At 62.4% G+C, this 45,105-nt stretch carries 34 protein-coding genes (1 of these 34 cut by a window edge); 8 read left to right on the top strand and 26 right to left on the bottom strand.

All coding sequences use genetic code 11. The features are described from left to right. Positions 1 to 102 precede the first annotated feature (102 nt). Genes LIY36_RS23570 through LIY36_RS23560 form a run of 3 tightly spaced genes read left to right on the top strand, consistent with a single transcriptional unit; the run spans position 103 to position 5,569 of the window. On the top strand, positions 103 to 1,344 hold the full coding sequence (locus LIY36_RS23570) for an exonuclease SbcCD subunit D C-terminal domain-containing protein (protein WP_192300532.1): 1,242 nt from the start codon (positions 103 to 105) through the stop codon (positions 1,342 to 1,344). Continuing rightward, positions 1,341 to 4,979, top strand: coding sequence for an AAA family ATPase (locus tag LIY36_RS23565; RefSeq protein ID WP_226457359.1), 3,639 nt, complete (start codon positions 1,341 to 1,343; stop codon positions 4,977 to 4,979). The genes LIY36_RS23570 and LIY36_RS23565 overlap by 4 nt, the downstream gene beginning before the upstream one ends. Further along, complete coding sequence (locus tag LIY36_RS23560; RefSeq protein WP_226457358.1) at positions 4,976 to 5,569, top strand: glutathione S-transferase; 594 nt, start codon at positions 4,976 to 4,978, stop codon at positions 5,567 to 5,569. The genes LIY36_RS23565 and LIY36_RS23560 overlap by 4 nt, the downstream gene beginning before the upstream one ends. A gap of 125 nt (positions 5,570 to 5,694) precedes the next feature. Here the strand turns inward: LIY36_RS23560 and LIY36_RS23555 are convergent, their stop codons facing one another. The 5 genes from LIY36_RS23555 to LIY36_RS23535 all read right to left on the bottom strand — a co-directional run bounded on the left by LIY36_RS23555 (position 5,695) and on the right by LIY36_RS23535 (position 10,996). Next, the gene (locus LIY36_RS23555; RefSeq protein WP_226457357.1) at positions 5,695 to 5,874 is read right to left on the bottom strand and encodes a hypothetical protein; all 180 of its coding nucleotides are present in this window, start codon (positions 5,872 to 5,874) and stop codon (positions 5,695 to 5,697) included. A 156-nt stretch (positions 5,875 to 6,030) separates the two neighbouring features. Next, complete coding sequence (locus LIY36_RS23550; RefSeq protein ID WP_226457356.1) at positions 6,031 to 7,206, bottom strand: lactonase family protein; 1,176 nt, start codon at positions 7,204 to 7,206, stop codon at positions 6,031 to 6,033. Next, positions 7,193 to 7,486 carry a DUF5629 family protein gene (locus tag LIY36_RS23545; RefSeq protein ID WP_192300537.1) on the bottom strand — a complete coding sequence of 98 codons (294 nt, stop codon included), beginning with the start codon at positions 7,484 to 7,486 and terminating at the stop codon, positions 7,193 to 7,195. The genes LIY36_RS23550 and LIY36_RS23545 overlap by 14 nt, the downstream gene beginning before the upstream one ends. A 78-nt stretch (positions 7,487 to 7,564) precedes the next feature. Further along, a complete protein-coding gene (locus LIY36_RS23540; protein ID WP_226457355.1) occupies positions 7,565 to 9,940 on the bottom strand; it encodes an efflux RND transporter permease subunit in 2,376 nt (791 codons plus the stop codon). An 18-nt stretch (positions 9,941 to 9,958) separates the two neighbouring features. After that, positions 9,959 to 10,996, bottom strand: coding sequence for a WD40/YVTN/BNR-like repeat-containing protein (locus tag LIY36_RS23535; protein WP_226457362.1), 1,038 nt, complete (start codon positions 10,994 to 10,996; stop codon positions 9,959 to 9,961). Positions 10,997 to 11,302: 306 nt separating this feature from the next. On the opposite strand from LIY36_RS23535, the gene LIY36_RS23530 reads away from it, so the two are divergent. Continuing rightward, positions 11,303 to 12,418 (top strand): Gfo/Idh/MocA family protein, encoded by a 1,116-nt coding sequence (locus LIY36_RS23530; protein WP_226457354.1) that lies wholly within the window; start codon positions 11,303 to 11,305, stop codon positions 12,416 to 12,418. A 594-nt stretch (positions 12,419 to 13,012) separates the two neighbouring features. Here the strand turns inward: LIY36_RS23530 and LIY36_RS23525 are convergent. The 10 genes from LIY36_RS23525 to LIY36_RS23480 form a co-directional block, all read right to left on the bottom strand. Further along, complete coding sequence (locus tag LIY36_RS23525) at positions 13,013 to 14,716, bottom strand: AMP-binding protein (protein ID WP_226457353.1); 1,704 nt, start codon at positions 14,714 to 14,716, stop codon at positions 13,013 to 13,015. Between the two features lie 31 nt (positions 14,717 to 14,747). Further along, positions 14,748 to 16,046, bottom strand: a complete 1,299-nt coding sequence (locus LIY36_RS23520) for an acetyl-CoA C-acetyltransferase (protein WP_192300869.1) — start codon at positions 16,044 to 16,046, stop codon at positions 14,748 to 14,750. Further along, positions 16,043 to 16,933, bottom strand: a complete 891-nt coding sequence (locus tag LIY36_RS23515; protein ID WP_226457352.1) for a MaoC/PaaZ C-terminal domain-containing protein — start codon at positions 16,931 to 16,933, stop codon at positions 16,043 to 16,045. The genes LIY36_RS23520 and LIY36_RS23515 overlap by 4 nt, the downstream gene beginning before the upstream one ends. Positions 16,934 to 16,936: 3 nt before the next feature. Beyond that, positions 16,937 to 18,280, bottom strand: a complete 1,344-nt coding sequence (locus LIY36_RS23510; protein ID WP_226457351.1) for a 3-oxoacyl-ACP reductase — start codon at positions 18,278 to 18,280, stop codon at positions 16,937 to 16,939. Between the two features lie 87 nt (positions 18,281 to 18,367). Next, entirely contained in the window at positions 18,368 to 20,893 is a 2,526-nt protein-coding gene (locus LIY36_RS23505; protein ID WP_226457350.1) for an acyl-CoA dehydrogenase, read from the bottom strand. Between the two features lie 292 nt (positions 20,894 to 21,185). Further along, on the bottom strand, positions 21,186 to 22,610 hold the full coding sequence (locus LIY36_RS23500) for an outer membrane protein transport protein (protein ID WP_226457349.1): 1,425 nt from the start codon (positions 22,608 to 22,610) through the stop codon (positions 21,186 to 21,188). Between the two features lie 128 nt (positions 22,611 to 22,738). After that, positions 22,739 to 23,242 (bottom strand): alkane oxidation protein activator PraB, encoded by a 504-nt coding sequence (gene praB, locus LIY36_RS23495; protein WP_226457348.1) that lies wholly within the window; start codon positions 23,240 to 23,242, stop codon positions 22,739 to 22,741. 133 nt (positions 23,243 to 23,375) lie between these two features. Next, positions 23,376 to 23,870 carry an alkane oxidation protein activator PraA gene (praA, locus tag LIY36_RS23490; protein WP_192300863.1) on the bottom strand — a complete coding sequence of 165 codons (495 nt, stop codon included), beginning with the start codon at positions 23,868 to 23,870 and terminating at the stop codon, positions 23,376 to 23,378. Between the two features lie 136 nt (positions 23,871 to 24,006). Continuing rightward, complete coding sequence (locus LIY36_RS23485) at positions 24,007 to 25,287, bottom strand: alkane 1-monooxygenase (protein ID WP_226457347.1); 1,281 nt, start codon at positions 25,285 to 25,287, stop codon at positions 24,007 to 24,009. A gap of 294 nt (positions 25,288 to 25,581) precedes the next feature. Continuing rightward, a complete protein-coding gene (locus LIY36_RS23480; protein ID WP_226457346.1) occupies positions 25,582 to 26,580 on the bottom strand; it encodes an alpha/beta fold hydrolase in 999 nt (332 codons plus the stop codon). A gap of 274 nt (positions 26,581 to 26,854) precedes the next feature. On the opposite strand from LIY36_RS23480, the gene LIY36_RS23475 reads away from it, so the two are divergent. The 3 genes from LIY36_RS23475 to LIY36_RS23465 are packed head-to-tail and all read left to right on the top strand — an operon-like array spanning position 26,855 to position 30,123. Further along, positions 26,855 to 28,387, top strand: a complete 1,533-nt coding sequence (locus tag LIY36_RS23475; protein WP_226457345.1) for a flavin-containing monooxygenase — start codon at positions 26,855 to 26,857, stop codon at positions 28,385 to 28,387. Next, entirely contained in the window at positions 28,384 to 29,274 is an 891-nt protein-coding gene (locus LIY36_RS23470; RefSeq protein ID WP_226457344.1) for an SDR family NAD(P)-dependent oxidoreductase, read from the top strand. The genes LIY36_RS23475 and LIY36_RS23470 overlap by 4 nt, the downstream gene beginning before the upstream one ends. A 15-nt stretch (positions 29,275 to 29,289) precedes the next feature. Beyond that, positions 29,290 to 30,123, top strand: a complete 834-nt coding sequence (locus tag LIY36_RS23465; protein ID WP_226457343.1) for a metal-dependent hydrolase — start codon at positions 29,290 to 29,292, stop codon at positions 30,121 to 30,123. Here LIY36_RS23465 and LIY36_RS23460 read toward each other — a convergent pair. Further along, entirely contained in the window at positions 30,120 to 32,195 is a 2,076-nt protein-coding gene (locus LIY36_RS23460; RefSeq protein ID WP_226457342.1) for an EAL domain-containing protein, read from the bottom strand. The two genes, LIY36_RS23465 and LIY36_RS23460, sit on opposite strands and share 4 nt — an antisense overlap. Before the next feature lie 394 nt (positions 32,196 to 32,589). Here LIY36_RS23460 and LIY36_RS23455 point away from each other — a divergent pair, with 394 nt between their 5' ends. Next, a complete protein-coding gene (locus LIY36_RS23455; RefSeq protein WP_226457341.1) occupies positions 32,590 to 32,838 on the top strand; it encodes a hypothetical protein in 249 nt (82 codons plus the stop codon). 74 nt (positions 32,839 to 32,912) lie between these two features. Here LIY36_RS23455 and LIY36_RS23450 read toward each other — a convergent pair whose 3' ends face one another. The 10 genes in view from LIY36_RS23450 to LIY36_RS23405 are tightly spaced (at most 42 nt apart) and all read right to left on the bottom strand, a layout consistent with a single transcriptional unit that may run on beyond the window. Beyond that, a complete protein-coding gene (locus LIY36_RS23450) occupies positions 32,913 to 33,719 on the bottom strand; it encodes a serine/threonine-protein kinase (protein WP_226457340.1) in 807 nt (268 codons plus the stop codon). Then, positions 33,716 to 34,423 (bottom strand): PP2C family protein-serine/threonine phosphatase, encoded by a 708-nt coding sequence (locus LIY36_RS23445; protein WP_226457339.1) that lies wholly within the window; start codon positions 34,421 to 34,423, stop codon positions 33,716 to 33,718. Before LIY36_RS23445 ends, LIY36_RS23450 begins: the two co-directional genes overlap by 4 nt. Further along, the gene (tssM, locus tag LIY36_RS23440) at positions 34,420 to 37,758 is read right to left on the bottom strand and encodes a type VI secretion system membrane subunit TssM (protein ID WP_226457338.1); all 3,339 of its coding nucleotides are present in this window, start codon (positions 37,756 to 37,758) and stop codon (positions 34,420 to 34,422) included. Before tssM ends, LIY36_RS23445 begins: the two co-directional genes overlap by 4 nt. Positions 37,759 to 37,773: 15 nt before the next feature. Next, a complete protein-coding gene (gene icmH / locus LIY36_RS23435) occupies positions 37,774 to 38,616 on the bottom strand; it encodes a type IVB secretion system protein IcmH/DotU (RefSeq protein ID WP_226457337.1) in 843 nt (280 codons plus the stop codon). Between the two features lie 5 nt (positions 38,617 to 38,621). Continuing rightward, positions 38,622 to 39,950: a type VI secretion system baseplate subunit TssK gene (gene tssK / locus LIY36_RS23430; RefSeq protein ID WP_192300851.1), complete on the bottom strand. Its 1,329-nt coding sequence runs from the start codon at positions 39,948 to 39,950 to the stop codon at positions 38,622 to 38,624. Between the two features lies 1 nt (position 39,951). Next, complete coding sequence (gene tssJ / locus LIY36_RS23425; RefSeq protein ID WP_226457336.1) at positions 39,952 to 40,419, bottom strand: type VI secretion system lipoprotein TssJ; 468 nt, start codon at positions 40,417 to 40,419, stop codon at positions 39,952 to 39,954. A 5-nt stretch (positions 40,420 to 40,424) separates the two neighbouring features. Then, positions 40,425 to 41,534 (bottom strand): type VI secretion system-associated FHA domain protein TagH, encoded by a 1,110-nt coding sequence (gene tagH, locus LIY36_RS23420; protein WP_226457335.1) that lies wholly within the window; start codon positions 41,532 to 41,534, stop codon positions 40,425 to 40,427. A 16-nt stretch (positions 41,535 to 41,550) separates the two neighbouring features. Continuing rightward, entirely contained in the window at positions 41,551 to 41,682 is a 132-nt protein-coding gene (locus LIY36_RS23415; RefSeq protein ID WP_226457334.1) for a type VI secretion protein, read from the bottom strand. 42 nt (positions 41,683 to 41,724) lie between these two features. Further along, positions 41,725 to 43,239, bottom strand: coding sequence for a sigma-54 interaction domain-containing protein (locus LIY36_RS23410; protein ID WP_226457333.1), 1,515 nt, complete (start codon positions 43,237 to 43,239; stop codon positions 41,725 to 41,727). Then, positions 43,236 to 45,105, bottom strand: the 3' portion of a protein-coding gene (locus LIY36_RS23405) for an AAA family ATPase (RefSeq protein WP_226457332.1). Its footprint extends 554 nt past the window's final position; the window shows 1,870 of its 2,424 coding nt (coding positions 555-2,424); the start codon falls outside the window, past its right edge; it ends in the stop codon at positions 43,236 to 43,238. The genes LIY36_RS23410 and LIY36_RS23405 overlap by 4 nt, the downstream gene beginning before the upstream one ends.

Here is a 45,105-nt window from a genome sequence, read left to right as displayed (position 1 = left end):
GCTCCCCAGCACCTCCCACATTGGATCTTGGCTAGCCACCGGCACCGTGCGTGCTTTTACAGGTAAACTCCCCTCCTTTTCATCTTCTCCAGGGAGTTTGCCTTGCGTCTGTTCCACACCTCCGACTGGCACCTTGGGCAAAACCTGCACGGCCAGGAGCGCGACTTCGAGCACGCCTGCTTCCTCAAATGGCTGCTCGAGCAATTAAAGGCCCAGCGCCCGGATGTGCTGTTGATCGCCGGCGACATCTTCGACACGGTCAACCCGCCGCTCAAAGCCCAGGAGCAGCTGTACGATTTCATCATCAGTGCCCACGAACAAAACCCCGACCTCACCATCGTGATGATCGCCGGCAACCATGACTCCGGTTCGCGTATCGAGCTGCCCGCGCCGTTGATGCGCCGCTTGCGCACCCACGCCCTGGGTCGCGTGCTGTGGCTGGACGACGGCCAACTGGATGCCGAACGCCTGCTGATCCCCCTGCCGAATGCCAAAGGCAAGATTGTCGGCTGGTGCCTGGCGTTGCCGTTTTTGCGCCCCGCGGAAGTCACGGGCGCGCACCTGGGTGACGATTACCTGCGCGGTATCGGCCAGGTGCATGAGGCGCTCATCGCTGCTGCCAACGCCAAGCGTAAAAAAGGCCAGGCGCTGGTTGCCATCAGCCACGCGCACATGGCTGGGGGCTCGGTATCGGAAGACTCCGAACGCAGCCTGATCATCGGCAATGCCGAGGCGCTGCCGGCCAAGCTGTTTGATAGAAGCGTCGCTTATGTTGCCCTCGGCCATTTGCACAAGCCGCAAAAGGTCAATGGTGAAGAACGTATTCGCTACAGCGGCTCGCCGATCCCACTGTCGTTTTCCGAAATTGGCTACAAGCACCAGATTCTCGACGTGTTGTTCCAAGGCGAGCGACTGGTCAGCGTCGAACCGTTGCTGATTCCGCGGTCGGTCAACCTGCAACGCCTGGAAGCCGCGCCCCTGGCCGACATTCTCACGGCCTTGAGCGAGTTGCCCGACGTCGACCTGCTCGCCGAAACCCAGCACCACCCCTGGCTGGAAGTGCGCGTGCGCCTCGACGAACCCCAACCCGACCTGCGCCAGCAGATCGAAGCCGCTCTGCAAGGCAAGGCCGTGCGCCTGGTGCGTATCGCCGCCGAGTACGCAGGCACCGGCCCACGGGAGGAGGAAGGCGAAGCGCGGCTGATAGAACTCGACCAGCTCACCCCCCAGGAACTGTTCAGCCGCGCCTGGCAGGACAGCTATGGCAGCGAAGTGGATGAACAGACCTTGAAGGATTTCGCCGTGCTGCTCCAGGACGTGCAACAGGAGGATGAACAGCCATGAAGATCTTCGCCATCCGCCTGAAAAACCTGGCCTCCCTGGCCGGCCCGTTTGAAATCGACTTCACCGCCGAACCCCTGGCCAGCGCCGGGTTGTTTGCAATCACCGGCCCCACCGGCGCCGGTAAAAGCACCCTGCTCGACGCACTGTGCCTGGCGCTGTTCGGCGCCGTGCCCCGACTGGGCGACACCGGCCAGGCCAAGATGCCCGATGCCGACAGCGACATTTCCATCGGCGATCCGCGCACCTTGCTGCGCCGTGGCACGGGTGGCGGCTATGCCGAGGTGGATTTTGTCGGCGTCAGTGGCCGTCGCTACCGTGCGCGCTGGGAAGCCAACCGCGCCCGCGACAAGGCCAGCGGCAAATTGCAGAACAGCCGCCAGAGCCTGATCGACCTGGACAGCGAACAACTGCTGGCCAGCCAGAAAACCGAATACAAGACCCAGTTGGAACTGGCCCTGGGCCTGAACTTCGAACAGTTCACCCGCGCCGTATTGCTGGCCCAGAGCGAATTCAGTGCGTTCCTCAAGGCCAACGACAACGAACGCAGCGAGCTGCTGGAGAAACTCACCGACACCGCGCTGTACACCCGCCTCGGCCGCCGTGCGTTCGACAAGGCCAAGGAGGCCAAGGACGCCCACAAACACTTGCAAGACCAGGCCACCGGCGTGGTGCCCCTGGCCCCTGAAGCCCGCGCCGAGCTGGATGAGCAGTTCATCCAGGCCCAGCAACAGCTCAAGGTCCAGCAGGCCCAGCTCAAGCAGCTGGAGTTGCAGCACACCTGGCTCAAGGAGCTGCGTGAATGGCAACAACGCCAACTCGACGCCACCGAACAGCTCCAGCGCGCGCAAGCGGACTGGGATAACCAGGGCCAACAACGCCAGGACCTGAGCCGCCTCGAACAATTGGCACCGCAGCGCCACCAGTTCACACGCCAAGCCGAGCTGCTCGGCATGCTGACGCCTTTGGCCGCGCAGATTCAGGCGTCCAACACCCAACAGACCGAGCTGCTTACCCGGCAGGCCCAGGCCCAGCAGCAACAAGCCGCCGCCCAGGCCGCATTGGCCGACGCGGTCAAACAGCAAGTCGACGCAGGGCCGCTGCTGCAACAGGCCTTCGCCGAACAGAACACCCTCGCTCACCTGGCCAAAGACCTGGCCAAGCGCAACGACGACAAACAGCAACAGCAAAGCGCCTGCACCGAAGGCCAGAACCTGCTCAAAGCCTTGCAGGAAAAGCAGGCCGCCGTCACTGAGCGCCTGCAACGCCTCGCCGCCGGGCTGGAGCGCAGCGCCGCACTCGCGCCGCTGGGCGATGCCTGGACCGTTTACCGTGAGCGTCTGCAACAGTTGATGCTGATCGGCAATCGCCTGAACAAGGGCCAGGCCGAACTGCCGCAGTTGGAACAGCGCGCCACTGCCGCCGCCGAACGGTTCACCCAGCAACGCGAAGCCCTGGACCTGTTGTACCAAGAGGCCGGCGCCGAACCCCACGCCGTGGCCGAGCAAATCCAGCTGCTCGCCAGCCTGCTGCAAGACAATCGCAAGCAACAGCGTGCCTTCGAAGACCTCACGCGCCTGTGGGACAGCCAGCAGCAACTGGATCAACAGTCCGGCGCGCTGACACAAAAGCTTGCCGACGCCCAGCAGCAACGCGAACAGCTGAACCAGACCGGCCTGCAAACCAAGGCCGAGTTGACGGTAGCCGAGCAGACGCTGACGGTGACCAAACAGCTGCTGGAACGCCAACGCCTGGCGCGCAGTGCCAGCGTCGAGGAACTGCGCGAGCAGTTGCAGGACGATCAACCGTGCCCGGTGTGCGGCAGCCACGAACACCCGTATCACCAGCCCGAAGCGCTGCTGCAAAGTCTCGGTCGGCATGACGAGAATGAAGAGGCCACGGCGCAAAAAGCCGTCGACACCCTCAAGGAAAAACTCACCGAACTGCGGGGTGAAGTGGGCGGCCTGATCGCCCAGCAAAAGGAGTTCCTGCAACAGCAGGAACAACTCGCTGCGCAACAAAGCGCCCTGGCGCCCAGCCTGGACGCACACCCGCTGTCAGCCCTGCTGTTCAATCAGGACGCGGCCAAGCGCAGCGCATGGCTGGCCCAGCAGCTCAGCCAACTGACACAAAGCATCAGCCAGGACGAACAACGCCAAGGCGCCCTGCTCAACCTGCAACAAAATGCCGGGCGCTTGCAGCAACAACTGCAAGCCGCCCAGGACGCCAGCCAGCAAGCCCGCCAATTGCTGGTGGACCAGCAGCGCGAACTGTCCAGCGACCGCGAACGCCTCGACGAAGAACTCAATGGGTTCGCCAGCCTGTTGCCCACCGAGACACTGGAAGGCTTGCGCAGCGAACCGGCGGCGACCTTCATGCAGTTGGACCAGCAGGTCAGCCAGCGCCTTGAACAGTTGGGCCAGCAAAAAGATGAACTGGCCGAACAACAAGAACGCCAGCACGCCATCGAGAAAGAACAGACCCACCAGCAACATCGCCAGCAACAGCTCGACGCACTGCTGCAACAACTGCGCGACGTGACCGCACAGCATCAGGCCGCACAGCACACGCTCAGCACCTTGTTGGGCGAGCATCCGAGCGCCGAACACTGGCAACAGCAGTTGGAACAGGCCGTGACCCAGTCACGCCAAAGCGAAGCCGACGCCAACACGCAACTGCACGAGTTGCACAACGCCTTGATCCAGTTGGCTGCCGACCTCAAGGCCCAGCAGGAACGCCAGCAGGCGCTGCTGACCGAACAGCACACGCTCGACAGCCGCATCAGCGAATGGCGCGCCCTGCATCCCGAGCTGGATGACAGCGGCCTCGCACGCCTGCTGGCCTTCGATGAGGCGCAGGTCAGTGCGCTGCGCCAGCAGGTGCAGCACAGTGAAAAAGCCGTCGAACAAGCCAAGGTGCTGCTGCAAGAGCGCGAGCAGCGCCTGGCCGAGCACCTGGCCTTGCACAACGGCAACCTTGATGCCGAGCAACTGGACAGCACCCTGGTGGCGCTCAACCAACAATTGGCCGACGGCGAAAAACACCTCGCCGAACTGCGTGCGCGCCAGTCCGAAGACCAGCGCCGCCAAGATGCCAATCACAGCCTCGCGCTGACCACCGCCAAAGCCTATGAAGAATGGCAGCGCTGGGCCCGTCTGGAAGCGTTGATCGGCTCGGCCAACGGCGACAAATTCCGCAAGATCGCCCAGGCCTACAACCTCGACCTGCTGGTGCACCACGCCAACGTGCAACTGCGCCAACTGGTGCGCCGCTACCGCCTCAAGCGCGGTGGCAGCATGCTCGGCCTGTTGGTACTGGACACCGAAATGGGCGATGAACTGCGCTCGGTGCATTCGCTGTCCGGTGGCGAGACTTTCCTGGTGTCGTTGGCGCTGGCGTTGGGCCTGGCGTCGATGGCGTCGAGCACGTTGAGGATCGAATCGCTGTTTATCGACGAAGGTTTCGGCAGCCTCGACCCCGAATCCCTGCAATTGGCAATGGATGCGCTGGACGGCTTGCAAGCCCAGGGGCGTAAGGTGGCAGTGATCTCCCACGTGCAGGAAATGCACGAGCGCATCCCGGTGCAGATCCAGGTCAAGCGTCAGGGCAATGGCTTGAGCACCCTGGAGGTCAAGTGAGCGAGGTGCTGCTGTACTCGTTCCGACGCTGCCCGTACGCGATGCGTGCGCGGTTGGCGTTGCGCTACTCAGGCGTGGCGGTGCGTATCGTCGAGGTCAGCCTGAAGGCCAAGCCGGCCGAGATGCTGGCGCTGTCGCCCAAGGGCACGGTGCCAGTGTTGAGCGTTGATGGCCGCGTGATTGAGGAGAGCCTGGAAATCATGCAGTGGGCGCTGGCGCAGAACGATCCGCAGGATTGGCTGCTCGGCGGCGACCCGGCGGTGCTGGCGTTGATTGCCGAGAATGACCAGGTCTTCAAGCAACACTTGAACCGCTACAAGTACGCCGAACGCTACCCGGAGCAGTCAATGGAGCACTATCGGGCCGAGGGCGAGGTGTTTTTGCACAAGCTGGAGGGGTTATTGGCCGAGCGGGATTACCTGCTGGCAGACCACCTGACCCTGGCGGATGCTGCACTGGCGCCGTTTGTGCGTCAGTTTGCCCATGTGGATCGAGTGTGGTTTGCCGGTACATCGTATAAACGGTTGCAGGTATGGCTACAGCGGTTTCTGGATTCACCGCTCTTTGTCGCAGTGATGGCAAAACCCTGAGAGCAACACGATCGACTGTGGGAGCTGGCTTGCCTGCGATAGCATCAACTCGGTACAACCGATTCACCGAGGTGTCTGCGGCGCAGGCAAGCCAGCTCCCACATTAGATTCAGATGATCTTGAATTCAGTGCTGAGCCTTGTGATCCAGTGCGGCATAGAAGTTGGCGCTCTGTTGCAGGTATTTCTGGGTGTAGGCGCTGGTGCTGGATTTCTTGCCGGTGAGTTCCACGCTGGCGGCCGCTGGCAGGGCCACAGTTGCGGAAACGGCGGAAGCGGCGATGATGGAGAAGAGGTTCAAGTTCATGTCGGTTACCCTTGTGTTCGTTTGGTTTGAGTGGCCGGGAAGGCCTTGGAACCCAACTTACGCCCGAGGGTTGAACCTTAGAAATGCTTTGAAACAGTAGCCGTTATCACTCGAATTAATAGAAAGGCTCAGGCCCCGCAGTGCGGGGCCTGTGGCTTATTGACGCACCAGGAACTTGAGGTCGCTGGGCGCATCTATCGGCAATTTCTGCACGGTTTTACCCAGCAGGCCGGTCTTGGGGTCACGCTCGACCACCACAATTTCATTGCTTTTCTGGTTGGCGATCAGCAGAAACTTGCCGCTCGGGTCCAGGCTGAACTCGCGCGGATGATCGCCTTCGACGGAACGGCGTTGCAGTTCCGTGAGGTGTGCGGTCGCCGGGTCAATGCCGAACACCAGCAACTGATTGGCGGTGCCACGGTTGCTCACGTACAGGAACTTGCCATCGGCGGACGCATGCAGTGCCGCACCGGCCTTGTCCGCAGCCGGTTGCCCGGCAGCGAAGTCCACCAGCTGAGTCTGGCTGAGCTTGCCATCCTGGTAGTCGAACACCGCGACCTGGGCACTCATCTCGGTGGTCAGCCACGCATGCTTGCCATCGGCGCTGAACAGCAGATGACGTGGACCGCTGCCCGGCGGCAACTGCACCGAGGCGGGCTCGGCCGGAGTCAACGGCAGTTCATGATTGGCCTTGGGGTCGTAACGATAGGCAAACACCTTGTCTGCTCCCAGGTCCTGCACAAACACGTACTTGCCATCCGGCGACGACACCACCGAATGCACATGGTTGGAGGCCTGGCGCTCAGGGTTCACACGGCTGGCCGGGTGCCCGCTCAACTGCACGGGTGCCGACAGCTTGCCGGCGGCGTCCACGGGCAGGATCGCCAGGCTGCCGCCCGGATCTTCCAATACCGAATAGTTGGCGACGAACAGATAACGCCCGTCAGCAGCCACGCTGGAATGAGTCGGCTCGTTGCCCAGGCTCTGCACCTGATTGATCAGGGTCAGTTGATGACTTTGTGGGTCGATGCGGTAACTGCTCACACGACCGACCGGATCGTTCTGACCCGGGCCGTTCTCATTGACCACAAACAAATGTTTCTGGTCCTTGGAAACGGTCAGCCACGACGGGTTGGCGGCCTTGGCCGCCAGTACCGGCTGGCCCTGGAACTTGCCCGTACGGCTGTCGAATTGCAGGCGGTAGATGCCTTCGCTGGTGCCGGCGGTATAGCTGCCGACCAACAGTTCATAGGTCTCGGCCGGTGCGGCCTGCACCGACATCGCGCCAACACTGCCCGCCATCAGCAGGGGCCAGAATTTACGCATCAGCATCGGCTTCGTCCTCGTCGTTATTGTTGCCGGTGAACGCGCTCAAACAAACCAGGCGGTGCTCACCCTCTTCATTGATCAGCAACCAGCTTTGCAGGCTTTCATCGAAGGTGGCGGCGGCCAGTTGTTCGGGGCTGAACTTCCAACGCTTGAGGTCCCGACCGTCCATGCTCTCGATCAGCAAATGCTGGTCAAAGATGAACTCGAAGGCGTGCAGCCCGTTGATGATCAGCATGTCGCTGTCGTTCAGGGCGCTGCTCAGGTTTGGTGTTGCGTCGGTCATGATGTGAAGTCACTGCGGGGGAAAAGACACATGATAGGTCAATTCCCCCGCCGTGCCTTGCGGCATTGGTCTAATCGATCAATGGGCGAAGAGTGAGTTGCCCTTCTGCCCCGCCAATTTCTCGGGTTTGATCAGGAACCGCGCCAGTGCCGGCAGCAGCCACAATGCACCGAACATGTTCCACAGCAACATGAAGGTCAGCATCAGGCCCATGTCGGCCTGGAACTTGATCGCCGAGAAGATCCAGGTGCACACGCCGATCGCCAGGCACAGGCCGGTGAACAGCACGGCTTTACCGGTGGACTTGAGCGTCTGGTAGTACGCCTCTTGCAACGGCAGGCCCGCACGCAGGAAGCTTTCCAGGCGACTGTAGATGTAGATGCCGTAGTCCACGCCGATCCCGACGCCCAGCGCCACCACCGGCAAGGTGGCGACCTTGACGCCAATGCCCATGAACGCCATCAGCGCGTTACCCAGCACCGAAGTCAGCACCAGCGGCAGCACGATGCACAGGGTCGCCGCCCAGGAGCGGAAGGTGATCATGCACATGGTCGCGACGCACAGGTACACCAGGATCAGGATGGTCAGCTCGGATTCCTTGATCACCTCGTTGGTGGCCGCTTCGATCCCGGCGTTACCGGCGGCGAGGATGAATTCCAGGCCGTCCCTGTTGTTCTCCTTGGCAAACTCCTGCACCGCATGCACCGCCCGGTCGAGGGTCTCGGCCTTGTGGTCATTGAGGAACACCAGCACCGGCGCCAGGGAGCAATTGTTGTTGTACAGGCCGTCGGCCCGGGCGATGGAGTTGTTCAACACATCCGGGTTACGCGACAGGGTTTCCCACTTCAGGTTGCCCTCGTTCATGCCCTTGATCATCTGCTTGGACACGGTCACCAGCGAGATCGCCGACTGCACGCCCTCGGTGTTCTGCATCTTCCACATCAACTGGTCGATGGGCGCCATGGCTTCGTAGCGCGAGCAGCCTTCGGCGTTGGTCTTGACCATCACCACCAACACGTCGGAGCTGGTGGAGTAGTTGCTGATGATGAAGTTGTTGTCTTTGTTGTAGCGCGAGTCCGGACGCAGTTCCGGCGCGCCCTGATCGAGGTCGCCGATCTTCAGGTTCTGGCTGTACCAGAGGCCGCCGCCAAAGGCCACCAGGGCCAGGGCGATGGAGATCGGCGCGACTTTCGGGCTGGCAAAGTTCGACAGCAGGCGCCAGAACGAATGCTCGCGGTTCGCGTCTTTCTTGCTCTTGGCGATGGCGCGCTTGCTGATGCCGACGTAGGAAATCGCCACCGGCAGCAGGATCAGGTTGGTGAACACAATCACCGCCACGCCGATGGAGGCACCGATGGCCAGCTCACGGATCACGCCGATGTCGATGATCAACAACGTAATGAAACCCACCGCATCCGCCAGGATCGCAATCATCCCCGGCAGGAACAGTTGGCGGAACGTGCGCCGCGCCGCCGTCAGCGCGTTGTCGGCCTCGCTGGATTGCAGGGCGATGCCGTTGATCTTCTGCACGCCGTGGGAAATACCGATGGCAAAAATCAGGAACGGCACCAGCATCGAATACGGGTCCAGCCCGAAGCCGAAAAAGTGCATCAGCCCCAATTGCCAAATCACCGCCACCAGCGTGGTGCTCAACACGGCGATAGTGCTGCGCAGGCAGTTGGTGAACCACAACAGCAGGATCAGGGTGATGACAAACGCGATGCCGAAGAACATCACCACCATCACCAGGCCGTCGATCAGGTCGCCGACCTTCTTGGCGAAGCCGACGATGTGGATCTTGACGTTGGGGTTCTGCGCTTCGAACTTGTCACGGATCTTGTCTTCAAGTTCATGGGAGAACTTGCGGTAGTCCAGGGCCAGCAACTTGCCCTGGTCCTGCGGGTCCGGGTAGGACTCCAGCAGCGGGATGTCGACGATGCTTGATTTGAAATCGTTGGACACCAACCGCCCGACCTGGCCGGACTTGAGCACGTTGTTGCGCAGTTGATCGAGACTTTCCGCCGAGCCGTTGTAGCTTTGCGGGATCACTTCACCGCCGGCAAAGCCTTCTTCGGTCACTTCGGTCCAGCGCACGCTGGGGCTCCACAGCGACTTGAGGCCCGAACGGTCGACGCCGGAGATGTAGAACACCTCGTCGTTGATCTGCCGCAGGGTCTCCATGTACTCCTTGGTGAAAATGTCGCCGTCCTTGGCCTCCACCGAAATCCGCACCGTGTTGCCCAGGTTCGCCAGGTCGTTGCGGTGCTCCATCATCTTCTCGATGAAGGGGTGCTTGAGGGGGATCATTTTTTCAAAGCTGGTGGACGGGCGAATCAACGTCGCCTGCCAGAACAGGAAAACACTCACCAGCAGGCAGATCACGATGACTGCCGGGCGGTTGTTGAAGATCAGACGCTCAAGAAAGGTCGCTTTATCGTTGTGATGACTGCTCATTGAATCCCCGCCTTCTTATTATTTTGAGAGCTCTGCGCCGGCAACGGTGGCGACACGCACGCCACCCTGCCCCGCGAGGATCAAATTGCCATTGCCTGCCGCCGTCACCGAGGAGAGGGAAATCCGGTCCGGGCGATTGAAGACGCTGAAGGTCAGTCCGTCGTCATGGCTGACGACCACGCTGCCACCATTGCCGACCACCACGATGGCGCCGTCGTCCAGCAAGGTCGCGCCGGACAAGCCGAACTCCAGCGCGCCCCGTGCGGCATTCAGTTCGACCTGCTCCCAGGTGCTGCCAAAATCCGTGGAGCGGTACAGGTTGCCGCGCAAGCCAAAGGCCAGCAAGGTCTGCGGCTGGGCGGTGCCGATCACGCCAAACAACGAGCCCTCGTAGGGGCCTTGGAGCTTTTCCCAGGTCTGGCCGTCGTCGCTGGAGCGGAACATGCTGCCCTGCTCGCCGACGATAAACAGGCCGGCATCCTTGATATGGGCGATGGCGTTGAGGTGGAACTGGTCTTCGTTGTCGAGACGCTCGCTGACGTCGTTCCAGGTCTTGCCGCCGTCGGTGGTTTCGATCAGCGCGCCGTAGGCGCCAACGGCCAGGCCGTGGTTGGCGTCGTTGAACCATACGTCGAGCAAGGGGGCTTCGCGCTTGAGGTCTTGAAATTGCTGGGTCCAGGTGACGCCCCCGTCGGCGGTGGCGAGGATCTGTGCATCATGGCCCACCGCCCAACCTTGCTTGTCATCGACGAAATACACCGCCGTGAGCAATTGCCGGGTGGGGACCTTGGCCTGGGCCCACGTGGCGCCCTGGTCGTCGGAATAGAGGATGTGCCCGCGATCACCGACCGCCACCAGGCGCTTGCCGGCGTGGACAACGTCGATCATCAGGCCCTTGGCGGCCTTGGGGGATTCAATCGCAAACACCGCTGCGGCGGGGGTATCGCTGGCGGCCTGGACGGCCGTCGGCAACGCGACGGCCCCAAACAGCGAGAGCGCTGTGGCCAGCAACGCAACCCTGCGTGCGGCATGTGGGCGGCAAACAACCCAACCCATGACAGGCTCACTCATAGACCTTTCTCCCATTTATTATTGTTATCGCCTGCCTTCCGGGGCCTTGAAACCTGCAATCTAGAGCGCCTGGAGGAAGCAGGGGCCATCCTATCGGGCTTTCGAATCGTCTGACAATCGGCGCTACGTTATGTTTTGTTAACTGGCGGCATTTGGCCACGAGCTGAATATAGCTGCATTCGCCGGAGTGATTGTCGACACGCAATGAATTTTTATTCCACCTATTGAGTTTAAGGAATTTTTATTCCATTAATAGCGCCTCTGAAAACAATAATGCAAAGGACCACGGCTATGCGTGAACTCGGAATCGGCTTGATCGGCACAGGCTTCATGGGCCGCGCCCATGCCTTGGCGTTCAACAACGCCCGCGCGGTATTCGAACTGCCGGTCACTCTCAAACTGGCCGCCCTGGCCGACGCCGACACCGAGCGCGCCCAACGCTGCGCCAACGCCTGGGGATTCGCCCAGGCCCACGGTGACTGGCAGGCGTTGATCAATGACCCCAACGTCGACATCGTGGCCATCACCACGCCCAACCACCTGCACTACCCCATGGCCATGGCCGCCATCGCCGCCGGCAAAGCGGTTTACTGCGAAAAACCCCTGGCCGTCAGCCTGGAGCAAGCCGACGCCATGCGCCGCGCCGCCAGCACCGCCGGGGTGGTGACGCGGGTCGGCTATAACTACCAGCACAACCCGATGATCACGCTGGCCAGGCAGATGATTGCCAATGGCGATTTGGGCGACATCATCAGCTTCCAGGGTGAGTTCAGCGAAGACTTCATGGCCGACCCGACCTCGCCCTGGTCATGGCGCTGCGAAGTCGGACATGCCGGCGGCGCCCTGGCCGACCTGGGCAGCCATTTGCTGTCGATGGCGCGCTTTTTGGTGGGCGACGTGGCCAGCGTCTGCGCCGACACCCACACCGTGCACACCGAGCGACCGGCGGTCAAAGGCAGCAGCGAACTGAAAACCATCGCCGTCGACGACCAGGTGCATGCCCTGCTGCGCTTCGCCAACGGCGCGCGCGGCACGGTGAGCAGCAGTTGGCTCAAGCATGGCTACAAGAACCACCTGAGCTTCGAGATCAGCGGGACGAAAGGCACGCTGGCCTTCGACCAGGAGCGCCTGAATGAACTGCGTTTGTGCCGTGTCGGCCAGGACGGCTTCCAGCGCCTGCTCGCGGGGCCAGCCCTGCCCGGCTACGCGGCATTCAGCCCGGCGGCGGGGCATCAGTTGGGTTACAACGAATTGAAAACGCTGGAGGTGCAGGAGTTGATCATGGCCGTGGCCGGTCAAGGTACGGATGGCACTGACTTCGAGGCGGCATGGGCGGTGGAGCAACTGGCAACAGCCATTCGCGTGGCCGCCAGCGAAGAACGCTGGGTCAAAGTGAGCAGCGTCTAGTCCCCAACATTGCAGTGGATTTATGTGGGGACGGGCTTGCTCGCGAACGCGGTGGGTCAGCCAATGAATGAGCTGACTGACACACCGCTTTCGTGGGCAAGCCCGCTCCCACAGGTGATTGGTGTTGCTGGAATGTCAGTGTTCGGCTGGAGATCCCCCTCACACCGCCAATCCCCTGTGGGAGCTGCCGAGCTTTAGCGAGGCTGCGAAGGCGGCGGTACTGTTGGTAGAGGTTTCGGCTGAACCACCGCTTTCGAGGGCAAGCCCGCTCCCACATTTGAGCTGTGTTGCTGGGCTGTCAGCACTCGGCTGGAGATCCCTCGGGCACCGCCAATCCCCTGTGGGAGCTGCCGAGCTTTAGCGAGGCTGCGAAGGCGGCGGTACTGTTGGTAGAGGTTTCGGCTGAACCACCGCTTTCGCGGGCAAGCCCGCTCCCACATTTGAGCTGTGTTGCTGGGCTGTCAGCGCTCGGCTGGAGATCCCCCTCACACCGCCAATCCCTTGTGGGAGCTGCCGAGCTTTAGCGAGGCTGCGAAGGCGGCGGTACTGTTGGTAGAGGTGTCGGCCTCAATCATCGAGTCCCCCGCCTGTTTATCAGCGTAAGGCCCTGCGCAGCACCTTGCCGACTGTGGTCTTGGGCAGTTCGGTAGTCCGAAACTCCACGTACCTGGGCACCTTGTACCCCGTCAGGTATTCCCGGCAATGGGCGAGAATCTGTTCCTGCGTCAGGTTCGGGTCCTTGCGCACCACGATGATCTTGACCTTCTCCCCGGTCACCGCATCCTCGACGCCCACGGCTGCCACTTCGGCGACGCCCGGGTGCAGCGCCACCACGTCTTCGATCTCGTTGGGATATACGTTGAAACCCGAAACCAGGATCATGTCCTTCTTGCGGTCCACCAAGCGGATGTAACCGCGTTCGTCCATCACGCCAATATCCCCGGTCGACAACCACCCCTCGGCATCCAGCACCTCGGCCGTCTCTTTCGGGCGCTTCCAGTAGCCCTGCATCACCTGCGGGCCACGCACTTGCAGTTCGCCCTGCTCGCCGATGTCGGCCAGTTCACCGTCTTCGCGGATAAAGCGCACCCAGGTCGACGGCAACGGCACGCCGATGCTGCCGGTAAAGTCCATCTCGCGCATGCGCGCAATGTTGATCGGGCTGATACTCACCACCGGCGAGCATTCGGTCAGGCCGTAGCCTTCGATAATCGGCAGCCCGGTGACCTCCTTCCAGCGCTTGGCCACCGCGGTGTGAGTGGCCATGCCACCCGCAATCACCATGCGCAAATCGGAAAAGTCCCGCGCGCAGAACTCCTTGTTCTCCAGCAAACCGTTAAACAAGGTGTTGACCCCGGCAATGCCGTTGAAGCGTTCCTTGCGCAGGATCATCTGCACCCGCTTCACATCACGCGGGTTGGCGATCAGGATGTTGCGCCCGCCCAGGCACATGAACATCAGGCAATTCACCGTCAGCGAAAAGATGTGATACAGCGGCAGCAAGGTGACGTTGGTTTCCTGTTTGTCCTGGTCCAGTTGGTCACCGACCCAGGCCTTGGCTTGCAGCAGGTTGGCGATGATATTGCGGTGGCAGAGCATCACGCCCTTGGCATCGCCGGTGGTACCGCCGGTGTATTGCAGGAAGGCCAGGTCGTCGAGGCCCATGGGCACCGGGAAGTGATTGAGCGCGCGCCCTTGCGTGAGCACCCGGTTGAAGCGCAACGCACCCGGCAGATTGAACCGCGGCACCTGCTTTTGCACGTGACGCAGGATGAGGTTCATCGCTGCCCCCTTGAAGGTGCCGAGCAAGTCACCGATGGCTGCCACCACCACGCGCTTGACGTTGCTGCCAGCCACGGCCTTTTCCAGGGTGTGGGCGAAGTTCTCGAAGATCACCACCGTCTCGGCACCGCTGTCCTTGAGCAGATGCTTGAGTTCATGGGCGGTGTACAGCGGGTTGACGTTGACTACCACCGCACCAGCCAAAATCGTACCCAACAGGCAGATCGGGTACTGCAAGCAGTTGGGCATCATCAGCGCCACGCGGTCGCCTTTCTGCACGCCCTGCCCTTGCAGCCAGGCGGCGAACGCGATGCCCTGGATGTGCCAGTCGGCGTAGGTCATTTCGGTGCCGATGCTCACATAGGCCACACGCTCGCGGAATTTTTCCAGGTGCTCCAGGAACACTTCGCGCAGCGACGGGTAATCCTCGATCCCGGCATCGATGTCCGCTGGCACGCCAGGCAGGTACGCGTTCAGCCAGATCCGTTCGGTGTGTTCCAGGCTTACAGTGCTCATGGCAGTCTCCTTGTTGTTGTTTTTGATAGAGCTACTTTTCGACGATGGCGGTAATGCCCAGCCCGCCTGCAGCGCAGATGGAAATCAGGCCGCGCCCGCCGCCGTTCGCATGGATGGTCTTGGCCAGCGTCGCCAGTTGCCGGCCGCCAGTAGCGGCAAACGGATGGCCACAGCCCAGCGAGCCGCCGTTGACGTTCATTTTGGCGCGGTCGATGGCGCCCAGCGGCGCGTCCAGGCCCAGGCGTTCGCGGCAGTAGTCGGCGTCTTCCCAGGCCTTGAGCGTGCACAGCACCTGGGCGGCGAAGGCTTCGTGGATTTCAAAGAAATCGAAGTCCTTGAAGCTCAGGCCCTCACGCTGGAGCATGCGTGGCACGGCGTAGGCCGGGGCCATCAGCAGGCCCTCGGTGCCGTCGACAAAATTCACCGCCGCTGTTTCGCCGGTGCGTAGATACGCCAGCACCGGCCAGCCATTGGCGGCAGCCCATTGCTCGCTGGCCAGCAGCACCACCGAGGCGCCATCGGTCAACGGCGTGGAGTTACCCGCCGTGAGCGTACCGTTCTGGCGGTCGTAGGCCGGGCCCAGGCTGGCGAGTTTCTCCAGGCTGGTGTCGGCACGCAGGTTGTTGTCCCGCGCCAGGCCACGATGGGGGCTGATCAGGTCATCGAAAAAGCCCCGCCGGTAGGCGGCGTCGAGGCGTTGATGGCTGGTCAGCGTCAGCTCATCCTGGGCCAGGCGCTTGATCTGCCAGCGCTTGGCCATTTCCTCGCAGTGCTCGCCCATGGACAGCCCGGTGCGCGGCTCGCCATTGCGCGGCAGCAATGGTTTGAAAAACATCGACGGGCGCACCTTGAGCAAGCTCTTCACCTTGTCGCCCAGGCCTTTGGCGCGATTGGCCGCGAGCAAGGTGTGGCGCAGGGCTTCGTTGATGCCGATGGGCGCATCGGAGGTGGTGTCCGCGCCGCCTGCGATACCCACTTCGATCTGGCCGAGGGCGATTTTATTCGCCACCAGCAGTGCCGCTTCCAGGCCAGTGCCGCAGGCTTGTTGCACGTCGTAGGCCGGTGTGTCCGGGGACAAGGTGGTGGACAGCAGCGACTCCCGCGCCAGGTTGAAATCCCGCGAATGCTTGATCACAGCCCCGGCGGCAAACTCGCCAAGACGCTGGCCGTGCAGGTTATAGCGGTCGACCAGACCTTGCAGCGCCGCCACCAGCAGGTCCTGGTTGCTGTCGTGGGCATACACGGTGTTGGAGCGAGCAAACGGGATACGGTTGCCGCCGATAATCGCCACACGGCGAGTCGGAGCCGGGTTGAAGCTGTAGTCAGTCATCGACGGTTCTCATTCCAGACAAAGAGCCCGCGCATGTGCGGTTTATCACCGGCAAAATTGCGCACCTCAAACTCACGGCGCGGGCCGCTTGCGGGGTGGTTCCACAGGGCGACCTGGCCAGGCAGGAAAATCGGCAGCTTGAAGTCGCAATGGGCCTCGGCCTGGTCCAGCCCGCCGGGCGGTTGCTGGGCTGCAAGTGCGCGGCCGAGGGTCCACATGCCGTGGGCAATGGCGCGCCGAAAGCCAAAGAGCTTCGCGCCGATCACCGAGGTGTGGATCGGATTGAAATCCCCCGACACCCTGGCAAAACGCCGGCCAAGGTCGGCGGGCAACACCCAGCGCTGGGTGCGCAGCAGGCCTTCTTCCTGCAACGGCAAACCATCATTCCACGGCTCACCGACCGGATTTTTTACCTCTCGGCGCAGGTACAGGCTGTCGCTTTCCCACACCAGGCTGCCTTCACTGTAGGCACGGGTGGCGATGCTCAGCGCCTGGCCCTTGGGATGCGCGACCCAGCGCGCGCAGAACACTTCCAGGCGCAAGGCCTGGCCCTCGTGCAGGCGCCGGTGCTGACGGATGCGATTGGCCAGGTGCACCATGCCGCTGGCCGGGTACGGAAAACTTGGCCGCGTCAGCAGCATCAAGTGCAGCGGGAACGCCAACACATGGGGAAACGACAGCGGCACGCCCTGCTCATGGCGAAAACCGCAGGCACGCCCATAGGCGCCAATCTCGGCAGCCGACAACGCCACCGCCGAGCGCACCAGACGTTCCACGGGCAGCGCGGGCGGCCCATCGAGCTCTGGTTTACGCAGGCCGCGCAGGCCATCCATCAGCAGTTGGCTGCGCGACGGCGGTGGATCGATAATCTGTGTCACGTAGTCCATGGCTCAAGCTCCCAGCAGGCTTTGCCCGCACACCCGTACGACTTGGCCGTTGACCGCGCCGGACGCCGGATGCGCCAGCCAGGCAATCGTCTCGGCCACATCTATCGGCTGGCCGCCCTGGGACAACGAATTCATGCGTCGTCCCGCCTCGCGGATCATCAGCGGGATCTTCGCGGTCATCTGGGTTTCGATAAACCCCGGTGCCACCGCATTCACCGTGACCTGGCGCGCCGCCGCCTGCGGCGCCAGGCCCTGCACCAGGCCGATCACCCCGGCCTTGGAGGTGGCGTAGTTGCTCTGCCCGAGGTTGCCGGCGATGCCGGAGATCGACGACACACACACGATGCGCCCACCAGGATTGACGCCCTGGTTGTCCAGCAGCGCATTGCTCAGGTGCAACGGCGCTTCCAGGTTGACCGCCAGCACACTGCGCCAGGCGGCTTCGGTCATTTTGGCGATGGTTTTGTCGCGGGTGATCCCGGCGTTGTGCACCACCACGTCGAAAGCGCCGTATTGGCCGACATGGGCGTGCAACAAGGTGGCTGCGTCGGCGCTGGTGATGTCCAACGGCAACGCAGAACCGCCTACGCTGTCGGCCGCCTGTTGCAGGGATTCCTGGGCCTGGGGCACATCCACACACACCACGTGCGCACCGTCGCGGGCCAGCACCTGGGCAATCGCCAGGCCGATGCCACGGGACGCGCCGGTGACCAGTGCGCGACGGCCGGTGAAGGGTTTGTCCCAGTTGACGGCAACGTGGCCATCGACCGGCGGTTCCAGGCGCACCACTTGCCCCGAGACGTAGGCCGAACGGCGCGACAGGAAGAAGCGCAGGCTGCTGTCCAGCGCGTCTTCGGCGCCCGGCGCAACATAGAGCAATTGCACGGTGATCGCGCGGCGCAGTTCCTTGGCCAGCGAACGCACCAGACCTTCCAGCGCACGCTGGGCGATGGCCTGGGGCAAGTCCGCACAGTGTTCCGGCGCGGTGCCGAGCACCACCACACGGCCGTGCTGGCCGAGACGCTTGGCGTTGGCGTGGAAAAACACATAGAGCTCATCGAGTTGTTGCAGGCCGCTGATGTCGCTGGCATCAAACACCGCACCCTGCACCTTGCCGGTGGACGGCGCCGTGAGGGTCGCCGCGGTGGCGGTGACCGTGTCGGTGGCGCTGAACAGCTGTTGCACTTGTGCGGTCAGGCGCCCTGCCCCGGCGACGATCACCGGGTTGGCCAGGCCGGGCTGGCCGCTGCGGTGGCGTTGCAGCGCCAAGGGCTGCGGCAAGCCGATGGCCTGGGCCAGGCGACGGCCCCAGGGGGAGTTAACAAAAGATAAGTAGCTGTCACTCATAGAAAGATCCACTCACAGTGTCTTGACCTGTAAACCCGGCCCCTGTGGGCGCCGGCAAGCCCGACGCCCACATTGGCCGCGTTGCAGCTAATTCACCGAGGCGTTTTCGCCTTGGCTGCTACGGCGCTTGGTCGCCGGTTCCAGCGCTTGCTTGCGCTGCTGCAACGCTTCCAGCAGCCCGAAGTCCTGCGGGAAGTCGTCGACCTGGATCGCGTGGTCGGCGTATTCCACATACCGCGCCAGCAAGCTGTCTTCGTCGTCGCTGATCAAATCCAGCGCCCGCGCCTTGACGCGCCAGGCGGTGAAGGCCGTGGCGGAAATCGGCAGGGGTTCGATCAGGCCTTGTTTGATCGCAGGTTTGAGCCGTGCGTCGATCAACTCCACCTGTGGCAATAAACGGAACCCCAGTTCGCCATACGCCAACTTGTCGATTTCCGGCCGTGGGATGTAGGAATTGGCCAGCAGACGGTCGCGGGTTTCGCCGGGGGTCTGCACCACCTCGGCCACTTGGGCCAGCAGGTGATCCGACGGTTTGCGCGATGGAATCCCGAACGGAAAACTCAAGCCGCGCAGCACCGCCGCAGCCGCTTGCGACGGGTAGTTGGCGAGCACTTCGGCCAACGCTTCATGCGCTCGCAGCAAGGCATCCTGGGCCGACCAGTGCACCAGGGGCAGGTCCGCCTGCGGCCGACCGTCGTCCTCGAAGCGCTTGAGCACGCAGGACAAAATGTACAGCTGCGACAGAATATCCCCCAGGCGTCCGGTGATACTTTCCTTGCGCTTGAGCGCACCGCCGAGCACCCCCATGGAAATGTCCGAGACCAACGCCAGTACCACCGACAGCCGATTGGCCTGGCGGTAGTAGGACGCCAGCGCCGGGTCGGTCTTGGCTGGTGCGGAGAGTAGCCGCCCACCCGTCAGAGAATGCACCGCCGCGCGTACGGTGTTGGCCAACACAAAGCTCACATGGCCGAACATTGCGCTGTCGAACTCTTCCAGGGCTTTGCGCCGGTCAGGGTTGCGCGCCGCCTCCATCTCGCGGAACACATAGGGATGGCAACGGATCAGGCCCTGGCCATAAATGATCAGGCAGCGGGTCATGATGTTCGCGCCTTCTACCGTGATGGCAATCGGGCTTTGCTGGTAGGCACGGGCGAGGAAGTTGTTCGGCCCCATGCAGATACCCTTGCCGGCGACGATGTCCATGCCGTCGTTGACGATAATCCGCGCACGCTCTGTCACGTGGTACTTGGCGATGGCCGAGATCACCGAGGGCTTCTCCCCCGCATCGAGGGACGCCACCGACACCTTGCGCACCGCATCGCAGGCATACAGGTGCCCGGCCATGCGCGCCAACGGTGCCTGCACGCCTTCGAACTTACCGATGGGCAGGCCGAACTGTTTGCGCATCGCCGCGTACGCCGTGGTGCCGCGCACCGCCACCTTGCCCAGGCCGACGTTGGCCGACGGCAGGGAAATGGCGCGCCCTGCTGCCAGGCATTCCATCAACATGCGCCAGCCATTGCCGATCTGCTCGCGGCCGCCGATTACCCATTCCAGTGGGATAAAAACGTCTTTGCCGGTGGTCGGGCCGTTCTGGAATACCGCGTTCAGCGGCCAGTGGCGCCGACCGCTGTTGACGCCGGGATGGGACGTCGGAATCAACGCACATGTGATGCCCAGGGAGCCGGCGGCGCCGAGCAAACCGTCCGGGTCTTCGGCGCGGAACGCCAGGCCGAGCACGGTAGCGATGGGGCCCAGGGTGATGTAGCGCTTGTCCCAGGTCACGCGAAAACCCAGGACTTCCTGGCCCTCATGCCTGCCTTTGCAGACGATGCCGAGATCCGGAATCGCCCCGGCATCGGAGCCCGCGTAGGGGCTGGTCAGGGCAAAACACGGGATGTCTTCGCCCCGCGCCAGGCGCGGCAGGTAGTAGTTGCGCTGGGCATCGGTGCCGTAATGCAGCAGCAGCTCGGCCGGGCCCAGGGAGTTGGGCACCATCACCGAAATCGCCGCCGCCGAGCAGCGCGTCGACAGCTTCATCACCACCTGCGAATGCGCGTAATGGGAGAAGCCTTTGCCGCCGTACTGCTTGGGGATGATCATGCCGAGGAAACCGGCGTCCTTGGTGTACTGCCAGCCCTCGGGGGACATGTCCTGCCAGACCTGGGTGGTTTCCCAGTCATTGGCAATGTCGCAGAGGGTTTCCACCTCGTTGTCGAGGAAGGCTTGTTCTTCTGCGCTGAGGCGCGCTGGCGCGGCGTGCAACAGACGTTGCCAGTCGGGTTTGCCGCTGAACAGCTCGGCGTCCCACCACACCGTGCCAGACTCGATGGCCGCGCGCTCGGTGTCGGACATTGCCGGCATGATTGTACGAAACAGGCCGAGGGCCTTGTTGGTCAACAATACGCGGCGCAAGGGTTTGATGCTCAGCAGCGCAGCCGGTGCCAGCACCAGCAGCGCTGCGACCGTCACGCCAACAGCAGCCACTACGTTGAACAGGTAGCCCACTGCCAGCCAGAGCAGGCCGGCGCCCAGCCACAGGGTGGCGGCAGCTTGTCGATACGCCAAAGCAATCGCGGCTGCGAAACCCATCAATAACCAGATAACCATAGGGATACCTCTACTCGATTCAGGGTACGGCTGTGACGCGACAGGTCCTACAGACCTGCGGCGTAAAGCCACACTACAAACTTGGAAAGATAAATTCAAATTTTGTTTTGAAATTTTTATTTAATGCTTGGGCGAAAAAATCACCGACTGAACAGGGTCAGCCAGATACGTTGATTGAGTGGGAAATCGGAACGGGTCGCGTGCGACCCGTCGATGCATGACCGGCATGGAATACGACAGAAAGATGCGCTGACTGCCCACTCATACCGGTATTGCGGGACGTTACGCGGGATCAGAACTCGTAGGTCACCCCCAGGCTGACGACATCGCCGTAGGCGTCGGCTTTACCGTCCAGCGATGCACCGCCAAGACGGTCCTGGTTGTGGGTTTTCAACTTGGCCTTTTCCACGAATTGGTGGGAGTAGGAACCGTCGATGCCCAGGCCGGGGATGGCGCGGACTTTGTAGCCAAAGCCCAAGGAGGTGAAGATCCGGTCGCCGTCCGGGATACGCGGGTCGCGGGTGGAGTTGCGGGTCGGTGTCTGGTCAGTCGCCACACCGGCGCGCAAGGTGAAGTCGTCGGTGAGTTTGTAGTCGCCACCGAGGGAGACCATCCAGGCATCCTTGTAGTTGTAAGGGATGGCGACGATGGTCGAACCTTCAGACTTCAACGTCAGGTTTTTGAACGATGACCATTGGGTCCAAGTGACACTGGCGCCGAGGGTCAGGCGGTCCAGGCTGCCGGTGAAACTGTGTACCCAGTCGATGGAAGCGTTGGCAGGCACATCCAACTGCGTCGAGGCTTTACCGTTCATTTGCAGGTTCAGGCCAGGGTACAAAAGACCCGGCAACCCACCCTCGATCAGCCCCGTCGACCCTTCATCGGCGTAGATATTGTATTTGCCCTCAAGCTTGTTCTTGATCTTGGCGTGGTAGTTCAAACCGACAGTGTCCTGCAGTGTTGGTTTCCAGGCCAGGCCGGCAAACCAACCCACCGAGGTGTTGTCGACTTTGACGCGCATCAGCGAATAGCCAATGCCCGCCGGAAATTGAGTCGAATTCGGCGCAAGCGCCGCCGCCGCATACAAGTCAACGTTCTGGCTGACGAAACCTTTGGTGTGCTGAACAATTGCACCAGCGCCGATAGAGAATTGATCATTGACCTTGAACGACAGCGATCCGGTCAACCCAACGGTTTCGATCCGTGTGTCAACCGCGAAATCCCGGCCCTTCCAGTCATTGTCCCAGGTAGTACGCGCGCCCATGGGCACGACTTGGCTCAGGCCAAAGGCGAAACGATCACCGATAGGCATGACCATGAACCCAGTCGGCAGCCAGGCCGTAAAACCGCCTTGGCCACCATCACCGGTGCGCGGCACTGAAGTGGGCACAAAGGTATCGGGGTCAAAGGTCGTGGATGACGTAGGGTTGCCGGCATAGTCCTTGGCCGTGCCTTTGTATTTGATATTAATGCGTGCGTAGTCAACATTGAACTGCGCAATGTTGTGATCAATAAACGCCATGGCGGCAGGGTTGTTAAAGGCCGATGACGGGTCATTCTTAAACATCGAACCACCACCAAAAGCCCGACCCCAACCTTCTGCCCCGAAGGTCGGAGTAGAGAAGCCACCGGCATGTGCCGAGCCGGCAGTCGCAATCAAGCCTCCCAACAACGCAAGACCGAGGAATGCGTGCGCCTGCTGTTTCTTATTGTTCATGCTCCACTCCTTATTATTGTTTTCAACCATGATCGGTTGCGCCGATATGGCCTGAAGCAGCAGGTGCCTTTTGCAAGACACCTGCTTTTTTTCAACGTGTGATCACCACGTCAAATCAGCCAGTTGCATTAAGGGTTAAGCGTGAATTGCGGAGACGGTGTGACATTGAGCGCGGTGATCTTGCACTTGCCGACTGTTTGCGCAGTACCGATGGTCAGGGCATGGGTCGCGTTATCGAACTTCACATCGATCGTGGTAGGGGCAGTGGCGCAATCATTTACGATCTTGAAGTTAACGCCAGACACCGTGCCGGTGTACACGCCCGACGTACCGGCGCCAGGCGTCAGTGTCCAAGGCAGGCCCAGCAGAACCGGAACGCCACACAAGCCGCCGCCGGTAACAGTGGCGCCGGTGATCGACGCTGAAGCCCCCCCAGCGGCAACTGAGCCGGTGAAAACAATGCCGCAGTTCACAGGGATGCCAAGAGACGCTGGCGAACTCACGGCAATCGTACCGCCTGGCGTGGTGAACGCTGTTGGGTTAGGGGTAATGGTGCTGGCATTGGCCATCGACGCAGCACCCATGCAAACAGCCAAAGCAGACAACGATACGAGGGTTTTCAAACTTTTCATTGTTTTTCCTCACATGTTATGGCGAATTCATTTCGCCAGGGGGTAATGGCCATGAACGAGAGGTCACGGTGAAACTGCAGAACTTCCCTTTCCAGCCAAATCTCAATTCGATTACCACAACAACATCTGATGCTTATTCAACAACCTTGAAGTTTGGCGGCATCTTGATCGATACCGTTTTGATCTTGCAGTCTTCGCCAATCGGTACATTGCTCGCTTCCAACTTGCCGGTGGCGTTATCCCACGTGCCATCGGCCGTTGATGGCCCGCACTTGCCGCCCAGGCCAAAGGCGTGCACATCCACGCTGATCTTCGACATGGAACCACTCTTGGTGTCTTTGGCGATCAAGACCCACGGCAAGTTGATGGCTTCGACGCGGCTGCACTTTAGGCCGCCGTCGAACTCGACTTTATCGACATTCACCGAAGTGCCGTCGGCCGCAACTTTGCCGGCGACCTTGATGGTGCAGTCGGCGCTGATCAGCGCGCCCTTGGAAAAGCTGATCGGGCCCTGGGCCGTAAAGGCGCTGCCGGCGGGCTCGATGCGCGCGGCCTGGGCCTGTTGATAGGCAATCAACCCAAGTGCGGCCAATACGAGGTGGCTGGTGAACCTGGCAGGTGTGTGCATGGTGTACGTCCTTCCCTTGAAATTATTGTTGTTCGGGTCAAACAAACTTCTTGCAACTAACGTTCAGCGTAATTCGGGCGATAAAAACCTGCGCGATACACAGATCCCGAGTCTACTGTTGATCTATCAGTTCACATTAGAACGGCTTGGCACTGCCGCTGTACTTCTCCAGATACTTCAAGCGTTGCGACGGCTGAAGATTGGTCAGGGTTATATCACCGGCATAGTGATTGAGTACCCGATGATCCATGCGGCGTCGCCACAAGTAGGGAACATAGGCCCACACAATCATGCTCGCGTAGCCATAAGGAAGTTGCGGTGATTCATCAAAGTGGCGCAACGACTGATAACTACGAGTGGGGTTGGCATGGTGGTCGGAGTGCCGTTGCAGTTGAAACAGGAAGATATTGGTGACAATCCGATTACTGTTCCAGGAGTGGCGTGGCGAACAACGTTCATAACGACCATTGGGCAACTTCTGACGCTTGAGGCCGTAATGTTCGACATAGTTGACCACTTCAAGCAGCGAGAACCCGTAGATGCCCTGGATCAGCAGGAACGGAATCACCGCTGCCCCCAACCAGGCGATCATCGCGCCCCACAACACCACGCTGTACATCCAGGCGCTGAGCACACCGTTGCGCCAGTGCCAGGCCGGCAGGCCGAGTTTGCGCAGGCGTTCGCGCTCGAGGTTCCAGGCCGAACGGGCGCTGAACCACACCGAGCGCGGCAGGAAGGCCCAGAAGCTTTCCCCCAGGCGTGAGCTGGCCGGGTCTTCCGGGGTGGCGACGCGCACGTGATGGCCACGGTTGTGTTCGGTGTAGAAGTGCCCGTAGAAGGTCGGCGCCAGGGTGACCTTGGCGAGAAACACTTCCAGCGCATTGGGTTTGTGCCCCAGTTCGTGGGCGGTGTTGATGGCAATACCGGTGGCGGCGCCGGTCGACATGGCCATGCCCAGGTAGGTGAACCAGCTCAGCTCGCCATGCAACTGCGTACGCGCGGTGATGTAGGCGGCGGCGCGGGCCGGCCAGCTGGCGGGGTCGAGATCGGCGACGGCGTGCAACAGGCCGCCCCCAATGATCCAGTCGATGCCGCCGGCGGCCAGCCAGCCGGTGATCACCACCGATGAGATCACGAACAGCACGCCGGTGTAGACGATCCAGCGGTAGTAGCGTTGGGATTCAAGCTGGCTGACGGCGGATTCGGGCGGGTTGCTGACGTCTTCGCCGAGCAGGCCGTCGATCAGTGGGATCAGGCCGAAGATCACCAGTACACCGACCCACCACAATTGCTGGATGCCCGTACTGATGGCAAGCGCGCCGGACAACAGCGGCGTGGCCAGCGGCATGATGCCCAACCACCACAGGTGGCGCTTGCCGTCGGTCCATACACTTGGCGCTGCGAGGGTCTGGTTCATGGCAGCCTCCGCGACAGGGAGACCCGAAACAGGTTCGTGGAGCGTGGAATGCTCCAGGAAATTGACCATGCGATAAAAGGCGTTTTTTTCATTTTTATTCGCTCTTAGGCATTTCAAAAATCATTTCAAAATATAAATTGAAATATTTTTTTAAATAAATAACGCGGAATCGATAGGTCGTCAACTACTTTTTCGAGGGCTTTTTTACGTGACCGCACAGTCTGTTTTTCAGCTGTTTGGTCAGGTCTCTAGAGCAAGCATTTGCGCCGATCCACCCCGCAATGAGGGCCACGTTTATTTGTTCGCCATGGCAAATGGCGGGTGCAAAACCGTGGCGGTTTGCGGCGCTCGGGCGCGTTTGGCGACCTGCTGCACCACCTCGACCACACGCGCGGCGGCGGTGATCGGCAGCATATGGCCGCGCCCTTCCACCAACTGCAGCTTCAGCCCCGGCACCTTGTCGGCCAGGGCCTGGCCATGTTTGCGAAAGTCCAACACCTGATCCCGTGCGCCATAGATCAGGCCGATGGGCAGGCGCAGTTGCGGGTAGCGCTTGACCATGGCTGGCAGGTGATCGTTGACACGATTGATCTCGGTGGAGGCGGCGTAGAAGTTGGCGGGGCGCATGCCGAGCATGCCGCCGCCACGGGTGGCAAAATCCTCGGGCGCGGGGTCCGGTGCGAATACGCCCCTGACCACTGAACCTTGGGTCAGCAGGCCGATGGGCACGGTCAACGTGTGTGACAGCCAACGTCGCAGCCACGCCGGACGAACGGCCAGCGACAGGAATACCAACGGCAACATCCGCTGCGGATGGCTCAACGGCGCCACCAGTACCAACCCGCCCACAGCCTGGGGATGATCGAGGGCCAACGCCAGGGCAATCGCCCCGCCGAGGGAGTGACCCAGCACCAATGGTCGTTCAAGACCCAGCGCCTTGATGAACCCGGCGATTTGCCGCGCCTGGCCCGGCAGGTCGGCCGGGGTACCCGCATGCCGCGTGGAATACCCCGATCCTGGTCGATCAACGCTGATCACCCGGAACTGCTCACGCAACGGGGCGGACAAGGCATACGTCAGGTTACGACTGCTGCCCATCAGCCCGTGAATCATGACCAGCGGCGGGCCCTTGCCCTCCTCCACATAATGAAAGCGCTCGCCATCGACCTCGACGAAGCGCCCATCAATCGGCACCGCCGCTTCAATGCGCCGCGTCATCCGCGCACTGAATCGCCATAACAGCGCACTCCCCCCTGCCAACACAGCCGCAGCGACAACCCACTCGACAGCCATAGCTCGGTCCTCTGCTTCCCTGCTGCTGGCGACCCGACCGGGATTGGTCAAGGCCTCAGCCACCGTCCACCCTGGACCTAGACTCTCTACATAACGTGCGCGTCCGTCGGACAGATCGCACCTGAGGAACAAGGTCGTAGCGTAGGCGATATTTTCAGGTAGATTATTTAAAATCTTTTTTAAAATAAATAATTCAATTTTCCTTTGCAATGGTGTTTTATCTAAAAGACAAAACAAAAACAGGAGCACCGCAGATGCCCACGAAGGACTGCCTATGAATGCCCACGACGAGGTCATCGACATCGCCATCATCGGTTCCGGCTTTGCCGGTTTGTGCATGGCCATCAAGCTCAAGGAAGCCGGCTGGCGCGACTTCTTTATCGCCGAACAAGCCGACACCCTCGGCGGCACATGGCGTGACAACAGCTACCCCGGTTGCGCCTGCGACGTGCAATCCCACGTGTATTCGTTTTCCTTTGCCCCCAACCCGGACTGGACCCGGCAGTTCGCGCCGCAAGCTGAGATCCGCGCCTACCTGGAGCAATGCGCCCGGCGTTATGAACTGGCGCCGTTCCTGCGTTTTGGCATGGGCCTTGAGCGCGCCGTGTTCGACGAGGCGCAACAACGCTGGCAACTGCGCTTCAGCAACGGCCGCCAGGTCAGCGCGCGCGTGCTGGTGTCGGGCATGGGCGGGTTGTCGCGTCCGGCACTGCCAGCGATCCCGGGGCTCGAGAGTTTCAAGGGCAAACGCTTCCACTCCCAGCAGTGGGACCACGACTACTCACTCAAAGGCAAACGCGTCGCGGTGATCGGCACCGGCGCCAGTGCCATCCAGTTCGTGCCACAGATTGCGCCGCAGGTTGCCCATCTGGACCTGTTCCAGCGCACGCCGCCATGGATCATGCCCAAGCCGGACCGGGCGATCTCATCGCTCGAACGCTGGCTGTTCAAGCACCTGCCGTTCACTCAGCGTCTGGTCCGCGGCGCCTTCTATTGGGCGCTGGAAGGCCGTGTGGTGGGCTTTGCCCTGCATCCACGGTTGATGACCATGGTGCAAAAAATCGCCCAGCGCCACCTGCACCGGCAAGTGGCCCGCCCTTCCCTGCGCAAGACCCTGACGCCGGACTACACCATCGGCTGCAAGCGCGTGCTGATCTCGAATGACTACTACCCGGCGCTGTCCCGCAGCAACGTCGAGGTGATCACCGACACCGTGCAGCGCATCGAAGCCGATGGCGTAGTCACCGCCAACGGCATCAAGCACCCGGCCGATTGCCTGATCTTCGGCACCGGTTTCCAGGCCACCGACCCACTGCCGCGCGACTGCATCATCGGCCGTGGCGGCATCGACCTGCTGGACACATGGCGCGATGGCGCCCATGCCTACAAAGGCACCACCGTGCCGGGCTATCCGAACCTGTTCCTGATCGTCGGCCCCAACACCGGCCTGGGGCACAACTCGATGATTCTGATGATCGAGGCCCAGGTGACTTACATCCTCGACGCCCTGCGGCAAATGCAGCGCCATCGCATCGCCAGCGTCGACGTCAAGCCCGCCGTGGAAGAGGTCTACAACCGCCAACTGCAAGACCGGCTCAAGCGCACCATCTGGAACACCGGCGGCTGCCAGAGCTGGTACCTCGACCCGCGCACCGGCAAGAACACCACCCTGTGGCCCGGTTCGACCTGGCGCTTCAAGCAGGTCACCCGGCATTTCGCGCTCAAGGACTACGTCGCCCAGTTGCTGCCGATCCAGGCGTGCGCCGTCACTGCGCCCCACGCCACCGTCGAAGGGAGCCTGTCATGAAATCTTTCAACGGCCGCGTGGCCGCAATCACCGGCGCCGCCTCCGGCATGGGCCGTGCGCTGGCCCTGGCGTTGGCACGGGAAGGTTGCCACCTGGCACTGGCAGACAAAAATGCCCAGGGCCTGGCGCAGACCGAGGCAATCATCAAGACCATGACGCTGGCGCCGATCACGCTCACCACGCAGGTGCTGGATGTGTCCGACCGCGAGGCCATGCAAGCCTGGGCCAGCGACACGTTCGCCCGGCACGGCCAGGTCAACCTGATCTTCAACAACGCCGGCGTGGCGCTGTCGAGCACCGTGGAAGGAGTCGACTACACCGACCTGGAATGGATCGTCGGCATCAATTTCTGGGGCGTGGTGCACGGCACCAAGGCATTCCTGCCGTACCTCAAAGCCAGTGGCGATGGGCATGTGATCAACACCTCGAGCGTGTTCGGCCTGTTCGCCCAGCCGGGCATGAGCGGCTACAACGCCACCAAGTTCGCCGTGCGCGGCTTTACCGAAGCCCTGCGCCAGGAACTCGACCTGCAACGCTGCGGTGTCTCGGCGACCTGCGTGCACCCCGGCGGCATCCGCACCGACATCTGCCGCAGCAGCCGCATCGACGCGAACATGACCGGCTTTCTGATTCACAGCGAGCAACAAGCCCGCGCCGACTTCGAGAAGCTGTTTATCACCGACGCCGACACGGCCGCCAAGGTGATCCTGCAAGGCGTACGCCGCAATAAGCGCCGCGTGTTGATCGGCCGGGACGCCTACTTTCTCGACCTGCTCGCCCGCTGCCTGCCGGCGGCCTACCAAGCGCTGGTGGTGTTCGCCAGCAAACGCATGGCCCCCAAACCGCGCACGCCGGTCCTGGAAACCAACGACGAGCCCCGTCTCTGAACAGGAGCACACACCATGCTGCCGATCCGTCGCGACATCCGCTTTGCCTTGCCCGCCGAACACATCAAGGACTGGCATGAACAAGGCCCGTTCATCACGCATTTTTTCAATGCGCTGTCACTGCTGTTTCCCCAGGGCGAACTGTTTTTCATGGACAGCGTGCGCCACTACCGCTCGCGCATCGACGATCCAGAGCTGAAACAGCAGATCCAGGGTTTTATCGGCCAGGAAGCCATGCACAGCCGCGAACACGTGGCCTACAACGACCTGCTGCAAGCCGCCGGCCTGCCCGCGCACACCCTGGACCGACGCCTCAAGTTCATCCTCGACTGGCAGAAGAAACACTTCCCGCCGTCATTCAACCTGGCGATCACCATCGCCCTTGAGCACTACACCGCGATGCTCGCGGAGATCCTGCTCAGTGACCCGTCGCGTTTTGGCAACTCACTCAAGGGTTACCAACAGATGTGGTACTGGCACGCCCTCGAAGAAACCGAACACAAGGCCGTGGCCTTCGACGTGTGGTCCCGCGTAATCAAGCCCGGCCCCAAGCGCTACCTGCTGCGCACCGGGACCATGCTGACGACCACGCTGTTCTTCTGGCTGGTGGTGTTCGATTTTCACCTGCGCCTGCTGATTGCCGACCGCAAGGCCGGCGGGCACCTGAAGGGCTTCTGGCGCATGCTGAAGTTTCTGTATGGGCCAAAAGGCGTATTCCCACGGATGCTGCGGCCTTGGCTGGATTACTTCCGGCCAGGGTTTCACCCCTGGGACCACGACAACCGCGCCCGTCTGGAACGCATCGATGGACTGATCGAAGAGATCGAGCGTACCTACACATCCACCTAGGGCTCGGCCAGGGCGGCGCGCTCACGTACAAACCCCGGCAACTGATCGCCCGGCAGCGCCTTGCTGAAATACCAGCCCTGGATAAACAGCTCGCTGCCGGTATTCAAGAACGCCAACTGCTCGGCGGTCTCAACGCCTTCGACGACCACCCCCAGGTTCAACGCCTCGCAGAAGCGCAACATGCCGGTCAACACTTGAGCACCCTTGGGGTCGTGTTGGGCAACGACGAAGCTGCGGTCGATCTTGATGAAATCCACCGGAAACTGGTGCAGGTAGCTCAGAGCGGAAAACCCGGTACCGAAATCATCGATATACACCTTGGCGCCGATGGCCTGCAGCTTCTGGATGGTCTGGCGCGTGGCCTGGATGTCACTGACCAGGGCGTCCTCGGTGATTTCCACCGACACCTGGCCCCGGGCCTGGGCGAGGATCTTCACCAGGCGGTTGCCGTAGGCCGGGTCGGTCAGGGTCGCGCTGGAAATATTGATCGTCATCGGTAACGCAAACCCCAGGGCGTGCCATTTCTGGTACTGGCGCACCGCCTCGGAGGCCACCCACACATCCACGTCCGGCATCAAGCGCGCCTGCGCCAGCCACTGCAGGAACTCCCACGGCGAATGCACCGTGCCGTGGCTGTCACGCGCGCGCATCAGGGCTTCGCAGCCGGTGCACAAGCCGGTCAGGGTCGACACTTGGGGTTGGTACTCGAGGTAGAACTCGTAGTCGCTGATCTGCTGGATACGACTCAGCTCACTGGCCTGGCGTGCAAGGGCCTTGTGGGATGCGAGCACCGGGTCGGCTTCGAGCAGGCGGCCCTTTTCTTCAAGGCCGCGAAAGGTCATGTCCATCGAACGCAGGTACACCGTCCCGCCTTCGGCTGGCTGACGATGGATCGCTCGCACATAGGGGGCGTAGACCAGCGTGCCCAGGCCCAGCAGCAGCACTTGCAGGACCACGGCCGCCATATCACCGTGGGTACTGAGGTAGGCGTTGAGCAGCACTGGCGAGGTGAACGGCACGCTGGCCACCGCCGGCATCACCCAGCCCAGTTGCACTGCGGTCAACGCGACCATCCCATTCAGGGCCGGTACCACCAGGAACGGAATGAACAAGCGCGGGTTGAGGATGATCGGCAAGCCAAACAACAGCACCTCGCTGACGTTGAACAGTGACAGCGGCAGACTGGCAATCGCCAGCAACCGCATGGACTGGCTCTTGGAGAACAGCAGGATCGCCAGCAACAGGCACAGCGCACCGCCCGAACCGCCGATAAAGGCGAAGCTGCCGAGCAGTCCGCTGTTGAGCAGATACTTGATCGGCTCCCCGGCGGCCAACGCCGTGCCATTGAGCACCACGGCCTGGTCGAGCACATCGAACAGCGGTTGCATGGCGTACACGCCGTGGATGCCAAAAAACCACAGCAGCGAATTCATCAGCGTCACGAACAAGCCGCTGCGGTAGGGCGAATCCAGGGCTTCAAGCACTTGCGGGCCCTGCAACTGGGCGACATAGGGAATCTGCAAAAGCAACGACAACGCCAGCACCAAGGCCAGCGCGGTGATTGCACCGGGCACCACCATATTGATGGTGCCTCGCAGGTTGTGCCCCACCAGGTCCTCGTTGACCAGGCGTGTCCAGCGCAAACGGTGCAACCAGGCAATTGCCGGCACATTGATCAGGGGCGAAGCAATCGCGATAAACAACACAAACGTGGCCGATGCCCGAGGGTACTCACGCAGGATGAAAGTCGCGATCACCACGTGGGCCAGGCACAGAAACGCAACGGGAAGCTGGGGCAAGCGGTACTGGATCGCCAGCATGTAGCCAATGGAAGCAGCCACCAGCAGCGGGATCACCGAGCTGATCTGGTTATGCAACCCGGCCAGTAAACTCACCACCTGCGCATCGAAACCCAGTACCCGGGCGCATTCGGACAGGATCAGAAACCCCGCCGATACCAGCAGGCATGGCAGGATCCACAACAATCCCTCGCGGATAGCACGCAATGACTCGGTGCTGGCCAAGGCGGCCAGACGCTGGGTGAAGAACAGCTTGAACAGCGTTTGCGCCATGACCCATCCCTCTGTCCATCGCTCCACGCCCCTGGAAAACAGGGTCGAAAATACCGCCTAACGCTACACGTCCTTAGGCCGGGAGCGAAAGTTTTTTAGCACGGCAACGCCAATTATTGAGTTGTCGTTTGAATTGCCTTATTGCACCCGTCCCACTCATTCGATCAATTCATCCTCACCCCCTGTCGCCCGCTCTCCTGCCATGGCCCTCCAGGCGAATCTGCTCAAGCCCGCTATAGTCAATCCAAGGGCAGGTATTACCGCGTTTCTTTGGTCTCGCCGTAATGAGCCTGAGCACTACCATTAATTGGATTTTTGACTGGGGAGCGTCCCTGAGCCCGGGTCGATCGGTAATATCTGCGAGGAAATCGGCTTCAGGGAAAAGAGGGTCAACATGTCAGAAAAACCATCAGGAACCGTGCGCCCAATACTGCTCTACGCATTGCTGTGGCTGTGTGGGGTTTCATTGATGTTGATGATCAAGGACGTGGTGGAACAATTTACCGGTCAACTCGGCGACGATTCGATGGACTTGGCCACCGTCCTGGTCGCGTACGTGCTGTTGTTTACGCTCAAACCCATCAGGCACTGGAATGACCGGCGCCTGCGCAAACACTCCCGCCGCCGACAACTCGACCTGTAGTGAGCGGGCTTGCCCGCGCTGGGGGGCGAAGCCGCCCCAAACGGGCCGCCGCGGTGTTTCAGCAAGACCGCGGGTTACAGCCATCCATGACGTGGTGTGCGGCGGATCACGTTGCGCAATTCGGCGACCGTGATGGCGCGACGCACGGGGTCGGCGGTCAGTGCGGTCTTCAGCGCCGGCCAGCATTGCCTAGGCCATTGCCGGGGGCGGTTTTGAATATCGGTAGCGCGACTGCCCTGCGCCAGTTCGTACAACAGGCACGCCACGCCATACAGGTCGGCAGCGACAGTCGGCACAGCGCCGTCGCGTAACTCCGGTGCGGCGTATGCCGGGGTCCATGCGTGGAAACGGTTGCGGCTCAGACTCGGCAAGCCCTGTTTCTGGCCATGGCCCAGACCGAAATCGAACAAGCGAACCCCCTCCTCGCCAAGCATCACATTGCCCGGCTTCAAATCACCGTGCAGCACGCCCTGCCCGTGGGCGTAAACCAACGCATCGAGCAATTGCACCGCCACTGGCTGCAACTCCCGCCAGGGCAGTCCGCCGGGACGCTCCAACAGCAGGCGGTCCAAAGTCATCCCGTGCAGCAACTCCAGGGTAAAAAGCGCGACCTGGCTGGCGGTATCGACCTCGAACGAAAACGCGCGGACGATCCGCTCATGGCGCAGGCTGCGGGTCAACGCAAACTCGCTGTACAACAGCACATGCGCATCGCTGGACTGGGTCAAACAATCGCCCAGCAACTTCAACGCCACACGGGAACACGGCTCGCCAAATTGCTCGTGCAACAGATCGCGGGCGCGATACACGACGCCCATGCCACCGCGGCCCAGCTCCCGCTCCAACTGATACCGCCCGGCGAGCAGGCGTGTCTCGTTCATGCCTGCACCACAACGGCCGTCAGGTCATCCCGGGCGGGCCCGCGCAACACTTGGCTGAACAAACGGTCCACCATCTGTTGCGGCGAACCGTGGCCCATGGCACTGCCCAGTTCGCAGTGACTGAGCGCCTGGTACAAGCCATCGCTGCAGAGTAGGAATACATCACCGGGACGCGTGCAAAGTTCCAGGACCTCCAGCGCCAACGGCTCGCGCCCGCCCACCGCACGGGTCAAGGCTCTCGCATCCGGATGCGCCTGGGCCTGTTGGCGGTTGAGCTGCTGCTCGATCATCAAGCGCTCCTGCCAGGAGTGATCCCGCGACAACTGGTACAAACACTGCCCGCGCCACAGGTAACAACGGCTGTCGCCCGCCCACACGCAGGCGGCGCGACGGCCCTCCAGCAGCAACGCGACGACCGTGCTGCCCATCCGGCCGTGTGCGCGCTGCACGCCCAACTGCCGGTCGAGCCGTTGCAGGCAGCGGCGCATCGACTCGATCCGTTGCTCAAACGTGCCGCACTCGTTCAACCTGGCCAGAGTGTCGATGACTGCCTGGCTGGCAACATCGCCGGCCTGATGCCCACCCATGCCATCGGCCACCGCCCAGCAGCCTTGCTGCGGGCAATCGAGAAACGCATCCTCGTTGCGCATTCGCTGCTTGCCACGCTGCGTACGCCCGGCGCTGTGCCAAGCCGCGTGCGTCATAGCTGCTCCGGCAAACGGAACGTACGCCATTCACCCAGCGGGAATGGGCTTGGCGTGCGCTGGCTGGTAAGCAGGAAAGTGGCGCGCAAACCCGCCAGGTCGGACTTGAGCAACTGCCCATCGCGACCACTCGCAGGCTCGCTCTGGAACAACTCGAGCAAGCGGAACCACGACCAGGCACCGGCATTTTTTTCCAACCCCAGCGGCCGCTCTGCGCCCCGCTCCAGGACCAGGCTACTGCGGCCGTTTTGCGCCGCGACAGGCCACTCAAAGTGCATCGCCACGATAGGCCCGTGACGGTATTCCAACTGCCGATCACCCATGCGCAACACCGCCCGACTGGCAGCCTGGTCCAGGCTGTAGGGCGCCAAGCTGAATCGCACCTGCAAGTCGCCCTGGGCCTCGTTGAAGAAGCTGCGCCGAATCAGTTGCGCCTTGCTCAGTTGCGGCAACAGGCTGCGCGCCAGCGGCAGGCTGCGCCCGTCCAGGCCACGCAGGCGATAGCGCCCGCCATCGGCACTGACGAAGGGCCGCAGATAAGTCTCATGAAAGCGCGTCAGGATGCCTTGAGGCTTGAAAAACTCCTGAAAATCACTGAGAGCGACGTCGCTGGAGGCATGCGCATTGAAAGGGTAGCGCTGGCGGATCGCCTTGGCATACACACCGTACACCTCGCTTTGATAACGCTGGTTGACGTGCACATAGGCTTCGTCCAGCAAGTGCCGCCAACTGTCATCCGCCAAGCCTTCAACCCACGCCGAAAGCGGCAGCGGCAGGCGCGTGGCGACATCACGCAGATTGCCCAACCCATCCGGCTGCCCTTCCATGCGCCGCTTGACCCGTTGAAACGCCGCCTGCCCCGGCGAACTTTCACGGTGCAGCGCCACCAGTTGCAGGTGCAGTTCGTCAAGCTGGCGCAAGGCCTGGGTCAACTCGGCGCCGGGGTTGTGTTGTTCGTCGAGCAATTGGTGCAGCGGCTCGAAGCGCCGCTGCAAGGTGCGCCGGGCGGAATCCGCCGGCAGCGGCAACGGCCCGGCGACCTGGTTCAAGGTGTCCAGCCCGCCATTGGACGGCAGCAGGCGCGTATTTTCCCGCACCTGTTGCAGCAGTTGCACCAAGGGCGACTGGGCCGAAGTCAAGCGTGCAAGCCGCTCGGCATCCTGGCGCAGGCCATCGGTATCCGACAGGCGCACCTGGCCCAGCGCGTTGCCCCAGACATCGCCGTACTCACTGAAATAGCGCTGCTCCAACGCCAGCATCAGGCGGCGCAGATCGGCGGCGCTCAGGTCGGTGCCCTCGCCCAACACCCAGTTGTCCTGCGCAATCGCATTCACCAACCGTGGGCCCTGCGCCTCGAAATACTGCAGGAAACGCTTGGTGTAAAAACCCGGGATCGGTGGCTCGCTGGCAACCAGCCCGCGTCCTTCAGCCAGGCGCAACGGCTCCAGGCTGCGCGCCTGTTCACGCAACACCCGATACACCACGTCAGCCAGTGACTCGCCGCGCAGTGCCTGGCGGGCCTGAGCGACCAGCGCGTCATCGAGGGACGCCACGAACGGCTGCGCCAACAGCCGCGCGAAATGTTGGTTCAACCGCTGCTGCACCGCGACCTCACCGGCATGCCGCACCGCCCAGGCCGCGCCCACACGCTCGGCCAACCACACCGAATCCCGACGCTCGTGCAGCGTCAGCATCAGATACGCACGCAGGTGGTCCAGCAGTTGTTCGCGTTCGCCCAGGCTGGCGCGTACCTGCGTTCCCAACAGCTCGATGACTTGCGGCAGCAATTGCTGCCGTAAGGCGTGTACGTAGGCATCGTCCAATACCGGCGCGCTCATCTTGCCCTGGTACAGGCCCAAACGTTCCACCCTCCGCACCTCTACCGGGAACACCTGGGTCGCCGCAAACAGGCGGTCCAACCGGGCAAGGGCGACCAGGCTGCTGTCCGTCTCCAGTGGGGTTGGCGGCGCAGGTCGGGCCAGCGCAACCAACTGCTCCAGGCGCTGATGGTTGAGTGAATAACTGTGCGTCCATAACACCGTGGCGCCTGCGAGTATCGCCGTTGCGGCGAGGGCCGCGCCGAGCTGGCGCCAACGAATGCGCCGGCGCTCGTCGCTATGCAACTGCGCAAAGTCAGCCTCGGCCACGATCACTTGGCGGAACAACCCCGGGACAAAGCGCCCCCGGGCGGCATCCGCGCTGGTCAAATACATACCGCGCAGGCCCTGGATGCGCTGGTAGCGATGGGCACAAAACGCCGATTCGATGAAGTGGCACAAGCGTTCGCCAAGCCTGGCGAGCTGCAGGGGAAAGTCCAGCATCAGGCCGCGCCGCTCGACATTGCGCTCCTGGTGCAAACGCTGGATCAACTCACCACTCAAGCGTTGCAGCAACCGCTCGAAGGCCTGGCGGACCTCGGGCATTTGCGTGCCCCCAGCCAGGGCTTGGCCAAACACAGGTGTTGCGACGTCACCTGTGGGCCCATCGAAGAACTCGACAAATCCCGGCAGTCGGTCGACCTTGGTCAACACCAACGTTACGGGCACATCCACATGCAGCGTCTGCCGGATCTCCTGCACACGGGAATACACCTGGCGCGCCAGCACGTCGAGGTCATGGGTGTTGCCGGCGAGCAGGCTGTCCACCGATAACGTCACCACTACGCCGTTGAGCGGGCTGGCCCGGCACCTGGCCCTGAGCAGGTGCAGCAAGGTCGACCACCCCGCGCCATCCACCGCAGCATCAGGCTGGGTCAGGTAACGACCAGGCGTATCGAGCAACACCGCCTGGTCGGCAAAATAGCCTTCACAGAATGGGGTGCGGCCCGAGCGCGCGGCGTCCAGGCGATCCAGCGGCGCCAGCAACCCGTTTGCCATCAACAGCTGGGTCTTGCCGCTGCCCTCCTCGCCAAGCAGCACGTACCAGGGCAATTCATTGCGCCAGCGCTGACGCTTGGCGCCATAGCAACCTGCACTTTTCAGCGCCTGCACGACCTCCTTGAAGCGCCCACGTACCTGGCGCCGCTCAGCGTCTACTCGCTGTTGGACATGCCGGGCCTGGTTCTCCGGGTTCTGGTGTTCCGAGTGCGGATTTTCCGGGCGATGGGTCTGGGCTCCACGGTGCCCACCGACCAAGACCATGGCGATGCCCCATAACAGCAACAGACTGCTGATCGTCACCCAGCGCGCCGACACGCCCTGCCAGAAGCGGTAGTCATCCACCGCCAGTAAAGGTCCGAACCACCACACCAACGCGGCGCTCAACAGCACCAGCAACAGGCTCCAAACCCAAACCCGACGCAGCACGCTGCCCGCGCTCTTGAAGAATGCGTTCATTGATTGCTCCCAGCGTTATAGGGGCGGCGGTGCCGCAGAATGAAAGGGTTGCAGCGCCGCCACACGTTCATTGCCCAGCACCCAGGCAAACCCCAGATACACAGCCAACAGACTGGCCACCAGCCCCACCCCCAGCCACGGGATGGAAAGCATGCGCAAGCGTCTGTTGCGCCAGTGCACCGGCTCAGGCGCGTGCATGGGCAGCGGGTCACCGCGCACGTGCCGGATCTGCCGGTACAGCCCGTCACGCACGGCCTCAAGCTGCAACACACCACGCTCCATGACGCGGTATTTGCCCTCGAAACCAATCGACAGGCACAGGTACATCAACTCCAGCAGCGCCACGTTCTTGATCGGGTCCCGGGACAGGCGCTCCAGCATCTGGAAAAACTTCTCGCCCCCAAAGGTTTCGTGGTGAAAGCGGCTCAACAGGCTCATCTTCGACCACTCGCCGCGACTGTCCCATTGCGCGGTGAGTACGCTTTCATCGATGACGCAGCACAAGACGTAACAGGCCGCCTCCACCTGGGCGCTCTCCACACCGTGATGTTGCGCGTGCCGTTCAAACCCGCTGACCGCTGCCGACAGCCGCTCGTTAAGGGCGCCCAGGCTTTCACGCCCGACGCGACCTTTGAGCTGAGCCGCCTCGACCAGCAACTCCCAGGCACCCGCTACCAGCGGGTTGGGCCCCAGGTCAAAGGTTTGCGCGCCGTGCAAACGGGCAGCGTAGATCATGCGGTCTTCCAACTGCTCAAAACGTGGCGGTGAGGGGTAGTCCGTCAATGCCGCCTGCGCGGGGCCGCGACCGTCGCGGTCAAGCAGGATGGTTTTCTCATCGGCCGGGTAAGTGTTGTCCATGGTGTTCAGTTCCTGATGGCCCAGAAGTTCAGTTGCAGCTCGGCAAATTCGCCGCTGACATGGAAGGCAAAGCCGCCCGAATGCTCCAGCTGCGCAATGTCACGGGCAGTGAGTTCGAGCATGAAATACGTCTTGCCGGCATGAAACGGCAACTGGCGCGGCGCCACCGGCAGCGGCTGGAGCCGGATGCCCGCCAGATGCAGGTTGACCAGCTCGCGGATGCGTTCGACGGGCCCGACCTTGAGGTGCGTTGGCAGGCGATTGCGCAGCGCTTCGCTGTCGCATCCGGCGGTGGCCGCCAAAATGAAGGTCGCGCGGCCAAGCAGCTTCAGATCGCTGACCGGGCATACCAGCACCCCGTACTGGCGTTGCTGCAATTCCAACTCGATGGCCTGTTGTTCCAGCACCATCGACAGCACGCTGCGCAAGCCGTCCATCAGGCCGCGAAAACTCGCGCCCTGATCGCTGTGCTGATAGTGCACGTCCCATTCACAGCGCTTGCTGTCACAGGCAAAGGACGACAATTCGCCAAGCAACGCCAACAACTCGCGATACAGCGTGTGCGGACGCACCTGAGGCTGGCTCGCGTAATGGCGCAACACGGGCTCCGTACGATTGATCAGTTGCAGTAGCAAAAAATCGCCAACCTGTGTCGCCGCGGCCGCACCGTTGCCACGAATGCGCTCGGCCAGCGCATCACCACGGCTGGCCAACAGGCTGATCACCTCCTGTAAACACGCCGCCAAGTAGCCACGGGCTGGCAGGTGGATGAAGGTCGGGGTGAAATCGGTGTCCAGGCTCACCCCGCCTTCGCTTGTGCAACCCACGATCTCGGCCACCTTGAGTGTCACCAGCGACGGATCGGCGGACTGTGCACCCGCCACCAGGCGCAGGTCCGGGCGCGCGCAGTCGAGCCGACACTCGGATTCGCCGCCCGCATTGGCGTCGCGCGCCTGAACCTCGCAACTGACGTAGCGCGCCAGCACGTCGACCTGCTCCGGCCTACGGGTTTCGACCTGGTTGCCGGTGGCCAGCGGCAACGCCAGGTAAACACCTTGCGGGCCGCTGTTGGCCGCGACCTGCAAGACCAACGGTGGCATCGCCCCGTCAAGTTCAAACAGGCTGCCATCGGGCAACACACCACGGGCTTGGCTGACGACCAGCTTGCCCAGGTTGAGGTACTGCAAGTCCAGCTCAAGGCTCAAGAAGCCCCAGGCGTCGGGCGTGAGCAAACGGCTCCGGTTGAGCTGCTGTTGGTAGTAACGGTCGTTGTGTTGCAGGTGCTGGGGGCGCAAGAGCATGCCTTCCTGCCAAATGACGTTATGCACCTGCATCTCAGCGTTCCTCCACGCCGATCTGGCGCACACCCAGTTCGTCCAGGATCAGCGCTGCGTGGGTTCGCCGTTGCGGGGCCACGGGCACCACCACGCGCCACTGCACTTGCGGGAGGTCGCGATATGCGGCCAGCACGCCCACGTAGCGACTCTGCGGTGCAACGCTGAGCTTGAGGGCCAGGTGTTCGCCAGGCTGCAATTGGAGCTCCTCGCTGCTCACCCAATCCTTGGGCAATATCTGCTCGGCACGTTCATAGAGACTGAAAAAATCGCTGTTTTCAAAGGCCACCGGCTGGCGCAGTTCCAGCAAGCGCACCACCACGGGCGAGGGACGCCCATGCAAGTCGGGGTTGAGCCGCTCGCCGGCGGCCAGGCTCAAGTCCAGCTTGGTCAGTGTCGAAAACGGCGACAGGCTGCTGCACGCAGTCAGCAGCGTGAGCAACAGGGTTGTGAGGCATATTCGATACATGGACATCATCCCGGGTAGGCAGCATGCAAGGTGGCGATCAGGCGCAATTGCTCCTGGTAAGCCGTGGAAAAATCCCGGCCAAGCTCACGTTCGCCCGGCGCCTGCGCGTCGAGCAGTTGCTGGTAATAACGTTGATAGGCACGCCAGCGCGCACCGTCAGTGAGCAGCCTGGGGCGCTTGGCCTGGTGTTCGAGACGGCGTTGCAGGTAGTCCGGCGCGAACGCCTGATGTGCACCCCGCAGAGCGGCGCGGCACGCGGCGAGCATTGCCACCTGATGTGCCTGCAGGTCACGGAACACCTGGGCCACGGATTGCTGCGCCGATAGTTCACCCAGTGCGCCGTCGCCCAGCAACGCCTGCAACGCCGCCTCGACGCCCTGGCAGTCGTGCAAGGGGTTGTGGCTGATGCCGGGGCTGTGGGCGGTCCCCAGGCGCAATTCGCGTTTGAGTTCCTCGCAGGTGCGCACGCACTGCTGCACGTCATCGAGGGTGTGCTTGAGCAAGCTTGCAACCTTGATCGCCAATGCCTCGCGGCCAGGGGTGTCGAGGCTGTCCAGAGGCATGCCCAGGGCCTGGGCAAAGTGGCTCCAGAACAACCCATCGTCCGCAGGTGTAATCGGCTGCGGCACGAGTGCGTCATGTACGGGTTTGGCCAGCGTCGGCGGCACCAGATAGTCCGACTCCGGCGCGCCCCGCTCTACCCAGGCAGAGTCAGGGACCAGCTGCGGCTCGATCAACGGCTGCAGGCCGTGCGTCAGGAACGCATCATCGGGAATCGGCCCGCCTTCAGCCTGGCGCGGCCTTGATTCCACCAATCGAGCCCGGATTGCCAGCGGGCCGAACTCGAAGAGGTTGCCATCGTTGATAAGGTGTGGCTGCCCCTTGCGCAAACGCTCGACGCTACCCGCCAGCCCGATGCCGTTGCTGCTGATGTCGGTGAGGAAATACCGACCATCCCGGTAACTGACAACCCCATGCTGACCGGAGAGCACACGACTGCAATCGGGGATCACCCAGTCACAGCCATTGCCACGGCCGATCACGCCGCCTGCGCCGTCGAATACCTTGCGCGCCACTCCAGGGCCGTCGCCACTGGCTTCCAAGACTAATTGCATACCAGACCTCCGCCGTTCACTGGCCACGACGGCTGAGCTGGGGGTCACCCAACGGGCGGTAGTCGGCGTCATCAAACACGTAATTGGCGTTGCAGCCGCTGAGCAGCAACACGACAAGCACCAGGGCTCGCCAAGGACGATCAGGCATGGGGTCTCTCCGCAAAAAAAGTAAGTCATCAACGCGTGCCACTCAGCGCTCCTCCTGGGCATCGCGGCACGGGATATTCAGGCGCGCTAGGCGATACAGCAGCGTGCGCCGGGCAACACCCAGCTCACGTGCAGTGCGGGTGCGATTGCCGCGGTTCTTGTGCAGGCAATCGATCAGGAAGACCCGTTCGACCCGCTCCAGGCGCTGGCGCAGCGTCGCATCCAGCACCGCCGACGCAGCTGTCGGCAGTCCGAGGTGCGCCGGCAAAATCACCCCGTCATCGCTCAACAACACGGCGCGTTCCACCAGGCACTTGAGTTCACGCACGTTGCCGGGAAAACCGTGTGCCGACAGTTGATCAATCGCCGCACTCGACCACGCCACCGCAGCTTTGCCCAGCGTTGCGCAGGCCTGCTCGGCAAAGTGCCGTGCCAGCAACAGCACGTCGCCGTCACGGGCGCGCAACGCGGGCAACTCGATAGGAAACTGCGCCAGGCGGTAGTACAGGTCTTCGCGAAAACTGCCCTGGGCGACCATGGCCGCGAGGTCGCGATGGGTGGCGGCGATGATCCGCACGTCGACCTTGTGCGCGACGCTGGCACCGAGTGGGCGAATCTCACCCTCTTGCAGTACCCGCAGCAGCTTGGCTTGCAGTGACAACGGCATGTCACCGATCTCGTCCAACAGCAGCGTGCCGCCGTGCGCCGTGTCAAACAGCCCAGGATGGTTGCGCTCGGCACCCGTGAAAGCGCCCTTGCGATAGCCGAACAACTCGCTTTCCAGCAAGCCTTCCGGAAACGCGGCACAGTTCTGCACCACAAAGGCCTTGGCGCTGCGCGGACCGCTGGCGTGGATCGCGCGGGCTACCACCTCCTTGCCGGTGCCGGTCTCGCCACGCAGCAATACGGTGTAGGGGGTGTGCTGGACCTTGCCGATCAAGCGGCAGGTTTCCTCCATCGCCGCGCTGGCACCGATCAGGCCATAGGTGCTGGGGGGTGGCACGTTGAGCAACGGCAGGCAGTCCGCGTGGCGAGGGTGCAGGCTTCGCAACAACACCCGTTGATTGAGGGCAAAACTGCCCAGGTGCGCCAGCGCCGGCGCGTGCCCCTGCAACGCCGCTTTACGTTGGCTGGCGCAGAGCAATACGCCCACGGTGGCCCGGCATCGGTTGAACAGCGGCACACCGATCAACGTGCGCCAAGGGGCTGCTGTCGCCGGCAAAAACGCACAGTCATACGGGCTGTCGCCCAAGTCATCCAGGCACAGGGCACTACGCTGGTCGAGCACGACGTGCAACAACTGTTCGTGCCGCCAATCGCTGTTGCCCGTCGCCACCGCTTCGGCAAAATGCTGGGCAATCAGCGCCAGTTGCCCGCTTGCCTCATCAAGACCATACAACTGACTGAGTTCGCATTGGCTCAGTTGTGCCGCCGCGTCCACGCACAGGCGCGTAAGGCGCTGGTCGTCGTTTTCCAGGCCCAGGCGGGTGATCCAGCCCAGCAGGGTTTCGGCGTAGGCCAGGGGTTCGGGCAATTGGCTGAATAAGGTCGGCATCATTGGCTGAACTCACAGAGCGGCGCGCCGTGCTCATCCAGTCGCGCATGGACGTGCGCCAGGCACTCGCCACTGGACATCGCCGCGAGCAGCCGATCGGCCATCTGCGGCAGCAACCGGGTCTCGATCCACGCGTCGATGTAGCGCGCACCGCTGTCGTTATGCACGCAACGCTCGGCCATGTGCGCCACCAGTTCAGGTGTGTAGGTGAAGGTCAGCTGGCGCAACTGCAAACGCTGGCCAAGACGCTCGAGCTTGAGGCGGGCCACGTCATGCAAGACTGCGCCGGTTATCGGGTAGTACGGCACAACGCGCATGCGCGCCAGCAGCGCCGGTTTGAAATGGGCGCTCAGCAACGGTTGAAGCTGCGCTTGCAGCACCTCGATCCCCGGTCGCCGGCCGTCGGCGCACAGTGCGTTGATGTGCGCGCTGCCAAGGTTGGAGGTCATCAGGATCAGGGTGTTGCGAAAATCAATCGCCCTGCCCTCGCCGTCATTGGCGCGGCCCTTGTCGAACACCTGATAAAACAGGTTCAACACCTCCGGATCGGCCTTCTCGACCTCATCGAGCAGCACCACCGAGTAAGGCCGCTGGCGCACCGCCTCGGTCAGTACGCCGCCCTCGCCGTAGCCGACGTAGCCCGGCGGTGCGCCGATCAAGCGGGACAACGAGTGCCGCTCCTGGTACTCGGACATATTGAGGGTGGTGACAAAACGTTCACCGCCATACAACGCCTCGGCCAAGGCCAATGCGGTTTGCGTCTTGCCCACGCCACTGGGCCCCACCAGCAGGAACACGCCCACGGGCGAGTCGGAATTGTTGAGCCCCGCAGCAACGGCCCGCAGGCTGCGGTCAAGCGCCTGTACGGCGTGCTCCTGGCCAAGGATGCGGGCGCGCAGGAACTCGGCAAACCCCAGAACCTTGTCGTTGTGTTCAAGGGCCAGTTGTTCGACGGGAATGCCGGTCCAGGCGCTGATGACGTCGGCGATCAGGCGCGGGCATACCTGCGGTTTACGTGGCGGCGGCACGTCTTGCGCCAACGCGAGACAGGCTTGATCGATGCTCTCCAGTTGCTGGCTCACCGCCTGCAGCCCCGTCGTATCGATGGGCAGCCCGGCCTGTGCGTCCCGTGTCAGCGCGAGTTGCTGGCGCGTGGCCTCGGCGCGCTCGGTGTGCAGCCGCTGCAGCGCCTCGGGCGGCATCGCCAGTTGGGTGCGCAGCCGCGCGCAGGCAGTGTCGAGCACATCCACGGCCTTGTCCGGCAACTGGCGCCCCACCAGGTAACGAGCGCTCAACTGTGCGGCGGCGACCACCGCATCATCCCGCACATACACGCCGTGGCTACTCTCGTACGCCGGCACCAACCCGCGCAGGATCGACACCGTCTGGGTAACACTGGGCTCGTCGACCAGCACCGGCTGGAAACGCCGGGCCAGGGCCGGGTCTTTTTCGATGTAGCGCTTGTACTCCGACCAGGTAGTGGCCGCGATGGTGCGCAACTCCCCACGGGCCAGGGCGGGCTTGAGCAGGTTGGCGGCATCATTGCCGCCCACTTGGCCACCCGCGCCCACCAGGGTATGCGCCTCGTCGACAAACAGGATCACCCGGCGTGGCGAGGCGTGCACCTCGTCGATCACGCCCTTGAGACGGCGCTCGAATTCACCCTTGATGCTCGCGCCCGCTTGCAGCAAGCCCATGTCCAGGCTCAGCAGGCGCACGTCCTTGAGCGGCTCCGGCACCTGCGTCGCGACCACGCGCAGGGCCAGCCCTTCCACCACGGCGGTTTTACCGACGCCAGCCTCGCCCACCAGGATCGGGTTGTTTTTGCGCCGACGCATCAGGATGTCGATCAACTGGCGGATTTCAACA

It is taken from the genome of Pseudomonas sp. AF03-9 (genome assembly GCF_020515815.1).
Lineage (GTDB): Bacteria > Pseudomonadota > Gammaproteobacteria > Pseudomonadales > Pseudomonadaceae > Aquipseudomonas.
The sequence above is the reverse complement of the archived record's forward strand: the minus strand, read 5'-3'. Positions and strand labels throughout refer to the sequence as shown.

What these genes read in the sequence shown, in the direction of transcription:
- LIY36_RS23565 (WP_226457359.1), top strand. Translation starts at nt 1,341, where the DNA reads ATGAAGATCTTCGCCATCCGCCTGAAAAACCTGGCCTCCCTGGCCGGC.
- LIY36_RS23555 (WP_226457357.1), bottom strand. Translation starts at nt 5,874, where the DNA reads ATGAACTTGAACCTCTTCTCCATCATCGCCGCTTCCGCCGTTTCCGCA.
- LIY36_RS23550 (WP_226457356.1), bottom strand. Translation starts at nt 7,206, where the DNA reads ATGCTGATGCGTAAATTCTGGCCCCTGCTGATGGCGGGCAGTGTTGGC.
- LIY36_RS23545 (WP_192300537.1), bottom strand. Translation starts at nt 7,486, where the DNA reads ATGACCGACGCAACACCAAACCTGAGCAGCGCCCTGAACGACAGCGAC.
- LIY36_RS23540 (WP_226457355.1), bottom strand. Translation starts at nt 9,940, where the DNA reads ATGAGCAGTCATCACAACGATAAAGCGACCTTTCTTGAGCGTCTGATC.
- LIY36_RS23535 (WP_226457362.1), bottom strand. Translation starts at nt 10,996, where the DNA reads ATGGGTTGGGTTGTTTGCCGCCCACATGCCGCACGCAGGGTTGCGTTG.
- LIY36_RS23530 (WP_226457354.1), top strand. Translation starts at nt 11,303, where the DNA reads ATGCGTGAACTCGGAATCGGCTTGATCGGCACAGGCTTCATGGGCCGC.
- LIY36_RS23525 (WP_226457353.1), bottom strand. Translation starts at nt 14,716, where the DNA reads ATGAGCACTGTAAGCCTGGAACACACCGAACGGATCTGGCTGAACGCG.
- LIY36_RS23520 (WP_192300869.1), bottom strand. Translation starts at nt 16,046, where the DNA reads ATGACTGACTACAGCTTCAACCCGGCTCCGACTCGCCGTGTGGCGATT.
- LIY36_RS23515 (WP_226457352.1), bottom strand. Translation starts at nt 16,933, where the DNA reads ATGGACTACGTGACACAGATTATCGATCCACCGCCGTCGCGCAGCCAA.
- LIY36_RS23510 (WP_226457351.1), bottom strand. Translation starts at nt 18,280, where the DNA reads ATGAGTGACAGCTACTTATCTTTTGTTAACTCCCCCTGGGGCCGTCGC.
- LIY36_RS23505 (WP_226457350.1), bottom strand. Translation starts at nt 20,893, where the DNA reads ATGGTTATCTGGTTATTGATGGGTTTCGCAGCCGCGATTGCTTTGGCG.
- LIY36_RS23500 (WP_226457349.1), bottom strand. Translation starts at nt 22,610, where the DNA reads ATGAACAATAAGAAACAGCAGGCGCACGCATTCCTCGGTCTTGCGTTG.
- praB (WP_226457348.1), bottom strand. Translation starts at nt 23,242, where the DNA reads ATGAAAAGTTTGAAAACCCTCGTATCGTTGTCTGCTTTGGCTGTTTGC.
- praA (WP_192300863.1), bottom strand. Translation starts at nt 23,870, where the DNA reads ATGCACACACCTGCCAGGTTCACCAGCCACCTCGTATTGGCCGCACTT.
- LIY36_RS23485 (WP_226457347.1), bottom strand. Translation starts at nt 25,287, where the DNA reads ATGAACCAGACCCTCGCAGCGCCAAGTGTATGGACCGACGGCAAGCGC.
- LIY36_RS23480 (WP_226457346.1), bottom strand. Translation starts at nt 26,580, where the DNA reads ATGGCTGTCGAGTGGGTTGTCGCTGCGGCTGTGTTGGCAGGGGGGAGT.
- LIY36_RS23475 (WP_226457345.1), top strand. Translation starts at nt 26,855, where the DNA reads ATGAATGCCCACGACGAGGTCATCGACATCGCCATCATCGGTTCCGGC.
- LIY36_RS23470 (WP_226457344.1), top strand. Translation starts at nt 28,384, where the DNA reads ATGAAATCTTTCAACGGCCGCGTGGCCGCAATCACCGGCGCCGCCTCC.
- LIY36_RS23465 (WP_226457343.1), top strand. Translation starts at nt 29,290, where the DNA reads ATGCTGCCGATCCGTCGCGACATCCGCTTTGCCTTGCCCGCCGAACAC.
- LIY36_RS23460 (WP_226457342.1), bottom strand. Translation starts at nt 32,195, where the DNA reads ATGGCGCAAACGCTGTTCAAGCTGTTCTTCACCCAGCGTCTGGCCGCC.
- LIY36_RS23455 (WP_226457341.1), top strand. Translation starts at nt 32,590, where the DNA reads ATGTCAGAAAAACCATCAGGAACCGTGCGCCCAATACTGCTCTACGCA.
- LIY36_RS23450 (WP_226457340.1), bottom strand. Translation starts at nt 33,719, where the DNA reads ATGAACGAGACACGCCTGCTCGCCGGGCGGTATCAGTTGGAGCGGGAG.
- LIY36_RS23445 (WP_226457339.1), bottom strand. Translation starts at nt 34,423, where the DNA reads ATGACGCACGCGGCTTGGCACAGCGCCGGGCGTACGCAGCGTGGCAAG.
- tssM (WP_226457338.1), bottom strand. Translation starts at nt 37,758, where the DNA reads ATGAACGCATTCTTCAAGAGCGCGGGCAGCGTGCTGCGTCGGGTTTGG.
- icmH (WP_226457337.1), bottom strand. Translation starts at nt 38,616, where the DNA reads ATGGACAACACTTACCCGGCCGATGAGAAAACCATCCTGCTTGACCGC.
- tssK (WP_192300851.1), bottom strand. Translation starts at nt 39,950, where the DNA reads ATGCAGGTGCATAACGTCATTTGGCAGGAAGGCATGCTCTTGCGCCCC.
- tssJ (WP_226457336.1), bottom strand. Translation starts at nt 40,419, where the DNA reads ATGTATCGAATATGCCTCACAACCCTGTTGCTCACGCTGCTGACTGCG.
- tagH (WP_226457335.1), bottom strand. Translation starts at nt 41,534, where the DNA reads ATGCAATTAGTCTTGGAAGCCAGTGGCGACGGCCCTGGAGTGGCGCGC.
- LIY36_RS23415 (WP_226457334.1), bottom strand. Translation starts at nt 41,682, where the DNA reads ATGCCTGATCGTCCTTGGCGAGCCCTGGTGCTTGTCGTGTTGCTGCTC.
- LIY36_RS23410 (WP_226457333.1), bottom strand. Translation starts at nt 43,239, where the DNA reads ATGATGCCGACCTTATTCAGCCAATTGCCCGAACCCCTGGCCTACGCC.